At 74.2% G+C, this 57,671-nt stretch carries 51 protein-coding genes, 1 tRNA gene and 1 pseudogene (2 of these 53 cut by a window edge); 48 read left to right on the forward strand and 5 right to left on the reverse strand.

Annotation, left to right across the window (positions count from 1 at the left end):
- From THESUDRAFT_RS10710 to THESUDRAFT_RS10720, 3 genes are all read left to right on the forward strand, one after another.
- Window positions 1-686: the 3' portion of a stage V sporulation protein AE gene (locus THESUDRAFT_RS10710; RefSeq protein ID WP_423219091.1), read on the forward strand. Its footprint begins 685 nt before the window's first position; the window shows 686 of its 1,371 coding nt (coding positions 686-1,371); the start codon falls outside the window, past its left edge; the stop codon is at window positions 684-686.
- Window positions 683-1,036: a SpoVA/SpoVAEb family sporulation membrane protein gene (locus tag THESUDRAFT_RS10715; protein WP_006904811.1), complete on the forward strand. Its 354-nt coding sequence runs from the start codon at window positions 683-685 to the stop codon at window positions 1,034-1,036. Before THESUDRAFT_RS10710 ends, THESUDRAFT_RS10715 begins: the two co-directional genes overlap by 4 nt.
- Before the next feature lie 208 nt (window positions 1,037-1,244).
- Window positions 1,245-2,831, forward strand: a complete 1,587-nt coding sequence (locus tag THESUDRAFT_RS10720) for a spore germination protein (protein WP_006904812.1) — start codon at window positions 1,245-1,247, stop codon at window positions 2,829-2,831.
- Window positions 2,832-3,061: 230 nt separating this feature from the next.
- Here THESUDRAFT_RS10720 and THESUDRAFT_RS10725 read toward each other — a convergent pair whose 3' ends face one another.
- A complete protein-coding gene (locus THESUDRAFT_RS10725; RefSeq protein WP_006904813.1) occupies window positions 3,062-3,292 on the reverse strand; it encodes a hypothetical protein in 231 nt (76 codons plus the stop codon).
- A gap of 578 nt (window positions 3,293-3,870) precedes the next feature.
- Between THESUDRAFT_RS10725 and THESUDRAFT_RS10730 the strand changes: the two genes are divergently transcribed.
- The 31 genes from THESUDRAFT_RS10730 to THESUDRAFT_RS10890 all read left to right on the forward strand — a co-directional run bounded on the left by THESUDRAFT_RS10730 (window position 3,871) and on the right by THESUDRAFT_RS10890 (window position 35,325).
- A complete protein-coding gene (locus THESUDRAFT_RS10730; RefSeq protein ID WP_006904814.1) occupies window positions 3,871-4,491 on the forward strand; it encodes a site-2 protease family protein in 621 nt (206 codons plus the stop codon).
- 207 nt (window positions 4,492-4,698) lie between these two features.
- Window positions 4,699-5,511, forward strand: a complete 813-nt coding sequence (locus THESUDRAFT_RS10735; RefSeq protein WP_006904815.1) for a segregation and condensation protein A — start codon at window positions 4,699-4,701, stop codon at window positions 5,509-5,511.
- The gene (scpB, locus tag THESUDRAFT_RS10740) at window positions 5,508-6,140 is read left to right on the forward strand and encodes an SMC-Scp complex subunit ScpB (RefSeq protein ID WP_006904816.1); all 633 of its coding nucleotides are present in this window, start codon (window positions 5,508-5,510) and stop codon (window positions 6,138-6,140) included. The genes THESUDRAFT_RS10735 and scpB overlap by 4 nt, the downstream gene beginning before the upstream one ends.
- Before the next feature lie 466 nt (window positions 6,141-6,606).
- Window positions 6,607-7,515, forward strand: coding sequence for a hypothetical protein (locus tag THESUDRAFT_RS10745; RefSeq protein ID WP_040827643.1), 909 nt, complete (start codon window positions 6,607-6,609; stop codon window positions 7,513-7,515).
- Window positions 7,516-7,530: 15 nt separating this feature from the next.
- The gene (ytfJ, locus tag THESUDRAFT_RS15200) at window positions 7,531-8,148 is read left to right on the forward strand and encodes a GerW family sporulation protein (RefSeq protein ID WP_006904818.1); all 618 of its coding nucleotides are present in this window, start codon (window positions 7,531-7,533) and stop codon (window positions 8,146-8,148) included.
- Window positions 8,149-8,196: 48 nt separating this feature from the next.
- Entirely contained in the window at window positions 8,197-9,369 is a 1,173-nt protein-coding gene (gene ku / locus THESUDRAFT_RS10755) for a non-homologous end joining protein Ku (RefSeq protein WP_006904819.1), read from the forward strand.
- Between the two features lie 23 nt (window positions 9,370-9,392).
- Entirely contained in the window at window positions 9,393-10,679 is a 1,287-nt protein-coding gene (locus tag THESUDRAFT_RS10760) for an ATP-dependent DNA ligase (protein WP_278199633.1), read from the forward strand.
- 11 nt (window positions 10,680-10,690) lie between these two features.
- Window positions 10,691-11,707, forward strand: coding sequence for a non-homologous end-joining DNA ligase (gene ligD / locus THESUDRAFT_RS10765; RefSeq protein ID WP_040827645.1), 1,017 nt, complete (start codon window positions 10,691-10,693; stop codon window positions 11,705-11,707).
- Window positions 11,708-11,738: 31 nt separating this feature from the next.
- The gene (locus THESUDRAFT_RS10770; protein ID WP_242823403.1) at window positions 11,739-13,322 is read left to right on the forward strand and encodes a DEAD/DEAH box helicase; all 1,584 of its coding nucleotides are present in this window, start codon (window positions 11,739-11,741) and stop codon (window positions 13,320-13,322) included.
- A 171-nt stretch (window positions 13,323-13,493) separates the two neighbouring features.
- Window positions 13,494-14,318, forward strand: coding sequence for a nucleoside recognition domain-containing protein (locus THESUDRAFT_RS10775; protein WP_006904823.1), 825 nt, complete (start codon window positions 13,494-13,496; stop codon window positions 14,316-14,318).
- Between the two features lie 25 nt (window positions 14,319-14,343).
- Window positions 14,344-14,880, forward strand: coding sequence for a spore maturation protein (locus THESUDRAFT_RS10780; protein WP_006904824.1), 537 nt, complete (start codon window positions 14,344-14,346; stop codon window positions 14,878-14,880).
- A gap of 126 nt (window positions 14,881-15,006) precedes the next feature.
- On the forward strand, window positions 15,007-15,468 hold the full coding sequence (locus THESUDRAFT_RS10785) for a RidA family protein (RefSeq protein ID WP_006904825.1): 462 nt from the start codon (window positions 15,007-15,009) through the stop codon (window positions 15,466-15,468).
- A 3-nt stretch (window positions 15,469-15,471) separates the two neighbouring features.
- Complete coding sequence (locus tag THESUDRAFT_RS10790; RefSeq protein WP_006904826.1) at window positions 15,472-16,455, forward strand: pseudouridine synthase; 984 nt, start codon at window positions 15,472-15,474, stop codon at window positions 16,453-16,455.
- On the forward strand, window positions 16,445-17,674 hold the full coding sequence (locus THESUDRAFT_RS10795; protein ID WP_006904827.1) for a nicotinate phosphoribosyltransferase: 1,230 nt from the start codon (window positions 16,445-16,447) through the stop codon (window positions 17,672-17,674). Before THESUDRAFT_RS10790 ends, THESUDRAFT_RS10795 begins: the two co-directional genes overlap by 11 nt.
- Window positions 17,675-18,235: 561 nt before the next feature.
- Window positions 18,236-19,138, forward strand: coding sequence for an electron transfer flavoprotein subunit beta/FixA family protein (locus THESUDRAFT_RS10805; protein ID WP_040827649.1), 903 nt, complete (start codon window positions 18,236-18,238; stop codon window positions 19,136-19,138).
- A 28-nt stretch (window positions 19,139-19,166) separates the two neighbouring features.
- Entirely contained in the window at window positions 19,167-20,471 is a 1,305-nt protein-coding gene (locus THESUDRAFT_RS10810; protein ID WP_006904829.1) for an electron transfer flavoprotein subunit alpha/FixB family protein, read from the forward strand.
- Between the two features lie 13 nt (window positions 20,472-20,484).
- The gene (locus THESUDRAFT_RS10815; protein WP_006904830.1) at window positions 20,485-21,783 is read left to right on the forward strand and encodes an FAD-dependent oxidoreductase; all 1,299 of its coding nucleotides are present in this window, start codon (window positions 20,485-20,487) and stop codon (window positions 21,781-21,783) included.
- A gap of 89 nt (window positions 21,784-21,872) precedes the next feature.
- A complete protein-coding gene (locus THESUDRAFT_RS10820) occupies window positions 21,873-22,154 on the forward strand; it encodes a ferredoxin family protein (protein ID WP_040827764.1) in 282 nt (93 codons plus the stop codon).
- A gap of 178 nt (window positions 22,155-22,332) precedes the next feature.
- The gene (locus tag THESUDRAFT_RS10825; RefSeq protein ID WP_006904832.1) at window positions 22,333-23,211 is read left to right on the forward strand and encodes a hypothetical protein; all 879 of its coding nucleotides are present in this window, start codon (window positions 22,333-22,335) and stop codon (window positions 23,209-23,211) included.
- Complete coding sequence (locus tag THESUDRAFT_RS10830) at window positions 23,208-23,561, forward strand: gamma-glutamylcyclotransferase family protein (protein ID WP_006904833.1); 354 nt, start codon at window positions 23,208-23,210, stop codon at window positions 23,559-23,561. Before THESUDRAFT_RS10825 ends, THESUDRAFT_RS10830 begins: the two co-directional genes overlap by 4 nt.
- Before the next feature lie 417 nt (window positions 23,562-23,978).
- Entirely contained in the window at window positions 23,979-24,545 is a 567-nt protein-coding gene (locus THESUDRAFT_RS10840; RefSeq protein WP_006904835.1) for a hypothetical protein, read from the forward strand.
- A 191-nt stretch (window positions 24,546-24,736) separates the two neighbouring features.
- Window positions 24,737-25,405, forward strand: coding sequence for a (d)CMP kinase (cmk, locus tag THESUDRAFT_RS10845; protein WP_006904836.1), 669 nt, complete (start codon window positions 24,737-24,739; stop codon window positions 25,403-25,405).
- A complete protein-coding gene (locus THESUDRAFT_RS10850; protein WP_006904837.1) occupies window positions 25,406-26,008 on the forward strand; it encodes a lysophospholipid acyltransferase family protein in 603 nt (200 codons plus the stop codon).
- A gap of 31 nt (window positions 26,009-26,039) precedes the next feature.
- A complete protein-coding gene (gene rpsA, locus THESUDRAFT_RS10855; RefSeq protein WP_006904838.1) occupies window positions 26,040-27,716 on the forward strand; it encodes a 30S ribosomal protein S1 in 1,677 nt (558 codons plus the stop codon).
- 165 nt (window positions 27,717-27,881) lie between these two features.
- A complete protein-coding gene (locus THESUDRAFT_RS10860; protein WP_169328746.1) occupies window positions 27,882-28,562 on the forward strand; it encodes a hypothetical protein in 681 nt (226 codons plus the stop codon).
- Window positions 28,559-29,821, forward strand: coding sequence for a DUF3189 family protein (locus THESUDRAFT_RS10865; protein WP_006904840.1), 1,263 nt, complete (start codon window positions 28,559-28,561; stop codon window positions 29,819-29,821). Before THESUDRAFT_RS10860 ends, THESUDRAFT_RS10865 begins: the two co-directional genes overlap by 4 nt.
- Window positions 29,822-29,991: 170 nt before the next feature.
- Entirely contained in the window at window positions 29,992-31,356 is a 1,365-nt protein-coding gene (der, locus tag THESUDRAFT_RS10870) for a ribosome biogenesis GTPase Der (RefSeq protein ID WP_006904841.1), read from the forward strand.
- 100 nt (window positions 31,357-31,456) lie between these two features.
- Window positions 31,457-32,047: a glycerol-3-phosphate 1-O-acyltransferase PlsY gene (plsY, locus tag THESUDRAFT_RS10875; RefSeq protein WP_207635465.1), complete on the forward strand. Its 591-nt coding sequence runs from the start codon at window positions 31,457-31,459 to the stop codon at window positions 32,045-32,047.
- Window position 32,048: 1 nt separating this feature from the next.
- Window positions 32,049-33,248, forward strand: coding sequence for a ketopantoate reductase family protein (locus tag THESUDRAFT_RS10880; protein ID WP_006904843.1), 1,200 nt, complete (start codon window positions 32,049-32,051; stop codon window positions 33,246-33,248).
- Between the two features lie 320 nt (window positions 33,249-33,568).
- The gene (gene spoIVA / locus THESUDRAFT_RS10885; RefSeq protein WP_006904844.1) at window positions 33,569-35,047 is read left to right on the forward strand and encodes a stage IV sporulation protein A; all 1,479 of its coding nucleotides are present in this window, start codon (window positions 33,569-33,571) and stop codon (window positions 35,045-35,047) included.
- Window positions 35,048-35,070: 23 nt separating this feature from the next.
- Complete coding sequence (locus tag THESUDRAFT_RS10890; protein WP_242823405.1) at window positions 35,071-35,325, forward strand: hypothetical protein; 255 nt, start codon at window positions 35,071-35,073, stop codon at window positions 35,323-35,325.
- 60 nt (window positions 35,326-35,385) lie between these two features.
- Here THESUDRAFT_RS10890 and THESUDRAFT_RS10895 read toward each other — a convergent pair whose 3' ends face one another.
- From THESUDRAFT_RS10895 to THESUDRAFT_RS10905, 3 genes are all read right to left on the reverse strand, one after another.
- Window positions 35,386-35,868, reverse strand: a complete 483-nt coding sequence (locus THESUDRAFT_RS10895) for a M67 family metallopeptidase (RefSeq protein ID WP_006904846.1) — start codon at window positions 35,866-35,868, stop codon at window positions 35,386-35,388.
- A complete protein-coding gene (gene moeB / locus THESUDRAFT_RS15205) occupies window positions 35,865-37,514 on the reverse strand; it encodes a molybdopterin-synthase adenylyltransferase MoeB (protein WP_156821951.1) in 1,650 nt (549 codons plus the stop codon). The genes THESUDRAFT_RS10895 and moeB overlap by 4 nt, the downstream gene beginning before the upstream one ends.
- Before the next feature lie 148 nt (window positions 37,515-37,662).
- Window positions 37,663-37,737: transfer RNA gene (locus THESUDRAFT_RS10905), tRNA-Pro, on the reverse strand.
- A 306-nt stretch (window positions 37,738-38,043) separates the two neighbouring features.
- Between THESUDRAFT_RS10905 and THESUDRAFT_RS10910 the strand changes: the two genes are divergently transcribed.
- From THESUDRAFT_RS10910 to THESUDRAFT_RS10940, 8 genes and pseudogenes are all read left to right on the forward strand, one after another.
- Complete coding sequence (locus THESUDRAFT_RS10910) at window positions 38,044-39,186, forward strand: glycosyltransferase (protein ID WP_006904848.1); 1,143 nt, start codon at window positions 38,044-38,046, stop codon at window positions 39,184-39,186.
- Window positions 39,187-39,359: 173 nt separating this feature from the next.
- Window positions 39,360-42,143, forward strand: a complete 2,784-nt coding sequence (locus tag THESUDRAFT_RS15140; RefSeq protein ID WP_156821926.1) for a hypothetical protein — start codon at window positions 39,360-39,362, stop codon at window positions 42,141-42,143.
- A 315-nt stretch (window positions 42,144-42,458) separates the two neighbouring features.
- Window positions 42,459-42,863 (forward strand): adenosylmethionine decarboxylase, encoded by a 405-nt coding sequence (gene speD, locus THESUDRAFT_RS10920; protein ID WP_006904850.1) that lies wholly within the window; start codon window positions 42,459-42,461, stop codon window positions 42,861-42,863.
- Between the two features lie 236 nt (window positions 42,864-43,099).
- Window positions 43,100-43,555, forward strand: coding sequence for a nucleoside-diphosphate kinase (gene ndk / locus THESUDRAFT_RS10925; RefSeq protein ID WP_006904851.1), 456 nt, complete (start codon window positions 43,100-43,102; stop codon window positions 43,553-43,555).
- A gap of 111 nt (window positions 43,556-43,666) precedes the next feature.
- Window positions 43,667-43,948 (forward strand): annotated as a pseudogene (locus tag THESUDRAFT_RS15145) (MarR family winged helix-turn-helix transcriptional regulator); the annotation flags it as partial.
- A gap of 348 nt (window positions 43,949-44,296) precedes the next feature.
- Window positions 44,297-45,115: an S-methyl-5'-thioadenosine phosphorylase gene (gene mtnP / locus THESUDRAFT_RS14750; protein WP_051009345.1), complete on the forward strand. Its 819-nt coding sequence runs from the start codon at window positions 44,297-44,299 to the stop codon at window positions 45,113-45,115.
- Window positions 45,112-46,380 (forward strand): adenosylhomocysteinase, encoded by a 1,269-nt coding sequence (locus THESUDRAFT_RS10935; RefSeq protein ID WP_006904853.1) that lies wholly within the window; start codon window positions 45,112-45,114, stop codon window positions 46,378-46,380. The genes mtnP and THESUDRAFT_RS10935 overlap by 4 nt, the downstream gene beginning before the upstream one ends.
- Before the next feature lie 36 nt (window positions 46,381-46,416).
- The gene (locus THESUDRAFT_RS10940) at window positions 46,417-47,817 is read left to right on the forward strand and encodes an amidohydrolase (RefSeq protein WP_006904854.1); all 1,401 of its coding nucleotides are present in this window, start codon (window positions 46,417-46,419) and stop codon (window positions 47,815-47,817) included.
- 6 nt (window positions 47,818-47,823) lie between these two features.
- Here THESUDRAFT_RS10940 and THESUDRAFT_RS10945 read toward each other — a convergent pair whose 3' ends face one another.
- Complete coding sequence (locus tag THESUDRAFT_RS10945; RefSeq protein WP_006904855.1) at window positions 47,824-48,789, reverse strand: D-2-hydroxyacid dehydrogenase; 966 nt, start codon at window positions 48,787-48,789, stop codon at window positions 47,824-47,826.
- Between the two features lie 245 nt (window positions 48,790-49,034).
- Here THESUDRAFT_RS10945 and THESUDRAFT_RS10950 point away from each other — a divergent pair, with 245 nt between their 5' ends.
- The 6 genes from THESUDRAFT_RS10950 to THESUDRAFT_RS10975 form a co-directional block, all read left to right on the forward strand.
- Window positions 49,035-49,682 (forward strand): histidine phosphatase family protein, encoded by a 648-nt coding sequence (locus tag THESUDRAFT_RS10950; RefSeq protein ID WP_006904856.1) that lies wholly within the window; start codon window positions 49,035-49,037, stop codon window positions 49,680-49,682.
- A gap of 48 nt (window positions 49,683-49,730) precedes the next feature.
- A complete protein-coding gene (locus THESUDRAFT_RS10955; protein ID WP_006904857.1) occupies window positions 49,731-52,319 on the forward strand; it encodes an ATP-dependent DNA helicase in 2,589 nt (862 codons plus the stop codon).
- A gap of 307 nt (window positions 52,320-52,626) precedes the next feature.
- On the forward strand, window positions 52,627-53,460 hold the full coding sequence (gene surE, locus THESUDRAFT_RS10960; protein WP_006904858.1) for a 5'/3'-nucleotidase SurE: 834 nt from the start codon (window positions 52,627-52,629) through the stop codon (window positions 53,458-53,460).
- Window positions 53,461-53,984: 524 nt separating this feature from the next.
- On the forward strand, window positions 53,985-54,389 hold the full coding sequence (locus tag THESUDRAFT_RS10965; RefSeq protein WP_006904859.1) for a TIGR04086 family membrane protein: 405 nt from the start codon (window positions 53,985-53,987) through the stop codon (window positions 54,387-54,389).
- 815 nt (window positions 54,390-55,204) lie between these two features.
- On the forward strand, window positions 55,205-56,305 hold the full coding sequence (locus tag THESUDRAFT_RS13755) for a polysaccharide deacetylase family protein (protein WP_051009336.1): 1,101 nt from the start codon (window positions 55,205-55,207) through the stop codon (window positions 56,303-56,305).
- Between the two features lie 112 nt (window positions 56,306-56,417).
- A protein-coding gene (locus THESUDRAFT_RS10975) for an aldehyde dehydrogenase family protein (RefSeq protein WP_006904861.1) crosses the window boundary here: on the forward strand, window positions 56,418-57,671 show its 5' portion. 237 nt of this gene lie beyond the right edge of the window; only the first 1,254 of its 1,491 coding nucleotides appear in the window; its start codon is at window positions 56,418-56,420; its stop codon lies off the right edge, out of view.

Raw genomic sequence — 57,671 nt, forward strand, 5'->3', positions numbered from 1 at the left:
ACGCCGGCCGCGCCACCGGCGGTGCCGGGGAACCCGGCCCACGGAACCGGGTCGGGGCGGGTGCGGGGGCGGACCGGCCGGCCGGAGGCGCGGCGGCAAGGGGCGCGGGCCACGGCCGGCCCGGCGGCGGCCTGCCCGTGGTGATCACCCACGCCACCTTTGGCCGGGTCATCGACATGGGGCTTACGGACCCCTTCGACATGGGCTCGGCCATGGCGCCGGCGGCGGCCGACACCATCCGCCAGCACCTGCAGGACACGGGGCGGCGTCCTGGTGATTACGACCTGATCGTGACGGGCGATCTGGCGCGCTACGGCCACCGGCTGCTGGTGGAACTGCTGCGCGAGCAGGGGTATGACGCCGAAGGGGTGCTGGCCGACTGCGGCCTGATGCTGTACGACGCCTCCCAGGGAGTCTACGCCGGCGGCAGCGGCACCGCCTGTTCGGGCATGGTCAGCGCCGGCTACCTTTTGCGGCGCATGGAGCAGGGCGATCTTGACCGGATCCTCCTGGTGTGCACCGGCTGCCTGCACAGCACCACCACCTACAAGCAGGGCGACAGCCTGCCCACGGTGGCCCACGCCGTGGCCCTGGAGGTGGACCGCGTCCCGCCGGGCACCAGCCCGCAGGACGGTCCCCGCGGCGGGACCGGCGGGGGCACAGGCGGCGGGAGGGACGGGCGATGAGCTACTTCTGGGCCTTCGTGGTGGGCGGGGCCCTTTGCACCCTGGCCCAGCTGGTCCTGGACCTGACCCCGCCCCGCTTCACCCAGGGGCATGTGATGGTCCTCTTCGTGGTGCTGGGCGCCATCGCCGGCGGTTTGGGCCTGTACCGGCCCCTGGTCGAGCTGGCGGGAGCCGGCGCCACCATCCCTCTGCCGGGTTTCGGCTTCGCCCTGGTGGAAGGTGCCCTCAAGGGCGCGGGGCAGGGTCTGGCCGGGATCCTGGCCGGCGGCCTGGCGGCGACGGCCCTGGGCCTGACGGTGGCGGTGCTGGGCGGCCTGCTCACGGCCCTGCTGTTCAATCCCAAGGGTTGATCGACCAAGGGGGTGTGCGCCCGGTGGCAGGGGCTTGGCGCCTGCCGGAAGGCGAGGTCCGGCGCCCGGCGGCGAGCGCCCTTCAGGGCGCCCTTTGAGACCATCGCGCCGCCGGGATCGAGAGGCCCCAGGCCGCCGGGACACCCGCGCCAGGTCGCCGCACGGGGGCGGCATCACCACCGGCCGGCGCGGAAGGGAGGGCGGTGCCATGACGCAGCGGGCGGGTTCGCCCGGACGGGGTGCCGGCCAGACGGCGGCATCCATCACCCGGGCCGTCCACCACCAGGAGCAGAAGCACCGCATCCGGCGAGAGCTGGAAGCCAACCTGGAGTACATCCGCCGGACCCTGGGAGCGGGCGAGACCTTTGACGTCTTGATCAAGCCCTCCCGTTTCGCAGGGCGCGACGCCGTGCTGGTGGGCATCGACGGCCTGGTCAAGACCGACGTGCTGCTGCGCATCATGCAGGCCCTGGCCGTCTTCGAGCCCGACGAACCGGCCCAGGAGGACGAGCGCCTCTGGTTCACCCAGGTCTTCGTGGAAGGCATCGGCTTCATCGAGGTCGACCCGGCGGAAACCCTGGACGACGTGATCGACAAGGTGCTGATGGGGCCCGTGGCCCTGCTGGTGGACGGCCTGGACCACGCCTTCATCATCGACGTCCGGACCTACCCCGGGCGGGGGATCGCCGAGCCGGCCCTGGAGAAAGTGCTGCGCGGGCCCCATGACGGGTTCACCGAGACCCTGGTCCACAACACGGCCCTGATCCGCCGGCGCCTGCGGGACCCCCAGTTCCGGGCGGAGGTCCTGCGCATCGGGCGGCGCTCCAAGACCGACGTGGCCATGGTCTACCTGAAGGACGTGGCCAATCCGGAGCTGGTGAAGCTGGTTCGGGAGCGCCTTAAGGCCATCGAGACGGACGCCATCCCCATGGCCGAGTCGGCGGTGGTGGAGCACCTGGCGGGACCGCGCCGGTGGTGGAACCCCTTCCCCCTGGTGCGGTTCACCGAGCGGCCTGACGTGGCCGCGGTCCACCTGATCGAGGGCCACGTTCTCATCCTGGTGGACACGAGCCCCTCGGCCATCATCCTGCCGACCACCCTGTTCCACCACCTGCAGCATGCCGAGGAGTTCCACGAGAACGCCACCGCCGGCACATGGGCCCGGCTGATCCGGTACGCGGGGGTGCTCCTCTCGTGGCTGGGGCCGCCCCTCTGGGTGGCCCTGGTGCTGGACAAGGGCCAGTTGCAGGGCCTGCCCGACCAGCTGGTCTCCATCCTGGGCCCCCGCAAACCGGCCGGTATCGGGCTGGAGTGGCAATTCATCCTGGGCGAGGTGGGCATCGAGCTGATCCGGCTGGCGCTGATCCATACCCCGGAGGCCCTGTCCACGTCCCTGGGCATCATCGGCGCCGTCCTCATCGGCCAGCTGGCGGTGGAGGTGGGCATGTTCACCAACGAGGCCATCCTGTACATCGCCCTGGCGGCCCTGGGGACCTTCGCGACGCCCAGCGTGGAGCTGGCCCAGGCCTTCCGGCTGCTGCGGGTCGGCCTGCTGGTCCTGGCCGGCGCCCTGGGCATCCCGGGCTTCCTGATCGGCCTGCTGCTGTCCCTGGTGCTGCTGCTCGGCACGCGTTCCTTCGGGGTGCCCTACCTGTGGCCGCTGGTCCCCTTCGACGGCCGGGTCCTGGCCCGCATGCTGCTGAGACAGCCCATGACGGTCCGGGTGGCCCGGGACCGAACCTTCCCCCGGCCCGCCGGGGAGGCGGAAGAAGCCGGCGGGCCGCAGCCGGCCTGAACGGGTGGGCCGCCGGTGCGGTGAAGATGCCGCCGCCCGGTCCGGCCGCCCCAGCACCCCGCGCCGCCGCGGCCCCCTCCTGGCCGGCCGCCCCCGCTGGGCGCCGGCCTCTTGTGCCAGTTCAATAACAGGACCCGCCGGTCCACCTAGAACCAAGCCCCTGCGCCCTAAAACCAGCCCCTGCGCCGCCTCCACGCCAGCCCGGCAACCTGGGGCGGCGGCCCCGCCCCTCAGGCCGTTCCTCGCCGGTGCCGGAGCAGCCGCCGCAGGTTGTCCCGGCCGGGGCGGCCGCCGGTTCGGGTCCCGCGCCGCAGGCGGCGCGCCGTGAGGGGGAGCCGCCTGCGGGTGGGCCGGCCGATCCGGACACCGTGTCGCAACACCGCGACTAGCAACGCTTCCAGGACCACCGATGCAATCCGGCACCAGCAGTCGCCGCCGGTTCCGGTCTGGGCCTGGAGCACCGGTCCACCTCCCCTGCCGCCTGGATGGGACCGCCGCCCAAAGGCGTTCCCTTCCGGCCCGGTGGGACGCGTCGGTCCCCGGCCTCCCCCTGCCGTGCCGCCAGGGGAGGGGTCCCGGCATGTCCATGGTGAGCCCCAGGAGGCGGAACACGCCGTGCCCGCCACGCACCGGCGTGAGCTCGGACCGGACGGTACGGGCCGGCCGGCAGGGGGCAGGGGAAGCGGGGCCCGGGGACAGGGCGGCCAAACGCGTCGCCGTGTACTGCCCATCGGGGGGCCGCGCCTCCAACCAGCTCCGACCCGGCCCGCCATGCCACGGGACCGGCCGGCGCTGACGGCCTTCCTGCGGGCCGGCTGCCGCGGCGGCGCCGGTTCCACCCCCCCCGTCCTTGACCCGGCGGGCGCCCCTTGGCTAGACTCGAGCCAGATTGCCGGGCTGGCATGCCGGATCTGGCAGATTCCGGCGGACACCCGACCAGCCGGGGAGGGCGGTAGCGGGCGTCCCGGGGCCTTGCCCCGCCGGGCAGCGGGCGCCGCCGCGAACCGCCGGCGCCGGCCCGCTGCAAGGAGCGTTGCCCGTGCCGGGGCTCTTCGACCCGATCGGAATGCTGGTGGCGGCGCCGGGGCTTTTGCTGGCGCTGGTCCTGCACGAATACGCCCATGCCCGGGTGGCCCACCAGCTGGGCGATCCCACGCCGCGGGCCATGGGCCGCCTGACCCTGGATCCTCTGGCCCACCTGGACCCGGTGGGCACCCTGTTGCTGGTGGTCTTCGGCTTCGGGTGGGCGCGACCCGTCCCCGTCAACCCGTGGCACTTCCGCAACCCGCTGGCCGGCATGGCCCTGGTGGCGGCCGCGGGCCCGCTGACCAACCTGGTCCTGGCCTACCTCACCCTGGTGGCCTGGTATCTCTGGCAGCCTGCGGGACTGGTGGGGGAAGCCGTGACCCACATCGCCGTGATCAACGTCTACCTGGCGGTGTTCAACCTCATCCCCATCCCGCCGCTGGACGGGTCCCGGGTCCTGCGGGCCGTGCTCGGCCGCGGCGGGCACTGGCTGGACGCCCTGGAGTCCTACGGGTGGCTGCTGGTGATCCTGCTGGTGGCCACCGGCGTGCTGGGCGCCGTGCTCCATCCGGCCGCCACCGTAGTGCTGGCGGGGCTATCCCAGGCCGCCGGCACCATCACAGGGGCCCGTTGAGATGCCCGGAGCCGGCCGCCCCCCAGGTCCGGCCCCGGACCGGCAGGGACCGGGCCGGGCGCGGTCCGCGGGCAGGACGTCCCGCGGGTGAGCGGAACCGCGGGCGGGTGGTAGATTCCCTTGCCCGGCCGCTGGACGATCCCGCGGCCGGGCGCCTCTTCCAGGCGGTGCCGCCTGGCGGCCTGTTCGTCCCGGGAGGATCCATCCATGGCTTATACGGTGCGGCTTGACCAGTTCGAGGGGCCGCTGGACCTGTTGCTTCAGCTCATCGAAAAACAGGAGATCGACATCCACGACATCCCCATCGCCCGGATCACAGAGCAGTACCTGGCCCACCTGGACGCCATGCGCCAGCTGGACCTGGAGGTCACCAGCGAGTTCGTGGTGCTGGCCGCCCAGCTCATCGACATCAAGGCGCGCATGCTGCTGCCGCCGGAGCCGCGGGACGGGGACGGCGAGGAGGCCGTCGAGGAAGACCCCCGGGAAGAACTGGTCCGGCGCTTGCTGGAGTACCGCCGGTACAAGGAAGCGGCCCAATACCTGAGCCAGCTGGCCGAAAGCTACGGGGGCCGCTACCCGCGCCTGGCGGAGGCCGTGGCTCCCCTGGCGGGGGACCTGCAGGGTCTGGAAGGGGTGACCCTGGACGACCTGGTCCAGGCCTTCGCCCGCATCCTGGCGTCCATCCGCGAATCGCCCGAGGTGCTGGTGGAGCGGGAGGAGGTCACGGTGGCCCAGCAGATGGAGGCGATCATGGAACTGGTCGCAGCCACCGCGGGTCCCGTGACCTTCCGGGCCTGCTTTTCCGGCCGCGCCCGCCGCATCGAGGTGGTGGTCACCTTCCTGGCCCTGCTGGAGCTCATTCGCCTCGGCCGGGTCCGGGTCCGCCAGGACCGGGCCTTCGGCGAGATCGTCCTGTACCCCGGGCCGGCCGCCGGCCAGCCCCTTGATCCGGAACGGGAGCCTGCGGCGCCGGGCACCAACCCGGCCCATGGCGCCGCGCCGGGGGGGACGCCGGTATGAGCACCGGTCCGGTCCGGGGAGCGGTGGAGGCCCTGCTCTTCGTGGCGGGGGAACCGCTCCCTGCCAGCCGCATGGCCCGCATCCTGGGCGTCAGCGAAGCCGTGGTACGGGAGGCCCTGGAAGAACTGGCCCAGGCCTGCCGCGCGCCCGGGCGGGGCATCGAGCTGGTGGAGGTGGCGGGCGGCTGGCAGCTGGTGACCCGGCCCGAGTACAGCCGCGCCGTGGAGGAGCTGCTGCAGCCGCGGCGCCAAGCCCTTTCCCGGGCCGCCCTGGAGACCCTGGCCATCATCGCCTACCGCCAGCCCGTCACCCGGGCGGAAATCGAGGCCATTCGCGGTGTCCAGTCCGATGCCGGCCTGCGCGCCCTGCTGGAACGGGGGCTGGTGCGTGAGGTGGGGCGCAAGGAGGCCCCCGGCCGGCCCATCCTCTACGGCACCACGCCGCTGTTCCTCCAGCAGTTTGGCCTGCGCGACCTGAGCGAGCTGCCGCCGCCCGGCACCTTCGCAGCGGGCGCCAGCCCGGAGCCGGAGCAGCCCGCCGGCGGCGGGCACGTGGCCACGCTTTCCGGCTCCCCACCGGATGCCGAGCCCCAGCCGGATACGCCACCGGCTCCCCGGGCGGCTTCCTAGGCGGCCCGCGCCTTCCCCGGAAACAGCCGCCTCCTGGCGGGGCCGGCGAGGCCGCGGCCGCCACCGCCAGCGGCGGCCGCGGCCGGCGCCTGGCGGTGCCCGCCCTGCCGGCACCGGGGCGGCAAGGCCGCCGGTGTCCGGTGGCGGGGCCGCGGGCCGCCCGGTGGCGCGGCCCGTGGTCGCCACGGCGGGCGGGTTGCCAGGTGCAGCGCCCGCGGCCCCGGCCTGTGGCCGGCCCGCGGGTTCCGGCCGGACACCGCCCGTTGCCGGACCCTGGTTGCCCATCCGGGATCCGGGCACCCTAGGGGCGGAGGTGCGTCCCGTGCCCCCGCTGGGCAGCTGCCCGCCGTGCCCACCGGCGCCTGGATCCGGCACACCGTATCCGGGGCGGTCCCTGCCGCCCCCTGCCAGCCCTTTCGCCCCCGCTCCCCGGCCCGCCCCGCGGCGGAGGAACCCGGCTGCCCCCGTGCTTCTGCTGGCGCACGCAGCCGGCGGCGCGGCGGCGGCCGGGACCGGCTGGCTGCCCGGGCCTGCCCGCGCGCCCGCCGTTCCGGACGGGCTCCACGGGCGACTGCTGGTGACCCTGGCCGGGCTGGCGCTGGCGGCCAGCCTTCTGGTCATGCTGTTGCGCCGCCCGGTCCTGCCCGTCCGCCTGCGGGGGCGCTGGCATGGTGGCCGCCTCACCCTGACCCTCCAGGTGGGCTGGTCATGGCTTGCCTTCCGCTATCACCTGGCCTGGAGGCCACCCGGCCCCCTTCAGCTCCGCCGGTCCCTGCGCCTGCCGCCGGTGCTGCCCCGCCGCCGGGTGGTGCTGTACCGGCGCCGCCTCATGCCCCGGCCCGCGTGGCCCTGGCCTTTGCCGGAGGCGACGCCGGCCCGCCAGTTCGTGCGGCTCGTCACGGCGGGCCGGTGGCAGCTGCGGCGCCTGATGGTCAAGGCCCGGGCCGGCCTGGCCGATGCGGCCCAAACGGCCTGGCTGGCCGGAACCCTGTGGGTCCTGGCAGCGGCCGCCTCCGCCGCGGCGGCAGGGGTGGCCCCCCGGCGCGCGCCCTCCGCTCCCGACATCCGGGTGGAACCCGCCTTCGGCAGGCCCGAGTGGGCTGTGGATCTGGACTGCATAGCCCTGGTCGCCCCATGGGAGGCTATGAGCGCCGCCCGCGCCCTCCTGGGGGCGCGGCGCCGGGCCCGCACCGCGGGACCGGGCGCCGGAGCGGCCGGACCGGGCGGCGCTGGTGCGGCCCGGTGCGCTGAGGGCCCGGGACCTGGGACGCCACCGGTCCCGCCGCGCCCTGGGGGCGCGGCGGGACCGGCCCAGGCCGGATCATCCGCAGCCCGGGGCGCTCGGGCCATCCTGCCGGGGCCCCTGGGGCGATGAGGGAGGAACGGCGGAGTGAGCCAGCATCCCATCCAGGGCTTGATGCAGACGGCCATGGAAAGCCTCAAGCAGATGGTCGACGTCAACACCGTGGTGGGCGATGCCGTGGAGGCCAAGGACGGCACGGTGATCGTGCCCGTGTCCCGGGTCTCGGTCGGGTTCGTGGCGGGCGGCGGCGAGTACGGCCGCGAACCCCGGCGCACCGAGGCCGGCGGCGCCGCCTGGCCCTTCGCGGGCGGCAGCGGGGCGGGCGTGAGCGTCCAGCCCGTGGGCTTCCTGGTGGTGGGGCAGGGCCGGGTGCGACTGCTGCCCGTGGCCGAGGGGGCCTTCCTGGACCGCATCATCGACGCGGCGCCCGAGGTGCTGGAGCGGGTGCGCCGGTTCTGGGCGGCCCGGGACGGCATGGCCGGCGGGGCGGTGGGGCAGGCCGGTGCCGCCGGGCGGCCCCGGACCGCTGCTGGCGGCGTTGGCACCTGGGGGAACGGCGGGGCCGCGGGGCAGCCGGGGGTGACGGGAACGGCGGGAGCCGCCGGCACGGGAGGGCCCGGCACCGCCACAGGTGGGACCGGAGCCGCCAGCCGGTCCCCGTGGTCCGCCGATGCCATCGGCGACGAGACCGGGGTGCTGGACTAGCCCGCCGCCCGGCGCCGCCAGCGCCCACCAGGAAGGGAGGGACGGCCGGTGCGCAGCCTCTGGCGGGGCGTGATCAGCTTCGGCCTGGTCAACATCCCCGTGCGCATGTACCTGGCGGTGGAGGAACGGGCCGTCCACTTCCGCCAGCTGCACCGCCGCTGCGGGACCCCCATCCGCTACCGCCGCTGGTGCCCGCGCTGCGACGTGGAGGTGCAGCCGGAGGAGCTGGCCAGGGGCTACGAGTACGCCCCCGACCGGTTCGTCCTGATCACCGACGAGGACCTGGCGGGCCTGCCCTTGCCGACGGCGCGGGCCGTGGAGATCCTGGATTTCGTCCACGGCGAGGACATCGACCCCATCTACTTCCAGCGGACGTACTACCTGGAGCCTGCGGAGGGCGGCGAGAAGGCCTACCGCCTTCTCCGGCGGGCCATGGACCTGCGCCGCTGCGTGGCGGTGGCGCGGGTCGCCCTGCGCAACAAGGAAACCCTGGCCTGCCTGCGCACCTACCGCCACCAGGCTCTGGCCCTGGTGGCCATGGCCTACCCCGACGAGATCCGGCCTCTGGAGGCGCTGCCGGCCTTCGCGGCCCTGGGCGCTCCGGAGCCGCTGGCCGCGGGGGGCGATGGCCAGTGGGCGGGGACGGGCCGCCCGGTGACCGGCGGCGGGCCGGTTCACGGCCGTGCGGGCAACAGCCTGCCTCGGGCGTACGGGGACGGCGCCGCCCTGGCCCTGCCCGGTTCCCCGGACGGAGCCGCCGGTGCCGGAACCCCGGGTGACGGCACCCGGCCGGCGGGAGAGCCGGTGGCGGACCGGGAGCTGGAGCTGGCCCTCCACCTGATCGACCGCTTGACGGCCCCCTTCGACCCGGGGCGATACCGCGACCGCTACCGCGAGGCCCTCCTGGCCGTGGTCGAGCGCAAGCTGGCCGGCCGGGAAGAGGTGGTGGCACCGCCCGAACCGGCGCCCGTCCTCGATCTGATGGAAGCCCTGCGGGCCAGCCTGGCGCAGGTGGAAGCCCGGGGTGGCGGAAACGGCCGGGAGGACCGGCCTGACCCGCTCCGGGGCGCTCCCGCTGGTGAACCGGCCTTGCCGGGCGGCGACGGCAGCCCCGGCGGCCCCGGTGCCGTGGCCGCCGCCGGCCGCTCCCGCGGCCCGGTACCGTGGCCCGGCTACGGGCCGGGGGATGCCGGGGCGAAAGATGCCGGGTCCGGCCGTTGATCGCCGCGGAGGAGGGAGTGCGGGTGGCGGCGGGACCGCCCATTCCCCGCAGCTGGGACGAGCTGTGGCAGCCCGGCCGCATCGCGCCCATGCTGGCCCGCCGGGCACCCGGACCCTTCTCCTCGCCCGCCTTCCGGTTCGAGATCAAGTGGGATGGCTACCGGTGCCTGGTGTTTGCCGATCCGCGGTCCGGCACCACCTTCCTGCAGTCCCGTCACGGCTACGACCTGACGCCCTTCTTTCCCGAGCTGGCCGGGCTGCACCGGCTGCTGGCCGCCCCTGCCGTGCTGGACGGCGAGATCGTGGCCCTGGCCGGCGGCCTGCCGTCCTTCGCCGCGCTGCAACGGCGCCTGGGCCGCCCGGCCGGCAGCCGGCGGCCGCCGGGTCCCCTGCCCGCCCTGCTGGTGGCCTTCGACCTCTTGGGGGACGGCGGCCAGGTCCGGCTGCGGGAGCCCCTGGCCGAGCGGCTCCTGCGGCTGGCCCGGCTCGTTCCCGGCGGTGCCGCCCCGGGCCTGGTGCTCTCCCAGGGCGTGGACGAGGCGGGCGAGGCATTCTTCGCCCGGGTGCGGGCCCAGGGCCTGGAGGGGGTGGTGGCCAAGCGGCTGGACAGCCCGTATTTGCCGGGATGGCGCACCGCCTACTGGCAGAAGATCAAGGCCGAGCGGGAGCTGGAGGCGGTGGTGGGGGGCGTGGTCCCCGGCGGCCGCGCCGCCGGGGTCGGCACGCTGCTGCTGGGCCTGTTCGGCCCCGGCGACGCGCTGCATTACGTGGGCCATGTCAGCACGGGTCTCGGCAGCGGGGAGGCCCGATGGCTTCTGGCCCGCCTGCGACCCCGGGCGACCTGCCCCTTCGCCCGCATCCCCGAGCGGACCCGGGGCCAGCCGGTGGTCTGGGTCGAACCGGCCCTGGTCTGCCAGGTGGGCTACCTGGAGTGGACCCCCCAGGGCCACCTGCGGCACCCCGTCTTCCGGCGCTGGCGGGACGACGTGCCCGCCTCCCGGTGCCGCCTCCCCGGCACCCACCCCGCCCGGATGGCCGCCGGGCCCGAGCACGTGCCGGCGGCCGCCGCAGGCCCCGGCCCTGCCGGCGGGGGCGGTCAGGGCGAAGCCGGCGGCCCCGGAGTGGGGGAGGGCGGCGCTCCCCCGGTGCCGGGCTCCCGGCCACGGGATGGGAACCGGCCCCGGCACGGGAACCGGTCACGGGCTGGAGACTGGCCAGGCCAGGGCGCGGATCGCCAAACGGCCGGGCCATGCGCCACAGCCGGTGCGGCCGGCGCCCCCGGCGGGGACGAGGGGCCCCGGCCGGGTTGAGCGGAGGAGGGATGGGGTTGCCCGGCGAGCGCCCGCGGGCTGAGGAGCGGCTCCGGGTCCGGGTGGCGGGCCGGGAGCTGGAACTGTCCCATCTGGACCGGCTGCTCTGGCCCGAGGACGGGCTGACCAAGGCGGACCTGATTGCCTACCTGGTGCAGGTGGCACCGCACCTGCTGCCCCACCTGCGGGACCGCCCGCTGGTCTGCACCCGCTACCCGGACGGCGCGGCGGGGGCGGGGTTCTATCAGAAGGACGCCCCGCCCGGTACACCGTCCTGGGTGCGCACCTGGCCCTACCGGACGCGGGAAGGCCGGGTCATCCGGTTCCTCCTGGTGGACGAACCGGCGACCCTGGCCTGGCTCGGCCAGCAGGCGGCCATCGAGATCCACCCCTGGCTGTCCACCATCCGCCATCCCGACCGCCCCGACTGGGTGGTGTTCGACCTGGATCCCGGGCCCCAAGCCTCCTTCGACCTGGCGGTGGAGGTGGCCTTCTGGGTGCGCCGGGTGCTGGAGGCGCTCGACCTGGAGGGCTTTCCCAAAACCTCGGGTGCCACCGGGCTGCACGTGTTCGTCCCCATCCTTCCGGAGCATCCTTATCCCGTGGTGACGGAGTTCGCCCGGCGGGTGGCGGTCCTGGTGGAGCGGATGCGGCCCGACCGGGTCACCACCGTCCGCGCCGTGGCGAGCCGGCCGCCGGCGGCGGTGTATCTGGACTTCCTGCAGAACGGCCTGGGCAAGACCCTGGTGACGGTCTACGGGCCCCGGCCACGGCCCGGGGCCCCGGTGTCCGTGCCGGTGACCTGGGCGGAGCTGGAGCGGGGGGTCGATCCGGCGGCGTGGAACGTCCGCACGACCCCCGCCCGCCTGGCCCGGGTGGGCGACCTGTGGGCGGCCGCGGCGGCCCGCCGGCGGTCGCTGGCCGCCGCCTGCCGGCGGCTGGGCATGGGCGAAGCGGGAGGCCGCCCCGTACGGGATCCCGGCCCCGTACCGGATCCCGTGGGTCCCGTGGGCACCAGGCCCAGGTAAACCCCCGGCCCGGTGAAGCCCCCGGAAGGAGGTGACGGCCTTGGCCCTGCGATGCTGGCCCGAGCTGCGCCGGTTGTGGGAGCGGAAGGGTGTCCACTACCTGGGTTACCAGGTGGAAGCCGCCCGGCGCGTGGTGGAAGACCTCCAGGGGCGCGCCATCCTGGCCGACGAGGTCGGCCTGGGCAAGACCGTCGAGGCCGGTCTGGTGACCCGGGAGCTGATGGCCCGCCACGGCGTCCGGACCGTGCTGGTGCTGGTCCCGACCCCGCTGGTCAGCCAGTGGGCCGCCGAGTTCCGGGACAAGTTCGACCTCAAACTGGCCGCCAACCCGAGGGGGGCCGCCCTGCGCCAGGCGGAGCGCCTGGTGATCTCCATCGACCTGGCCAAGCGCGACGAGCAGCGCCGGGTGCTGCAGGCCCGGTCCTGGGACCTGGTCATCGTCGACGAGGCCCACAAGCTGAAGAACCGGAACACCCAGGTCCACGCCTTCGTCAGGGGGCTGGAGGCGAAGTACCTGCTCCTGCTGTCGGCCACACCCCTGCAGAACGACCTCACGGAGCTCTACAGCCTGGTCAGCCTGGTCCGGCCGGACCTGTTCGGTTCCTACAGCGAGTTCTGGCGGAACTTTCTTCTGGACAAGCGGACGCCCAAGGATCCCCAGCAGCTCAAGCAGGTGCTGGGGCAGGTGATGATCCGGAACCGCCGGGCCGAGCTGGACCTGCCCTTCCCGGCCCGGGAAGTGGAGCTGGTGGGCCTGGAGCCCTTCCCCGACGAACGGGAGCTCTACCAGGCGGTGCTGCGGGCCGTGCGGGAGGAGTATGCGGAGCGGCGGCTGTACAACGGGACCGTGCTGCCCTTGCTAATGCTCCAGCGGGAGGTCTGCTCCAGCTCCCACGCCCTGCGGGCCACCCTGGACCGGCTGGCCGGCAGCGAGGGGTGGCAGTCGCTGGCCTGGGCGCGGGTGCGGGAGCTGGCCCGCCAGGTGGAGGAAAACCACAAGGCGCTGATGCTAGAGCGGCTGGTCGAGAAGCTGGACGAGCCGGTGGTGGTGTTCACCGAGTTCCGGGCGACCCAGGACTACCTGGCCCGCCGCCTGCGCCGGGCGGGCGTCGAGACGGTGATCTACCACGGCGCCATGGGCGCCTGCGAGCGGGATGCGGCCAAGGCCCGCTTCCGCAAGGGAGCCCGCGTCCTGATCAGCACCGAGTGCGGCGGTCAGGGCCTGAACCTGCAGTTCTGCCGGAACGTGGTGAACTACGACCTGCCCTGGAACCCCATGCGGGTCGAGCAGCGCATCGGCCGGGTCCACCGCCTGGGCCAGGAGGCGGAGACGGTGCGGGTCTTCAACCTCTACGCCCGCCGCACCATCGAGGAGTACATCCTGCGCCTGCTGGACGAGAAGATTAACCTCTTCCGCCAGGTCATCGGCGAGATCGACCTGATCCTGCGCAGCCTGGACCGCGAGAAGTCCATCGAGGCCCGCATCGCCGAGATCACCCTCACCTCCCGCGACGACGCCGAGATGGCCGAGCGCTTCGAGCGCTTCGGCAACGAGCTGGCCGCCTTCATGGAGCGGGTGCGGCACCGCACCCTGGCCTGGATGGGTTCGGGCTGACCCCGCTGGGATGAGGTCCCCCCGGCCCGCATATGGATTGGCGTGACGGTGCTGGTAGGGTCCCGGCGCGCCCCCGGGCACCGGCGGCGCGTACCCCGGTCAGCAAGGGGCACGTTCCCGGGCGCAAGCGGCCGGCCCCGGCAAGGGCGTCACGGGCGAGGGGGGAGCGGCGTGATCGACCTGATCTGGCTCGGCCTGCTGGTGGTGGGGCTGGCCGTGGCGGCGGCCACCGGCCGGGTCGACCAGGTGACCGAAGCCGTGATGTCCTCCTCCCAGGTGGCCGTGGAGACGGTGATCGGCTTCCTCGGCATCACCTCCCTCTGGCTCGGCGTCATGAAGATCGCGGAAGAGGCCGGGCTGGTGGCCGCCCTGGCGCGGTGGCTGGAGCCCCTGCTGCGCCGGCTCTTCCCCGGCATCCCCGCCGGCGACCCGGCCCTGGGCGCCGTGGTGATGAGCATCAGCGCCAACATCCTGGGCGTAGGCCCGGCCGCCACCCCCCTGGGCCTGAAGGCGATGCAGGAGCTGCAGCGGATCAACCCCCACAAGCACGCCGCCTCCGACGCCATGGTCACCTTCCTGGCCATGACCACCTCAGGCATCACCCTGATCCCGGCCACGGTCATCGCCGTGCGGGCCGCCGCCGGCTCGGCCCACCCCGCGGAGATCGTCGGGCCGACCCTGGTGGCCAGCACGGTGGCCACCTGTGTGGCGCTGCTGGCCGACCGCCTGCTGCGCCCCCTGGCGCCCGTGCCGCCCCCGCCGCCCGGCCGGGAAGAACCGGCCGGGCCGCTCCAGGAGCCGCCCGCTGCACCAGGTCACGGCCCGGAGGCCGCAGCCGGCCGCGCGGGCACCGGCGCCGTCCCGGCAGGTCACCGGCCACCGGGCACCGCGGCACCGGACGCCCGGGAACAGGATCCGGCATCCGAGCCGCCCCGGCGGCGGGGGAGCCGGCCTGCGCGGCCCCGTGCCACTCCGTCCGGCCGGCGGGCCGGGTGAGCCCGGGGACGCCGGAGGGAAGGGCATGTTCTGGGACGCCCTGCAGTTCATCTCCATCTGGTCGATTCCCGCCATGCTGGTGGGCATCCCCGCCTATGGCTACCTGCGCGGGGTGCGGGTCTACGAGGCCTTCGTGGAAGGCGCCAAGGACGGGTTCTGGATCGGCGTGCAGATCATCCCTTACCTGGTGGCGATCCTGGCGGCCATCACCGCCTTCCGCGAATCGGGCGCCATGGACCTCCTGGTGGGGTTGGCCGAGCCCGTGCTGCGCCCCCTGGGGATGCCCGGCGAGGTGCTGCCCCTGGCGCTGATCCGGCCCCTTTCCGGCGGCGGGGCCTTCGGGGTGATGGCCGACCTGGTGCGCCAGCACGGCCCCGATTCCCTCGTCGGCCGCATGGCGACGGTGATGCAGGGCAGCACCGACACCACCTTCTACATCCTCACGGTGTACTTCGGCTCCGTGGGCATCCGCGCCTCGCGCCACGCCCTGCCCGTCGGCCTGATCGCCGACGCCGCGGGCATCCTCGCCTCCGTCCTGCTGGTCCGCGCCCTGTTCGCCTAGTGCCCGGACCGGGCCGCCGGCCGGGGCCGGGCTCCTCCACCCGGGACCCGGCCCGGCGCCTCGCCACCGTGGACGACCCTGGCAAACCGGGCCAATATAAAGGGGAGAGCGGAAGGAGGGTCCGTCGTGTCCTTCGAACGGCGGCTGGAAGAACTGGGCCTCCAGCTCCCCCCGGTGGCCCCGCCGGTGGCCGCCTACGTCCCGGGGGTTCTGCAGGACGGCTGGCTCTACGTCTCCGGACAACTGCCCCTGAAGGAGGGGCAGGTGGTGTATCGCGGCAAGGTGGGGCGCGAGGTCAGCCCGGAAGACGGCTACCAGGCGGCCCGCCTGTGTGCCCTCAACATCCTGGCGGTGGTGCGGTCGATCACGGGTTCCCTGGACCGGGTCCGCCAGGTGGTGAAGGTGGTCGGCTTCGTCAACAGCGCGCCCGGGTTCGCGGGCCAGCCCCAGGTGGTGAACGGCGCCTCCGAGCTGTTGGGCCAGGTCTTCGGCGAGCAGGGGCGCCATGCCCGCTCCGCCGTGGGCGTGGCGGAACTCCCCCTGGATGCCGCCGTGGAAGTCGAAGCCATCTTCCGCGTGGAGGGCTGATCCGTGCCCGCCGAGCGGTTGCAGAAGATCCTGTCCCGGGCGGGCGTCGCCTCGCGGCGGCAGGTGGAGGCGTGGATTGCCGCCGGTCGCCTCACCGTCAACGGCCGGCCGGCCGTCCTGGGTACCCGCGCCGACCCGGCCCGGGACGTCATCGCCCTGGACGGCCGCCCACTGGCCGGCCTGGCAGAGCGACTGTCCCGCAAGCGCTACGTCCTCTTTCACAAGCCGCGGGGTATGGTGACCACCCTGCGGGATCCCCAGGGCCGGCCCAACGTGGGCGACTTCTGCCGGCGTCACGGGCTTCAGGGCTTGCACCCCGTGGGCCGGCTGGACTTCGACAGCGAGGGCCTGCTGCTGCTCACCGACGACGGCGAGCTCACCTTCGCCTTGACCCACCCGCGCCATGAGGTGGACAAGGTCTACCACGTACTGGTGCGCGGCGACCTGGACCCTGCCCGCCTGCGCCGGCTGCGCGACGGGGTGCTGCTGGACGACGGCCCCGCCCGCGCCCGTATCGCCCGCGTGCTGCGCCCCCGCCCCGGCGGCGGCTGGGTCGAGGTGGTCCTGCGGGAGGGGCGCAAGCGGCAGGTGCGGCGCATGTGCCAGGCGGTGGGCTGGCAGGTGGTGCGGCTGGTGCGGGTGGCCGTGGGCCCCCTGCGGCTGGGCCGCCTGGCGGCGGGGGCGTGGCGTCCCCTGTCGCGGCAGGAGGTGGAGTCCCTGCGCGTGGCGGCGGGGCTGCCGCCCCGGCCGGACGAACCGGCTCCCCGCCACCGGCAAGCAGGGGAAGGGCGGCCGGCCCGCGGGCCGGCGTGGGGGCGAAGGGTGCCCGCCGGCCTGGCGGGGCGACCCCCTGGGCCCGCCCGGCCCGGGGCCGCTGCCCGCCGCGTCTCCGAAGGACCTGCCCTGCAGGGACAGGGTCCGCGGGGCAGGGTGTCCCGGCCCCCGTCAGGGCGCAACAGGAGGAGGAAGGCGAACCATGAGGGATAGCGAGCGGCTGCCCGGGAGGCCGGAGGGGGCCCTTCCCGGCCAGGACGGCCACCACGGCGGGGGACTGGGCGCCGGGGCCCCGTGGCCGGCCGCCGGCGACGGAGGGCGGCCCGGGGCCGCACCTGGGCCGGCGGCCGGGCGGCCCGCGGCCGGTGGCGACCCGGCGACCCCGGGGGCGGCCCCGGGTGCCTTCCTGGTGGATTCCTTCCGGGCCCTTCAGGCGGTACGGCCCGCACCGGACCGGCTCCACTCGGCGACCCACGAGGAGATCCGCAGCGGCGCCACCACCGACGTGTACTTCGTCAAGACCTACGAGGTCCTGCGGCACCTGGGCGCGCTCGACACCCCCGTCACCGCGGACATCTTCGCGAACCGGCCCGGCATCCTCTGCGGGGTGGAGGAGGCCCTGCAGCTGTTGCAAGGGTTGCCGGTGGCGGTCTGGGCCGTGGACGAGGGGCGCCCCGTGGAGGCCGGCCAGGTGGTGATGCGGATCCAGGGGCCATACGGCGCCTTCGGCCTCTATGAGACGGCGCTGCTCGGCATGCTGGCGTCGGCCACCGGCTGGGCCACCGCCGCCCGCCGCATCAAGGACGTGGCCGGCGATGCCCCCGTGATCTGCTTCGGTGCGCGCCACGTGCATCCCGCCGTCGCTCCGGTGATGGAACGAGCGGCCCTGGTGGGCGGCATGGACGGCGCCAGCTGCATCCTGGGGGCCCGCCTCGCCGGCAGGGACCCGGCCGGGACCCTGCCCCACGCCGTCATGCTGATCGCAGGCGACACCCTGGTGGTGGCCCAGGCCGCCGACCGGGTCTTCCCGCCCGAGGAGCGGCGAGTGGTGCTGGTGGACACCTTCCAGGACGAGGCGGTGGAAGCGGTGCGGGTGGCCGCGGCCCTGGGCCGGCGCCTGGCGGCGGTCCGGCTGGACACGCCCTCGGAACGCGGCGGTGTGACGCCGGGTCTGGTGCGCGAGGTGAAGGCCCGCCTGGCCCAGGCGGGGTTCGGCCACGTCCAGGTCATCGTATCCGGAGGCATCACCCCCGACCGCATCCCGCCCCTGCGGGAGGCCGGGGCCGATGCCTTCGGCGTGGGAAGTTACGTGTCCGCGGCCCCTCCGGTGGACATGACCATGGACATCAAAGAGGTGGCGGGCCGGCCCGTGGCCAAGCGGGGCCGCATCCCCGGCGCCGCACCCGATCCGCGGCTGCGCCGGCGCCTCTGACCCGCGGCCGATTCCGGTCCCGCGGCCGCATTGAAACCCTGGCCCAAGAGGCATACAGTGAAGTTGGATAGTGAAGTTGGATCCCGTACGCAGCGCCCGTTTGCAGGATCCAGCAGCTGACCACCGGGCAGGACCGGTCCGGACCGGAGACCGGTCCCCAGCCCGGGCGGCGATGCCCGGCGACGGGGAAGCCCAGTCTGAAGAAGCAGAAGGCGCAACCCCTCGCGAAGCCGGATCTCGCGCAGGGCGGCTGTTGTCCCGCAGGTCGATGGCTGCGCCAGGCCCTGGCAGCCGGGGTACAAAATGGCCCGGGTGCGGGCCGGCGAGAAGCAGGCATTGGCCGCGTCCATGCGGAACCTTCCTCCCGGTGGGGACGGTTCGCCGGAACGATCCGTGGTACCGCGGTTGGCGGGAGTTCGCGGGTTCATCATGAGCCCGTATGTGAACGATGTCACAAAGTAGCGGCCGTCCCCGGGCCGCTCCTGCAGCGGCCGGCCGGAAGCGAAGCCCCGCGCGCCGTGCCGCCCCGAGGCCAGCCGGCGCGGGAAGGATGGTGGAAGCATGCACATGGTGGTCTGCCTCAAGCAGGTGCCCGACAGTTCGGAGATGCGCATCAACCCGAAGACCGGCACGCTGGTGCGCCAGGGCGTGACCTCGATCATCAACCCGTATGACGTCCACGCCCTGGAGGCGGCGTTGCAGATCAAGGACCAGTGGGGCGGCCAGGTCACGGTGGTCAGCATGGGACCGCCCTTTTTCGAGCAGTCCCTCAAGGAGGCCGTCGCCGTCGGGGCGGACCGTACGGTGCTGGTCAGCGACCGCGCCATGGCCGGCGCGGACACCTTCGCCACCAGCCGGGTGCTGGCCGAGGCGATCCGGCGCATCGAGCAGGAGTTCGGCCCGGTCGACCTGATCTTCTGCGGGCGGCAGACCATCGACGGCGACACGGGCCAGGTGGGGCCGGGCATCGCTGCCCGCCTGGACATCCCCGTGCTCACCTACGTCATCCGGATCCGCGAGGTGAACCCCGAGGGCCGGTACATCGTGGTGGAGCGCAAGGTGGAGGGCGGCCGGCAGGTGGTCCGTTCCGCCCTGCCCGCCCTGCTGACGGTCGAGAAGGAGCTCAACGAGCTGCGCTACGCCTCGCTTCCGGGCATGCTCCGCGCCGCCCGGCACAAGCCCATCGTGTGGAACCGGGAGACCCTGGGGCTGGAGCGGACCGAGGTCGGCCTGCTGGGCTCCCCCACCATCGTGGCCCGGTCCTTCACGCCGCCCGAACGGAAGCGCGAGACGGTGCTGATCGACGGTAGCGACCCGGAGCGGGCCGCCCGGGAGCTGGCCGACCGGCTGCTGGCGCACCCCACCTTCCGCAAGGCGGTGGTCGACGCGCGGCGCACCGCCAGGATGGCGGAGGCCATGGCGGCCGGGACGGGTGCCGGTGCCGGTTCGTCCCGGGGACAGTGACGGCCGCGCCAGGGAGGGGAGGACGACCGTGAGCGAGGAAGTCTTGCTGAAGCAGGAAGGGACCGGCGGCCAGGGAGTCGCCGCGGGCGGCGGGCAGGCCGGGGCCCGGCCGGGCGGGGCCGTCCTGGAGGGCGCCGGTGGCGCCGCCGCCGAGGCGGCGGCGGGGCGGGACGGCAGCCCTGCCGCATCCGCCCGGAAGAAGGCCGCCGCGGCCCGGGGTGCCGGCGAGACACCCGACTTGGAGTCCTACCGCGGGGTGGGCATCTTCATCGAGCAGCACGGCGGCCAGGCCGCGCCGGTCGCCTGGGAACTGGCCGGCATCGGGCGGAAGCTGGCGGATAAGCTGGGCGTGGAACTCATCGGCTTCGTGGCCGGCCACCAGGTGGAGGCGGTGGCCCAGGAGGCGGTGGAACGCGGCTGCGACCGGGTTCTCGTCATGGACCACCCCGCCCTGGGGGTCTACCGCAACGAGGCCTACGCCCGGGTGCTCACGCCGGTGATCCGGGAGGTGAAACCCGAGATCTTCCTGCTGGGCGCCACCACCACCGGCCGCGACCTGGCCGGCACCATCGCCACCACCCTCCAGACGGGGCTGACGGCGGACTGCACCCAGCTGGACGTAGACCCCGAGACGCGCCTTTTGGATGCCATCCGGCCGGCCTTCCTGGAGAAGCAGCTGGCGGTGATCCTCTGCAAGAAGCACCGGCCCCAGATGGCCACCGTGCGGCCCAAGATGATGGAGCCGGCACCGCGCCAGCCCGGCCGCCAGGGGGAGATCGTCAGGGTACCGGTCGACCTGGACGAGAGTACCCTGCGCACCCGCGTCCTGGGCGTCATCGACGAGCCCGACCCGCAGGCCCAGCTGGAGCGGGCGGATGTGGTGGTCGCCGGCGGCCGCGGCCTGCAGGACCCCAAGAACCTCAAGCTGCTCTTCGACTTCGCCCAGGTGGTGGGCGGCGTGGTGGGCGCCTCCCGGGCCATCGTGGATGCGGGCTGGATCGGCCGCGAGCACCAGGTGGGCCAGACGGGCCTGACCGTCCGGCCCAAGGTCTACTTCGCCTTCGGCATCTCGGGCGCCATCCAGCATACCGTCGGCATGGAGAACTCCGAGCTCATCGTCGCCGTGAACAAGGATCCGGACGCGCCGATCTTCAAGGTGGCCGACCTGGGCGTGGTGGGAGACCTCTTCGCCGTCGTCCCTGCCCTTCAGGCGGAGCTGGCCCGCCGCCTGGATGCCCTGCTGGCGGAGGAACCCGAGGCCGGTGGCTCGACCGGCGGCCAGGAAGACGGGGAAAGCCAGGGCGCGGCGGCGGCAGCCCGGGCCGGCGCCTGACGGAGGGATGGCTGTGGCAGAGCGCTTTGACGTCGTGATCGTGGGCGCCGGTCCCGCCGGCCTGTCGGCGGGCCTGGTGCTGGCCCGGGGCGGCGCCCGGGTGCTGATCCTGGAGCGGGGGGAGTACCCCGGATCCAAGAACGTCATGGGCGGCGTGCTCTACCGGCACCAGCTGGACGAGCTCCTGCCCGGAGCCTGGCGGGAGGCGCCCGTCGAGCGCACCATCGTCGAGCAGAACTACTGGCTGCTCACGCCGGACTCGGCGGTGACCTTCGGCTACCGCACGCCCCGCTGGGCGGACGACCCGCCCAACAACTTCACCGTGCTGAGGGCCAAGTTCGACCCCTGGTTTGCGAAGAAGGTGGAGGAAGCGGGTGCCACCCTCATCACCCGGACCAACGTGGTCGACCTGATCCACGATGACCGCGGCCGGGTGGTGGGCGTGGTGGCCGGCCGCCCGGAGGGCGAAGTGTACGCCGACGTGGTGATCCTGGCGGAAGGCGTCAACAACCTGCTGACCCAGAAGGCCGGCCTTCACGACGACTGGGCGATGAACGAGGCCGCGCTGGCGGTCAAGGAAGTCATCGAACTGCCCCGGGAGAAGATCGAGGACCGCTTCGGCCTGGAACCCGGGCAGGGCGCCACGGTGGAGATGCTGGGCGACGCCACGGCCGGCATGCTGGGGATGGGCTTCCTCTATACAAACAAGGAATCGGTGTCCTTCGGCGTCGGCGTGCTGGTCAAGCACCTGGTCTACAGCCAGATGAACCCCAACCAGCTGCTGGAGCGGCTCAAGCAGCACCCCAAGGTCCGCAAGCTGATCGAAGGCGGCAAGGTGATCGAGTACTCGGCCAAGCTGATCCCCGAGGGCGGCTACAAGGCCATCCCCCGCCTGTTCAAGGACGGCCTGATGGTGGTCGGGGACGCGGCCGGGCTGACCAACGCCATCCACCGCGAGGGATCCAACCTGGCCATGACCTCCGGCCGCATCGCCGGCGAGGTGGCCCTGGAGGCCCTGGCGGAGGGCGACAGTTCCACCCGGGTCCTCTGCCGGTACCAGCAGCGGCTGGAAGAGACCTACGTCCTCAAGGACCTGCGGAAGTACAACTACGCCAACGAGTTCTTCGACGAGAACCCGCAGTTCCTGCGGCAATATCCCGAGCTGCTGAGCCAGGTGATGCGGGAGTTCTTCACCGTCGACAGCACGCCCAAATGGGATAAGCAGGCCAAGATCCTGCGCATGGTGCGCCGCCAGCGCCCGCTGTGGCGCATCGCCTATGACCTCTATTCCATGTGGAGGGCGATCGGATGAGCGCGCGGGCTGCGGCCGCTGCGGCGGCCCCCATGGACACGGAAGCCCCCGAGGCCGCCGGCGGGCAGGCGCCGGCCGGCGTGCGGCCGATGACGATTCAGGAGAAGCTGTACCTGGACCGCTTCAACGCCGACAAGCAGTCGCACCTGTTCATCATCGACCCGGACGTGTGCCTGAACAAGTGCCCGGAGCAGTACTGCACCAAGTTCTGCCCGGCCCACGTCTACGAGTGGGACGACGAGGCGCAGAAGATCCTGGTCGGTTACGAGGGGTGCGTGGAGTGCGGCACCTGCCGCATCGGCTGCCCCTTCCGCAACATCAAGTGGCTCAACCCCCGGGGCGGCTACGGGGTCCAGTATCGCCAGGGCTGAAGGCCGGGCCGGCCCGCGGGGACAGGTGCGGACCGGCCGCGCCGGCGGGTTCCCCCTGACCGGCCGCCGGGCTTGCCGCCCGGTGGGCCGCGGTGGAGATGCAACGGGGAAGGGGGCCGGCGGGTGGGGAAGAACGGGCCGCCCGCCCCGGCCCAGCACGTCCCACAGGAGGTTCGCCATGGCCATCGCGCGGGCAGAACTGGCCCGCCGGGCCCGGGAGCTGGCCCGGCGGGTGCAGGAGGAATGGTTGGAAAAGGAGGCGGGGAGCGGAGCGGGGGGCGAGGGGCGGCCCGGGGCGGATTCGGGCTGGGCGCTGGCGCTGGCCGGCTCCGGCGCCACGGGCTTCCGGGACACGGTCTCGCGCCTCGACCTGGTGGCCGCCGGCCCGGCGGAAGCCGTGCAGCGGCTGCGCAACCGCCTGGCGCCCCACGGGGAGCCCGGAGGACCCGGCTCCCTCCACCGGCTGCCCGCCTGGGCCGGCGGTGGCCACCTGGCCCTTCTGGCCTGGGACGAGCTGGCCGCCGCCGCCCGCCGGCCCGATGAGGCCACGGTGATCCTGCTGGGCGCCGCCGAGCCTCTGCTGGACCCCGGGGGCCGGCTGGCAGCCCACCTGGCCCCGTTGCGGCAGCTGCCGCCGGACTGGTACCGGCAGCAGGCGGCCCGGCGTTACCGCGCCCTGCGGCGGCGCACCGCCTCCATGGCCTGGAACCTGCGCCGGGGCCAGGCCTTCGCCTTCCTGGCCGGGTTCGTCCAGTGGCTCGAGCATTTCCTGTTGCTGTGCCGCTACGCCGACGGCGAGCCGCCCGTCGACCGCAAGTGGCTCCTGCAGGCGGCCATGCGCACCTCCCTGGGGCGCCAGTGCCGGGCCGATCTCTACGCCCTCTTCTCCGGCCTCGGCGAGATCGCCACCCTGGGAGGAAGCTACGATCCGAAGGAGAACCGGCTTTACGGGACCATCGCCCGGCTCCACGGCCTGCTGGCCGCCGCCCTGCGCCAGCGGGGGCTGCTGGACGAGCGGGACGAACCGAGGGACGACACCAGGGAGGAGACCCCGTGAAGCTCTTCGCCTATGGGACCCTGCGGCGCCGCGGGCGGATCGAAGCCCTGGTCGGCCGCCGGCTGGACGAGCCGGTACCGGCGGTGCTGGAGGGCTACCGCCTCTACGATACCGGCCGCGGCTACCCGGTGATCCTGCCCGAGCCGGGCCACCGGGTGCAGGGGGTGGTGTGGACCATCGACGAAGCCGACCTGGGCTACCTCGACCACTACGAGGGGGCCGACGAGGACCCGCCCTATTACTACCGGCGCCTGGTCCAGGTGCAGGTGGCGGGACGGCCGGTGGAGGCGGTGGTTTACGTCGGCAACCCCGTGGTCTTCGACCGCCTGGTGCCGCTGGAGGCGTACTGAAAAGGGCGCACTGCGCACTGCAAGAAACCGGCCGGCCCGGCGGCGGAAGCCGCCGGGGTTTTTACGCTTATGGCCTCACATCGACCCCGCGGGGCCGTCTCCCCAGCTCGGGGCCCGGCGTGCCCATCCCCGTCCCCGGCCCCCGACCGGCGGCCGCCGCCCGCGGCGCCCGGCAGCGGGCCTCTTCCTCCAGGGCCTGGCGTTCCGTCCCGGCCGGCACCGCCAGAAGGGAGGCGGCGAGCCGGGCCCGGGTCCGCTGAGCGTACCAAGCCTCCGTAGCCGCTGCTGCTTCGCACTGCGCCTTGACCGCCAGGTGGCCCCTTCCCGCCGTGCACCCGCGCACAAGGCCGGCCGCCATCCCGCATACACTGCCCCGGAGCCGGTCCCGCCGGGCCGGACCGGCAGGGAGGTGGGGACATGGCGGGCGGCGCACTGCACGACCCGTCCCATCATGGGGAGGCGGAACCGCCGCAGGCCGGGCGCAGCCCCCTGCCACCGGGCTGGCCGCGCTGGCTGGCGGCGGTGGAGGATGGACTGGTGCGAGCTGCGGTGGCCGGACTGGTGGCGCTGGTGGTGATCCAGTCCCTGATGGCAGGCCAGGGGCACCTGGCGCTGGACACCTACGGCCGGGTGCTGGAGGACTGGGGATACCTCCCGGTCGCGGCGGGCCTCGAGCCTGCCGCCCCGGGCGCCGGGCCCGGCCATGGGCAGGCCGGGCATGGGCAGGCCGTCCTCACCTTGGCGGGGCACGGGCCGGGAACGGTCCTGGTCCTGCTCAACGGGGTGCCGGTGGCCCAGCTGGAGCCGGGCCAGACCCGCCCCGTGGTCGTCCGGCCCGGCGACCGGCTGGTCCTCCGTTCCGCAGCTCGTGCGGCAGCCCTGGTGGAGGTGGTCCACGTGGCAGGCCCCCTGCACCGGCCCCGGCCGCATACGCGCTGGCAGGCTCTCCCCCAGGGCACGCCCCTGCCCGTGGCCTGGCAGTGAGCAGGGTCCGGCGGGGTCACGGCCGGCGGGACCGGACCGCCGGCCCGCACCTTTCCGTGGTATAATTGCGGGCGATTGGAATGGCGCCACCCGCCGCAGAACCCGGAGGCGGCCTTGGCAATCCCGAGGCGCCAATCCAGATACAAGGAATCCGGCGGGCGGTGTCGAAGAAGCGGAGGGAACCGGCGTCGTTGAAACGCGTGATCGCCATCGATGGCCCGGCGGGAGCCGGCAAGAGCACCGTCGCCCGGCGGGTGGCCACGGCCCTGGGTTACCTGTACGTCGATACCGGTGCCATGTACCGGGCCATGACGCTGAAGGTGCTCCGGCATGGCATCGATCCAAGAGACCGCCAGCGGGTGGCCCAGCTGGCCCGCGAAACGGACATTGCGCTGGCAACGGGGCCCGAGGGGGCCCCGCAGGTCGTTCTCGACGGGGTCGATGTCACGGCCCACCTGCGGGAGCCGGGGGTCGACCGGGCGGTGTCCGTGGTGGCCGCCATCCCCGAGGTGCGGCAGCGCCTGCTGGAGGTCCAGCGGGAACTGGCCCGCCGGGGCCGGGTCGTCCTGGAAGGCCGGGACACCGGGACCCATGTGGCACCGGAGGCCGATCTCAAGATCTTCCTCACGGCATCGCCGGACGAACGGGCCCGGCGCCGGTACCTTGAGCTGGTGGCGGCAGGCCATCCGGTGACCCTGGAGCAGGTCGAAGAGGCGCTGCGGCAGCGGGACCGGCAGGACATGACCCGCCCGGCCGCGCCGCTGCAGCGGGCTGCGGACGCCATCGAGATCGACACTACGGGGCGCACCATCGACGCCGTGGTGGAAGAGATCCTGCGGTACTGCCGGGAGGGCGAGTAGGTGCTGTACCGGTTCGCCAAGGGACTGTTCTGGCTGCTCTTCGCCCTGGGGTACCGCTGGGATGTGCGCGGGCTGGAGAACGTACCGGCCCGGGGACCGTTGCTGGTGATCGCCAACCACTTCAGCTGGCTCGACCCGCCGCTGGTGGGTACGGTGTTGCCGCGAAAGGTGCATTTTATGGCCAAGCAGGAACTGTTCCACAGCCCGGTGGCCGCCTGGGTCCTGCGGCGCCTGGGCGCCTTCCCGGTGCGCCGGGGCCAGCCCGACCGCTGGGCCCTGCGCCACGCCCTGACCCTGCTCGGCCAGGGCAAGGTGGTCGGCCTCTTCCCGGAAGGGACCCGTAGCCGGGGCCCCCTGCGGCCCTTCGAACCGGGCGCCGCCCTGCTGGCGGTGAAGTCCGGTGCGCCGGTGCTGCCGGTGGCCATCACCGGCCCCTACCGGCTGGGCCGCCGGGTCCGGGTCCGCATCGGGCGTCCCTTCCGGGTGGACCGGGCCGGAGGGGAGGGGACCATCGAGGCGGTGGCAGAAAGGATGCGCGAGGCCATTGCGGCGCTGCTGGATGAACCCGCTCCGGCGGGTCGCCACGACGCCGCATCCCTGTAGGTTAAGCCGTTCGAAGGGGGTCGTGTCGAGGATGGACCAGATCCGCGATCCACAGGCGGCGGACCGGGACGGGACTCCCGGCGCCGCGCCGGAACAGGGGGTGACGCCCGCCAGCCCGGAGCCGCACCTGAGCCCGGCGGCGGCGGAGGCCGCCGCCGGGGCGACGGAAGCCCTGGCGCAGCTGAAGCAGGAGGCCGAGGAATCCGCCGAGGCCGCCGCTGAGCGGGAGGCCGGCGTGGCCGAGACCGAGGGCGCCGACCGGCCGGCGGGCCAGCCCGAGGGCGAGCCCGGCGACGCCCAGTCGCCGGATGAGGCACCCGCCGCTGCAGCCGGCGAGCCGGGCGGTGCCGCCCCCGCAAGCCCGGGTCCCCAGGGCGACGGCGCGAGTGGAACGCCGGCCGCCGCGGCAGGGGAAGGGCCGGCCGCAGCCGGCGAGGGAGAGCGGGAGGCGGCGACCTCACCCGCCGGGGGTCCGGCTGCGGAAACGGCTGGAGCGGCCCGCGGAACCATGGACGAGCAGCTGGCGCCAACCCGCCTGAGCCGCGGGCAGGTGGTGACGGGCACGGTAGTGCAGGTGGCCGACGATCACGTCCTGGTGGACGTGGGTCACAAGTCCGACGGCACGATCCCCCGGAACGAGCTGCGGCTGCTGGGCGGCAAGCAACCCGAAGAGGTCTACCAGGTGGGCCAGGAGATCCCCGTGGTCGTCCTGGGCTTCACGGACAAGGGTGAAGGGGGCCTGCTGCTCTCCCACCGGCGGGCGGTGGAGCGGGAGGCCTGGGACTCCCTGCGGCGGGCTTACGAGGCTGGCGAGCCCGTCGAGGTGCCGGTGGTCGAACAGGTGAAGGGCGGCCTGGTCTGCGACGCCGGGGTCCGTGCCTTCATGCCCGCCTCCCACGTGGAGCGGGGCTACGTGGCCGACCTCAGCCATTACGTGGGCACCACGGTACGGGCCAAGATCATCGAGTTCGACCGCAACAAGCGGCGGGTGATTCTCTCCCGCAAGGAGCTGCTGGAGGAGGAGGCCCGGCGCCGGGCGGAGGAGACCCTGGCCAGCCTGGAGGAAGGCCAGGTGCGCACCGGCGTGGTCAAGGGCCTCACCGACTTCGGCGCCTTCATCGACCTGGGCGGGGTGGACGGGCTGCTCCACGTCTCGGAGATGCACTGGGGCCGCATCGACCATCCCCGGGACCTGCTGAAGGAAGGCGACACCATCCAGGTCAAGGTGCTCAAGGTCGACCGGGAACGGGGCCGCATCTCCCTCAGCCTGAAGGAGCTCATGCCCGACCCCTGGAGCGACGTGGAGCGGCGCTACCCCGTGGGGGCGACGGTCAAGGGTACTGTGGTCCGCCTGGTCCCCTTCGGCGCCTTCGTGCGGCTGGAGCCCGGGGTGGAAGGCCTGGTCCACATCTCCCAGCTGGCCGACCACCGGGTGGAGTCGCCCGACGAGGTGGTCCACGAGGGTCAGGAAGTGGAGGTGCGGGTGCTGCGGGTCCAGCCGGAGGAGCGGCGCATCAGCCTGAGCATGCGGTCGCCGGCCGAGCCGCGGCGGCCCCGGACCGAGCGGCCGCGGCGGTCACCCGAACGTCCCCAGGCCCAGGCGCAGGAATCGACCCCGGCCGGTGACGCGGGCGGGATCACCATCGGCGAGATGTTCGGCGATCTGCTGGAGGAGACCCGCGACCGGCTGGCAGGCGAAGGGGAATGAGCAGCCCAGTGCGGGGCCGGTGCGGCTGCCGCCCGGCCCTTTGAGGCGGTCGCAAAAACCGCACGTGTCGACCGGGAGGGGGCGTGTCCCCGTGGGCGCGCCCCCTCCCGGCTTTGTCGCCGTCCGGGCAGGCCCGGGACCAGGCCGGGGACCCCGCGGTGCAGCGTGGGGAATGCTTATGGCGAGGTGGTGGCCTTGACCGGAACGGGGATGCTGGCGCTGGCCGCGGTGTTGCTGGCCCTCGAGGTCGTTCCCGGCACCCGCCGCCTGGGCGTGCCACCGGTGCGGTTGGCCGCCTGGGGGCTGGCCTGGATCGCCGCCGCCTGGGCCGCCACTTGGCCGCTGGCGACGGGCCCCGGCTGGCTGGGCATCAGCCCTGGTGGCGCCGCCTTGCCCCTGGTGGCCGCGGCCTGGTGGCTGGCCCGCCTGCCTGCCCGGGAGCGTCGCCGGGGGCTGTCCGGCCTGGCGCTGGTGGCCGGTCTTGGGTACGCGCTGATGCGGGTTCTTCCCACCAGCTTGCCGGGGTGGGTCTCCCCGGCCTGGGCAGCGGGGGTCATCACCGGCGTGCTGGCCTCCCTGATCCCCCTGCCGGCCCCGGGCAGCCTGATCCTGGCCACGGCCGGCATGGTGCTGGGCCAGGGCGGTCTGGCCGCCGTCCTGGCCGTTTCCCTGGCGGGCGGCGGGCTGCCCGCCGCCGCGGCCGTTCCCGTGCACTTCACCGTGGCGGGGGGCGAGGCCTATGACGCCCTGGCCGCTGCGGCCCTCACCGCCGGAGCCATGACCATCCTGGGTGGTGACCTCCCGCCGCCAGGGGAGGAAGGAGACCAGGAGGCCGGTCGCCCGTGACCGGAGGCCCGGGTGGTGCCGGCAACCGCCTTCCGGCCGCGGCGGAGGAAGTGGCATGGAAGGGGGACGGGGGCGGCCCGCCTGCCGGCAGCCTGCCGCTGGTGGTCTACTACTGTTACGGGGGCACCCACGCATCGGTGGTGTCGGCGGCCCTGCACCTGGGCCTGCTTGACCCGCGCCGCCCCCCCGAGACGGCCGAGCTCCTGCGGCTCGACTTCTTCGACCGCAACGAGCGCGAGGAACACGGGCGCCTGCTGCCCATGGGCCACGGCAGCGGCGCCGACGGCGTGTTCGTGCTGGGCGCCGAGGGCGCCGGCGATGCCTTGGCCCGCTGGTGCCTTGGCCTTCTGGCCCTGGCCGGGGACCCCCACCGCTGGCTGTTCGTCAACGTGCTCTCGGAGGTCAACCTGGCCATGAAGGTCGCCGGGTTCGTCTCCCGGCGGCTGGGCTGGCCCCGGCTAGCGCGGCCCCTGCTGATCCAGGGGGTGCGGGCGGCCTTTCCCCACCTGGTCCGGCGGGTGGAGGGGGCGCGGCGGGCGGCGGCCCGGGGCCAGGCCGGTATCCTGTACCCGGGGCATCACCCCGCCACGGCACCCGGCCGGCGGCACGACGGGGTTGCCGGGCCGGCGGGCCGCTCCCCCGGACCGCCGGCCGGACCCGGCCGCGCGGTGGACCCGGCACCGGCCGGCCCGGGCGACCGGGCGGTGTTCTACGTGGCGGGAGGAACGGCCCACCGGGCCCTCCTGGCAGCCTACCTGCACCTGGGCCGGCTCGACCCGCGGCGGGCGCCGCGCCCCGGAGAGGTGGCCGGCCTGCCCCTGCTGGCCGTACCCGAAGCGGCGGAAGCAGGGCGCATCTTCCGGGTAGGAACCGATTCTTGCGGGCGCCAGGTTCTGGCGGCGGGGGCCGGCGGGCCGGACGACCTGGCCGTACGCGCTGCCGGCTCGCTCCGCGCCCTGGGGTACCTGGGCGGCCGCGGGGCGCCGCAGCCTCCTGGCGCGCTGGACCAGGGGCCCCTGCCGGCTTGGCGGTTCGTCCCCGTGGGAGACAGCCTGGCCTGGTGGGAGAAGCCCTGGCTGGCCAGACCCGCCGAGGCCGGGTTCGACGGCGGCACCCCGCCCGTTCGCGGCGGCAAACCCCGGCCGGAGCCGCCAGGGACGGCCGGTGGCGGCTGGCGGTGGCGCTGGCAGGTGCGGGCATGGACCCGCCGCTGGCACCGGCTGGCCGAACTGGTGGAATCGGCCCGCCGGGCGCCCTGACCGGGCGGCAGGGCCCCAGGACCCCCGGCCGCCGGACCGGGGGCGCGGCTCGCACCCGGCGCGGCCCGTATCCTCCCCCAGGGCGCCCCGGCATCGCCATGCTTCGCGTTGACGCTGTCGCGCGGCCCCTGGCATGATGATACGGGCAGGCCGGGGAGGGGAGGACAGGCGTGAAACCCGTGGTGGCCATCGTCGGGCGGCCCAACGTGGGCAAGTCGACCCTGTTCAACCGCATCATCGAGCGTCGCCTGGCCATCGAGGACGACGTGCCCGGGGTCACCCGCGACCGCCTCTACGCCGACACGGACTGGGCGGGCCGGGAGTTCACCCTGGTGGACACCGGCGGCCTGGCCGAAGGGGACGACCCGCTGACCGTGCAGGTTCGGCGCCAGGTGGAAGCGGCCGTCCGGGAGGCCGACCTGCTGATCATGGTGGTGGACGGCCAGGCCGGCGTCACCCCCGCCGACGAAGAGGTCGCCCGCCTTCTCCGCCAGTCCCGCAAGCCCACCATCCTGGCCGTGAACAAGGTGGACGACGCCCGCTGGGACGGCGTCCAGTACGACTTCTTCCGCCTCGGCCTGGGCGAGCCGATCCCGGTGGCCGCAGGCCCGGGGCGCAACGTGGGCGACCTGCTGGATGCCGTGGTGCGCGGGCTGCCCGCTCCTCCGGCGGACGAACCCGGCGACGCCGGAGACCGCGGCCCCTGGGGCGAGACGGGAGAGATCGCCGTCGCCATCGTGGGGCGGCCCAACGTGGGCAAGTCGTCGCTGGTCAACCGGCTGCTGGGCGAGGAGCGGGTGGTGGTCAGCGACATCCCCGGGACCACCCGGGACGCGGTGGACGTGCTCTGGCGCCGCGGCGAGCGGGTGTTCCGGTTCATCGACACCGCCGGCCTGAGGCGCAAGAGCCGGGTCAAGGACGACGTGGAGTTCTACAGCACCCTCCGGACCCAGCGCGCCCTGGCCCGTGCCGACGTGGCCTGCCTGGTGCTGGACGCTCGGGACCCGGCCACCGAACAGGACAAGCGCATCGCCGGCATGATCCTGGAAGAAGGCAAGGCCTGCGTGCTGGCGGTGAACAAGTGGGACCTGGTGGCCAAGGGGCCCGATACCGCCGACCAGTACCGGGAGGCCCTGTACCGGGAGTACGACTTCCTGCAGTTTGCTCCCGTCGTGTTCCTCTCGGCGCTGACGGGGCAGCGGGTGGACCGCCTGGTGGAGGTGCTGGCCGGCGCCGCGGAGAACCACCGGCGCCGGGTGCCCGAACCTGTGTTGCGCAAGGTGCTGGATGACGCCCTGCTGGTCCACGAGCCTCCCTCCCGCAAGGGCCGGCGCCTGCGCATCCACCGGGTGCGCCAGGTGGCGGAACGGCCGCCGACCTTCCTGTTCCTGGTCAACGACCCCGAGATCGTCCACTTTTCCTTCGAACGGTTCCTCGAGAACGTCCTGCGCCAGGCCTTCGACTTCACGGGAACGCCGGTCCGGCTGATCTTCCGGGCACCTGCGCGGGGCAAGGGAGCAGCCGCCGACGATTGACCCCGGGCGGCCGGCGAGGGGGGCAGGAGCCGGCGTCAGGGGTGGAAGAGGGGAGAGCGCTCCATCCATGGTTTTTTTGGCGGGTATGGGATGGTGGGGGATGGCCGTCCTGGGCTATTTGCTGGGCTCCCTGCCCTTCGGCCTCTGGCTCGTGCGGGCCACGCGGGGGGTTGACATCCGCCGCTACGGCAGCGGCAACATCGGCACCACCAACGTGCTGCGGGTGGCCGGACCGCGGGTGGCCGCCCTGGTCCTGCTGGCCGATGCCGCCAAGGGCTGGCTGCCCGTGGTCCTGGCCCGGGCGGCGGGCCTGGGCGAACCGGCGGCGGTGCTGGCCGGCGTGGCCGCCATGGCCGGGCACAGCTGGTCCATCTGGCTGGGCGGCAAGGGCGGCAAGGGGGTCGCCACGGGGCTGGGCGTGCTGCTGGGGCTGGACCCGCGGGTGGCCCTGGCCGCCTTCGGCGTCTGGATCGGCGTGGTGGCGCTGAGCCGCTACTCGTCCCTGGGCTCCATCAGCGCCGCCGCCAGCGTGCCCCTCTGGATGATCCTCTGGCATGCCCCCGCGGCCCACCTGGTCTTCGGGGTCGCCGCGGCCCTGGTGGTGCTGGTGCGGCACCGGGCCAACATCCGCCGCCTGCTGCGGGGCGAAGAGTTGCCCATCACGCTGAAGATCGACCCGCGGAGGGAATAGCATGCGGGTGGTGGTGGCCGGCGCCGGGGCCATCGGCTGCCTCCTGGGTGGCCTCCTGGCGGCCGGGGGGCACGAGGTGATCCTGGTGGGCCGGCCCGACCGCCTGGAGGCGGTGGCCCGCCACGGGCTGGTGCTGGACCCGCTACCCGGCTCCCCCGGCAACCCACCGGGACCGGGGGCGGGAGCGGGCCGGGACGGTCCGGGGATGGCCGGCGTGGCTCCCGGGGCGGGCCCCTGGCCGGTGGCCGTGGTCCCGTCGGTGTGGGAGGCCGCCCGCGGCCCCGCTCCGGACGCCGTGCTGGTCACGGTGAAGATGCCTGCCCTGCCCCAGGTCCTGGCCCAGGTGGCCGCTGCCTGGCCGCCCGCAGCCTCCTCCCGCCCTCCTCGGGTGGTCACCTTCCAGAACGGCATCGGCGCGGAAGAACAGGCCGCACGCCTTCTGGGCGCCGGCCGCGTCATCGCGGGCACCGTCACCCTGAGCGCCGCCCTGGAAGGCCACCGCGTCCACATCTACAATGCCCGCCGGGGCGGCATCGGCCTGGCTCCCGTGCCCGCCCCCGCGGCCCGGCGGCCGGCGGGCCCGGCCGCCGGGGGGCCGGACCGGGAGGCGATCCTGGCCTGCCGCGCCCTGGCCGCGCGGTGGCAGGCCACCCTGCCCGTGCCCGTGATCACGGCCCGCGACGCCGCAACCCTGAAGTGGTCCAAGCTTTTGCTCAACCTGGTGGGCAACGCCGTCGGTGCGCTGCTGCAGTGGGACGTGGACCGGGTCTTCCGCCACCCGCTGGCGGCGGCCGTCGAGGTGCGGAGCCTGCGCGAGGCGGTGGCCGTGGCCCGCCGGGCCGCCCCCCGGCTGGTCGACCTGCCGGGTTATCCGGTGCGCTCGTTTGCCCGTTGCGTCCAGTGGCTGCCCCCACCCCTGTTCCGCACGGTGGTCGGGCCCCGGGCCGCCGGCGGGCGGGGCGGCAAGCTGCCCTCCGTGGCCCTGGATGTGGCCGCCGGCCGGCATCCCACGGAAATCCAGGCGCTGCACGGGGCGGTGGCCCGGACGGCGGCCTCCTGGGGAGGCGAGGCGCCCCTCTGCGCAGCCCTGGCCCGGCTGGTGGACCGGGCGGCTGCCGACCCGGCCGAGCGGGCCCGTTTCCGCGACCGGCCCGATCAACTGCTGGCCGCCCTGCGCCAGGAAGGGGCCTGGCCTGCCTGAGGGCGGCCGCAGGAGCCTGCCGGGCCGGCCGCCTGCCGGGCAGCCCGCCCGGCGGCCCCGGACCCATCGGGCTGGACCAAGGCACGCCGCGGACGGCGGCGGCCAACCTCCCGGACCGCAACTCGTACCCGTCGGCAGGGGCTTCCCGGGGCCCCGGGCCGGAGGTCCCGGCCGCCCCGGGCCGGCCGGTTCGTCCCACCCCGCGACATATCCCCTCCCACCCCTCATATACATGGTACTGGCCTCGGACAGGGGCTGGCCGCTGTCTGACCGACCAGCCGGAGCCGCGGGCACGGCGGCAGCATCGGGAGGGAAGGCGCGTGGAGCGTTACGACATCTTTCAGGACATTGCCGAGCGCACCGGCGGCGACCTCTACATAGGCGTGGTCGGTCCGGTGCGGGCGGGGAAGTCCACCTTCGTGAAGAAGTTCGTGGAGCTGCTGGTCCTGCCCAACATCGCCAACGAGCACGACCGGCAGCGCACCCAGGATGCCATTCCCCAGAGCGGGGCCGGCCGCACCATCATGACGGCGGAGCCCAAGTTCATCCCCGACGAGGCGGTGGAGATCCAGGTCAAAGAGGGCCTGACGGTCCGGGTGCGGCTGGTGGATTCCGTCGGCTTCCCCGTCCCCGGGGCCATCGGCTACACCGAGGCCGACGGGCCCCGCATGGTGACCACCCCCTGGTTCGAGCAGGACATCCCCTTCGAAGAGGCCGCCGTGGTCGGCACCCGCAAGATCATCAACGAGCACTCCACCCTGGGCATCGTGGTGACCACCGACGGCAGCTTCGGCGAGATCCCGCGGGAGAATTTCGTCGAGGCGGAGCAACAGGTCATCCGCGAGCTGAAGGAGCTGGGGAAGCCCTTTGTGGTGCTCCTCAACACCGCGGACCCCCTGTCGCCGGAGACGGCCCAGCTGGCCGAAACCCTGGCCTTCGATTACGACGTGCAGGTGATCCCCATCGCCCTGAACCGGGTGGGCGAGCGGGACCTTTTGGTGGTGCTGGAGCAGCTGCTCTTGGAGTTCCCGGTGCGGGAGCTGGTGGTGCGGCTGCCCGCCTGGGTGGAGGAGCTGGACCCGGACTTCTGGCTGCGCCGCCACTACGCCGAGGCCATCCAGGCCACGGTCCAGAACGTGGAGCGCCTGCGGGACGTGGAGCGGGCCATCGACCAGCTGGGCGAGTACCAGCACATCGAGAAGGTCGAGCTGCAGGAGCTGGATCTGGGCACCGGGGTGGCCACGGTGGACGTGACGGTGCCCGAGGACCTCTTCTGGCAGGTCCTGGGCGAGATCAGCGGCATGGAGATCCGCGGCAAGGAGACCCTGGTGCGCCTGATCCGCGAGCTCAGCCAGGCCAAGGCCGTCTACGACCGCATCGGCCGCAGCCTGGAAGAGGCCGACGAGCGCGGCTACGCCGTGGTGATGCCCGCCCTGGACGACCTGGTCTTCGAGGAGCCGGAGCTGGTGCGCAAGGGCGGCCAGTTCGGCGTCCGGCTGCGGGCCAGCGCGCCCACCCTGCACCTGTTCCGCACCGTGGTCAGCACCGAGGTGGCGCCCATGATCGGCTCCGAAAAGCAGTCGCAGCAGCTGGTCAACTACCTGATGGAGAAGTTCGAGGACGACCCGCGCAAGATCTGGGAGTCCGACATCTTCGGCAAGTCCCTGGACGAACTGCTCAAGGAAGGCATCGAGGACAAGATCCGCTCCATGCCTGAAAACGCCCAGGGGAAGATCCGCGAAGCCCTCGAGCGCATCGCCAACGAGGGCAGCGGCAACCTGATCTGCATCATCATCTGATGCCGCCAGAGGGGGTGGGGCAGGTGGACCCCCATTCCACCGGCATTGCGGTCGCCGTGCCCCTCATCGCCGGCCTGGTGGAACTCCTCAAGCGCCAGGGCATGCCCACCCGGTGGGCGCCGCCCGTGGCGCTGCTTTTGGGCACGGCGCTGTCCCTGGGCTACGCGGTGGCCGGCCAGACCCTCTGGTTCGAGGCACTGATCCAGGGGCTGGCCCTGGGGCTGGGCAGCATGGGCCTCTACAGCGGGGTCAAGTACTACCGCCGGCCCCGGGAATGAGGGCCGGCGGTCTCCTTCCCGGCAGCGGAAGGAACCCGGCGGCACGGGGCCGCCGGATCGTCATGCCTGGGTCGGCACCTGGTCCCCCCCGACCGCCAGCGGGTACTCGGTGATGGTGCCCTCCACGATGCGGAAGGCCCGCAAGACCGGCGGTTCCGAAGCCAGGGAGGCGATCAGGTAGTACGCCTCGGGGTAGTAGGCGTAGCGCACGTCGGTGGCCGAGGGGTAAGCGGGCGAGCGGGGGTGGCTGTGGAAGATGGCCCACAGTTCCTCGCCGCGCTCCTCCATGGTGGTGAAGATCCGCAGCTGGTCCTCCGGATCCACCGTGTAGCGGACGGGGGAGCGGTCGGCGTTCCGCGCGGGGTAGTAGGCCACGGGTTGTCCCTGGCGCCCGCCCACGATGCCGCAAGCCTCCAGCGGCGCCTCGGCCCGAGCATGGTCCAGCATGGCCGCCACCAGCGCAGGGGGAAGGACCAGCGGGGGAGTGTCCCCCGCCCCCGCCTCCAGCCCGCCGCGCCCCGGCCCCCCGGGTTTCCCGCTCACCGCCCCGATCCCGCCTCCACGGGCAGCCGGTGATTCCGCCAGGCGATCATGCCGCCCTTGAGGTTGTACACCGCCGGGAACCCCGCTTCGTGGAGGAACTCGGCCGCCAGGCGGCTGCGCTCCCCCACCTCGCAGACCATGAGCAGCGGCCGCTCCGGATCGATCTCCTCCAGCCGGGCCCCCAGCTGGGACAGGGGCAGGAGCCGGGCGCCCGGAATGTGATCGCGCTCGTACTCCCACGGGTCCCGCACGTCGATGATCTGCACCCGGCCCGCCTCCACCAGGCGCCGCGCCTCCACCGGCGAGAGCTCCGCCGGCCCCTGGCCGGTGCCGGGCAGGGCGGCGACCCCGTCCGCGGCCGATTCCCCCTGTGCCGCACGCGCCCCGGGCGCGCCCGCTGCCGCCGGCCGCGCCTGGCCCGCCGCCTGAGCGGCAGCGGGGACCGGTTCGTCCTGCGGCCGGCTCGCGCCCGTTGCGCCCGGCCGGCCACCGGTGGCGTGCGTCGCCGCCGGCGCGGCCGGGGCGGCCAGGCGCCCGCTGGCCCGCTGCGCCGTGCTGCCCGGCAGGGGCACGCCGCAGAAGGCCTCGTAGTCGATCAGCTGGGTGATGGTGGGGTGATCCCCGCACACCGGGCAGCCGGGGTTGCGCTGCCAGTGCAGGATCTGGTAGCTGGCGCTGAGGGCGTCGTAGATGAGAAGCCTCTCTGCCAGGGTCTCACCGATGCCCAGCAGGATCTTGATGGCCTCCAGCGCCTGGAGCGTCCCCATGTGACCGGCCAGGGCGCCCAGCACCCCCGCCTCCGCGCAGCTGGGCACCATACCGGGCGGCGGCGGGGCGGGGAAGAGGCAGCGGTAGCAGCCCCGCCCGGGCATGAAGACCGTGGCCTGCGCCTCGAAGCGCAGGATGCTGGCATCCACCAGGGGCTTGCCCAGCAGCACGCAGGCGTCGTTCACCAGGTAACGGGTGGCGAAGTTGTCGCTGCCGTTGATCACCACATCGTAATCCTTCAGGATCTCCAAAGCGTTCTGGGAGTTGAGGAAGGTGCGGTGCTCGACCACCCGCACGTCGGGGTTGATGTCCTCCAGGTGGCGCCGGGCCGCCTGGGTCTTGGGCCGCCCCTGGTCGTGGTCGAAGTAGAGGATCTGCCGGTGGAGGTTGGAGACCTCCACCCGGTCGCCGTCGATGATGCCGATGGTGCCCACGCCGGCCGCGGCCAGGTAGATGGCCGCCGGCGAGCCCAGGGCGCCGGCCCCCACGATGGCCACCTTGCTGTCCAGCAGCTTGCGCTGGCCCTCGACGCCCACCTCGGGCAGGCGGACGTGGCGGGAGTAGCGCTCCATCTGCTGCTCGGTGAGGAGAGGCCCGGCGGCCGGCTCGCCCGAGCCGCCCGCCATGGCCGGGATCAGGGCCACCTCGTCGCCGTCCTGCAACGGGGTGTCGGCGCCCTGCAGGGTCCGGATCTCCCGCTTGTTGACGTAGACGTTGAGATGGTGGGCAATGGCCTCGCCCTCGAAGAGCCGCGGGCGCAGGTCGGGATACCGCTGGGCCAGTTGCTCGAGGAGCTCCCGGACGGTGGTCGCCTCGACCTGCAAGCGCGCCTCCCCGGTAATGGACCGGTACGGCGTGGGAATGTACACCTCGACCACGCGCAACACCTCGCCCTCCTGGGGGTCGACGGCGGCGGCGCCGCCCGAAGCCACCCAAATACAATCTCACTGACTACTATACATGGAATTGGCGGCGATGAGGAAGGTATAGCAAAACCCCGCGGGATGGACCCGCGGGGTTTTGCGGTCGGGCTGCCCGGATTTGAACCGGGGACCTCTACCACCCCAAGGTAGCGCGCTAACCAAGCTGCGCCACAGCCCGCCACGAACTCGACGCCATTCTAGCACGGGCTTCCCGATCCCGCAACACGGTCCCTGCCACCCCGCCACCCGCCGGCGACCGGCGCCGGCAGGTACCGGGCTGCCCGGGTCGCCGCCGCGCCGGGCAGGCCGCCCGGCACAGGGGCGGTCCCGGCCGCCACGGCGCGCCGGGTGGAACCTCGCGGGAGCCGGCCGGCGGAGCCGGCGGGCCCGGTCCCCGGCCGGCCAGGTCCCGGCCAGGGGCGGCGCCCGGGCGCTGCATAGAGCCGCCCGGCCGGGGGCATCTTCTGGCAGGGAGGTCCAGCGCATGCACCGGCACCCTTGCCCGGATGAACCGTCTTCGCCCTCGGGCGGCACCATCTGGTGGCTGGCCGGCCCCGCGGCCGGCGGGGTCGGGACCTACGTGGAGGCGGTGGGGCGCCAGCTGGTCGCGGCCGGCGCCAGCTGCCGCCTGATCACCGTGCCGGCCGGCGGGTCCTCGGCCTGGGGCGCCCTGCGCGCCCTGGGTGCCCAGCTGCGCCACCAGGCCGGCTCGCCCCGCCTGATCCATGCCCACGGCCTGAAGGCGGCCCTGGCCGCCTCCCTGGCGTGCCCCCGGGTTCCGCTGGTCATGACCCTCCATACCTTTCCCACCGGCTGGTGGCAGCGGCAGGTGGCCCGCTGGGTGGCGCGCCGCTGCCGGGCCGTGGTGGCCGTCTCCCGGGCGCTGGCCACCTGGGCCGCCGTGGCGGGGATCGTCCCGGCTGCGGCCCCCGGCCGGCCGGCCCAGGTCCACGTCCTGGTCCCGCCCCTGCAACGCGTTGGGACGGCGCTCCTGCCGCGCCAGCGGGCGCGCCGGGAACTGGCCCTGCCCGACGTGGGCCCGGTGGTGGGCACCATCGCACGCCTCAGCCGGGAGAAGGGCGTCGACGTGCTGCTGCGCGCCGTGGCCCTGGTCCACCGTCACGGGTTGCCCGTGACCTGCCTGGTCATCGGTGCGGGGCCTGACGAACCGGCCCTGCGCCGGCTGGCCGGGCGGCTGGGCATCGGCGCCTGGGTGCGCTGGGCCGGCCACCGCCAGGAGGCGGCCCGCTGGCTGCGGGCCGTGGACGTCTACGTCCAGCCGTCCCGCCAGGAGGCATACGGCCTGGCGGCGGCGGAAGCCATGGCTGCGGCCTGCCCGGTGGTGGTCAGCCGGACCGGTGGCCTGGAGGATCTGGTCCGCGACGGCATCGACGGCCGCCTGGTACCCCCCGGTGATCCCGTGGTGCTGGCCCGGGTCCTCTTCGGCCTCCTGCGCGACGAGGCGGCGCGGCACCGCCTGGCCCGGGCGGCAGCCGCCAGGGCGAGCCGCTGGCCTGACGCAGCGCAGGTTGCCCGGCAGCACCTGCAGCTGTACGGCCAGCTGGCGACCCCGCCGGCCGCGGCCCGCCGCACCGGCCGGCTCCATCCGGCGGAGGAGAGGCGGTGACCGTGGCCCCTTCCGCGCGCACGGCTTCCGGTGCCGGCTCCCGGCCAGGCGCCGCGGCGGGTTCCTCCTCGACCCCCGGCCCGTTCCCCCCAGGTGCCCCCGGCCGCGCGGCCCCCGGGCCCCGGTCGCGGGCGAGGGCCGGCGATCCGCGCACCCCGCCGGCGGCCCGGCGGGTGGCCGCGGTGCTCCTGGTGGCGGGGCTGCTGGCTGCGGGAACGGGCCTGACCGCCCGCCAGCTGCAAGGTACCCTGGGCGGAGCCGGGAGGTTGGTCCTGGATGAAGGCCGCCCGTGGGTCGCGCCCGCCGCACCGCCCGGCCAGGGTACGCAGCGCCGCGTGGTGACCCTGGTGACGGCCCCCGGCCTCGACCTGGCCCTGCTCCACCGCCTGGCGGCCACCGACCCCACGTGGCAGAGCCTGCTCCAGGGGGCCGCCGCAGGCCTCATGACAGCCCACACCGGGGGTTATTACGGGCGCGAGGCGGCGTACCTGACCCTGGGGGCCGGGGCGCGGGCCGTCAGCGGCCCCACGGCCGGCTGGGTGCTCCCTGGCGACCAGGTGCTGGCGCCGGGGACGGCCGCCAGCCTGTTCGACCGCTGGTGGCCCGGCCCCTCGGGCACGCCGCCCGGGGCGGAACCCGCCCTGGCCGGCAGCCCGGCCCCGGCCTCCGGGACGGAGGGGGTCCGGGGCTCGCCGGAAAGGAACGGCGGAGCGCAGGCGGCCGGTGGGCCGGAGGCCGGGGTGGAGGCCGCAGGCGACGGGGCCGCGGGCGGGGCGGCAGCGAGCACGGGTCTTCCCGGGCTGCCACCTGTGGTGCACTGGGGCGGGCACGCCCTGCAGCGTGCCAACCAGGATCTGGATCACCCCGTGCCCCTGGGGTCCCTGGCCGCCGCCCTGCACGCAGCGGGCCTGAAGGTGGCCGCCCTGGGCAACGCCGACCTGCCCTCGGGTCCCTGGGCCTCGGCCCGCCCCGGCGCCGCGCTGCTGGCGGCCGACGGCCGCGGCCGGGTCGACCTCGGCCTGGTCGACGGCCGCGCCCTCGAACCCGATCCTTCTTTCCCCGGCGGCTGGCGGACCCGGTGGGACACGGTTCTGGACGCCTGGGCGCTGGCGCGCCGGCAGGCCGCCCTGGTGGTGGTAGAGGAAGGGGACCTGGCCCGGCTGGAGGACCTGGCGCCGCTCCTGCCCGCCGGCACCCTGGAAACGGCCCGGTGGGAGGCGGCCCGCCGGCTGGGACGGGCGCTGGCGGTCATGCGAGCGGGCCTGGGCCCCGAAGACCGGCTGATCCTGCTGAACCCGGCCCCCGGCAGCGAGGCCCGGGCCACGGGCGAGACCCTGATGCCCGTCATCACCTGGGGGGCGGGCTCCGGCCTGCTGGCCAGCCCGTCCACGCGCCGGGCCGGCGTGGTGGCCAACACCGACCTGGCGCCCATGATCGCGGCCCACCTGGCGGCGCCGCCCCACCCCGCCTGGGTAGGGCGGCCCTGGCTGGTGGTGCCCGGCGAAGGGCCGCCGGGGGCCGAGGCGCTGGCCGGCCTCCACCGGCTCGATGCCGGCCTGGTGGTCAACTACCAGCGGCGAGCCGCCTTCATCCGCCTGTTCGTGGGAGCGGGCCTGGTGTTGACGGCCGGCCCGCTGCTCGGCCTCTGGCGCCGCAGCCGCCGGCTGGGCCGCTGGGTGCAGCCCCTGCTGGCCCTGGCCGCCTTCCCCCTGGCCAACCTCCTGTTGCCGGCCTGGCCTGCCGGACCGGGGTGGAGCTGGTGGTCCGGGACGCCGTCGGTGTTGCTGGCGGCGCTTTTGGCCGTCGCCCTGGCGGCCCTGGCCCGGCGCCTGGCGGGGTCGACCCTGGGGGCCTTCGGCGCCGTAGGGTTCTGGACGGCGGTGGTGACGGTGGCCGACGCCCTGGCCGGGGCCTGGCTGGCCCAGCTGACGCCCTTCGGCTATTCGCCCATCGGTGGCGCGCGCTTCTACGGCATCGGCAACGAGTACATGGGGGTGCTGATCGGCTCGGCGGCGGTGGCCGCTGCCGCCTGGGCGGAGATGCGCCGGCGGGCGGCCGCGGCGGCGCCCGGTCACCGCCGGCGGCCCGGGTGGCAACCGGCCCGGCCGCCCATGCCCGGCCAGCCGCCCGCCGGCAGGTCAGGCCGCCCGTCGGCAGGCGCCGCGGCGGTGTGGCTGGCGGACCCGAAGAGACTCGCCACCTGGTGGCGGCTGCCCGCGGCACTGGGGGTTCCGCTGACCCTGGGGGCCGTCGCCGCCGTCCTCGCCAGCCCCCGGCTGGGCAGCAACTTCGGCGGCGCCCTGTCGGCCGCCGTGGCGGCCTGCGGGCCCGCCCTGGCGTCGGCCCTGGCCGCCCGCCGGCAGCGCTTGCGCCGGCGGGCGGCGGCCGGGTTCCTCCTCCTGGGGGCGCCGGTGGCAGCCGGGCTGCTGATGGCCCTGTGGGACCGCCAGCTGGGTGCGGGGGCGACCCACGTCCTGGCCACCTGGGAGCAGGTGGAGAGCGTGGGACCCGGCGCCCTGGCGGACGTGGTGGTGCGCAAGATCGGCATGAACCTGCGACTGATGCGTTACACCAACTGGAGCTACCTATTTGTCATGCTGGTCTTCGCCTATGCCTTCGTCATCTACCGGCGCGCGGCAGTGGTACGCCGGCTGGAGCGAAGCGCGCCCGAAGCCGTGCGGGGGCTGGCGGCCGTGGCGGCAGGCAGCCTGGCGGCCCTGCTCCTGAACGACAGCGGCATCGTGGCGGCCGCCACCACCCTGGTCTACGGGGCCACCCTGCTGCTGGCCCTGGCCGCCGGCCTGGAGAGCCCCGGCACGGCGCCCTTGTCCGCCGGCCCGCCCGAAACGGGCGCGGCCCCGCGGCCGGCCCTTCCCGCAGGATCCCAGGGGCCGGCGGCGTCCGGCCGGGGCCAGGCACCGGGCAGCCGCGGCGTCGCCCCCGATCCCGGGCGGTAATCTCTGCCCGCCGTCCACCGGCGCCCCAGGACGGCAGTCCCACCAGCAATCCCTCCACGGCGCCTGCCGGTCGCCGCCCGCCGACAAGGACAACGGCCGGCAACCGGCACCCCCGGCGTTGACGCCCCGGATCCCGCTCCACCGGTGAAGATCGGTGCCGCCATGTTGTTGACACGGCGGGGCAGGTTGCTACAATGAATCCTGGTTCTCATGGACCGGGCCGGGGAATCCGCTTTTTCAGGCGGGTTCCCGAAACTGACGCCGTCAGGCGGCGGAAAGGTTGTGAAATTCGGTCACGAAAAGGGGGCGAGGCGCATGCGGGCGCTCGGGCGGCACATCTTGGCCGAGGCATACGATTGCGACCCGGCGGTGCTGGATGACGTGAATCTGGTGGAGTCGATCATGGTAGAGGCGGCACTGGCCGCCGGGGCCGAGATTCGTCAGGTCGCCTTCCACAAGTTCGCCCCCCAGGGCGTCAGTGGGGTCGTGGTGATCTCGGAGTCCCACCTGACGATCCACACGTGGCCGGAGTTGGGTTACGCCGCCATCGACGTCTTCACCTGCGGGGACCACGTCGATCCGTGGGACGCGTGCCACTACATCTTCGAGCACCTGCGGGCGGGGCGCGTCGCGGCATCGGAAACCCAGCGGGGCATTCTGGACGAACAGGACAGCCCTAGGCTGCAGCCGGTGGCCCTGCGCCGGGACGCGGCGGGTTGACTGGTGACCGCCACACCCCGGGCGGGGCGGCAGAAGTGCGGGTTCCCCGCACTTCTTTTTTTGCCCTCCAGGGCATCCTGAAACTGGTACCCCTTCAGCCGGCCTTGCCAGGGCCGGGCGGCGGCTGTGCCGCCGGCCGGTGCCGGTCCGCATCCAAGGGCCGGCCGGGCCGCGCCTGGGGCGGGCCCGGTGGGACGCCAAGCCTGCAAGCACACAGCCTGTAAGGAGGAGTGGCCGTGGAACGCACCTTCGTCATGGTCAAGCCCGACGGCGTCCAGCGCGGCCTGGTGGGCGAGATCATCGCGCGGCTGGAGCGCAAGGGCCTCAAGCTGGTTGGGCTCAAGATGGTCCAGGTCAGTGAGGAACTGGCCCGCCGCCACTACGCGGCCCATGAGGGAAAGCCCTTCTTCCCGGGGCTGATCCGCTTCATCACCTCGGCACCGGTGGTGGCCATGGTTTGGGAGGGCCGGGAGGCCGTCAACGTGGTGCGCAATCTCATGGGTCCCACCGACGGGGCCAAGGCCGCGCCCGGCACCATCCGCGGCGACCTGGCCAACGACATCGGCTTCAACCTGGTGCACGGCAGCGACTCCCTCGAGAGCGCCCGGCAGGAGATCGAGCTCTGGTTCCGGCAGGATGAACTCATCGACTGGGAAAATCATAGGGAGGCCTGGCTGTACGACCGCAGCTGAGCCATCGCCGGCAGCGGGGTGCCGGGGATCCGGGCCGGTTCATCACGGTGTCCTTGCGGGGCCGAACCGGCCCGGCCGGGCCTGCGCTGCCGGGTGCGACGGAGGCCGTCCATGACCCGGGGTCTGGAACCACAAGGCGACCGGCTGGTGGTGGCGACCGCCGAGCAGCACCTGCGGGCGGTGGCCACCCTGATCCGCCACCACGGGCGGGCCATCCTGGGGCAGTTTGACATCACGCCGCCCCAATTCGATGCCCTGCTCGTGCTCATGCGGCATCCCGACCTCACCATGGGGGAGCTCTGCCAGCACCTCTACCTGGCGTCCAGCACCGTCACCGACCTGGTCGACCGGCTGGAGCGACAGCAGCTGGTGCAGCGGGTCCGGGATCCGGCCGACCGCCGGGTGATCCGGCTGCGGCTCCTTCCCCGCGCCCGGGAACTGCTGGACGCGGTGCTGGAGGCGCGGCGCGCCTACCTGGCCCGGGTGCTGGGCCACCTGGATCCCGTGGACCGGCGGGTGTTGCTGCGTTCCCTGGAGCGCCTGGTGGACGCGATCCAGAGGGAGAGCAACGGCCAGCTTCCCGCCCTGGCCGGCAGCCCCGTCTCCCCGGGCCCCCGGCCGCAAGGGTGGGGCGGGACGGCCGATCCGGCCGGGGAGGGCGAGGCCGCAGCCGAGGCCCCGGAGCAGGATCCCGTCCCCGGCCGGAAGGGCCGCGGGGGCGGGGAAGGGAGGAGCGGGCCCGTGCGACTGGCCATCATCGGAGGAACGGGCGTATACGATCCGGAGATCCTGGACGACGTGCGCGAGGAGACGGTGGTCACGCCCTACGGGCGGGCCACCGTGCGCATCGGCAAGTTCCGCGGCCTGGAGGTGGTCTTCCTGGCCCGGCACGGCGCCGGGCACACGGTACCACCCCACAAGATCAACTACCGGGCCAACATCTATGCCCTGGCTGCGCTGGGGGTCCGCCGGGTCATCGCCACCGCCGCCGTGGGCTCCCTGCGCCAGGCCTTCGGGCCGGGCCACTTCGTCCTGGTCGACCAGTTCCTCGATTTTACTAAGAACCGCGTCTCCACCTTCTTCGAGGGCGGGGAGGCCGGGGTCGTCCACATCGACGTCACCGAGCCGTACTGCCCGGAGATCCGCAGCCACCTGGAGGCGGCCGGCAAGGCCCTGGGCCTGCCCGTGACCAACGGTGGCGTGTACGTCTGCACCGAGGGGCCGCGCTTTGAGACGCCCGCGGAGATCCGCATGTTCGAGCGCCTGGGCGGCGACCTGGTGGGCATGACCAGCGTGCCGGAGGTGGTGCTGGCCCGGGAGGCGGGCCTGTGCTACGCCACCATCGCCATGGTGACCAACTACGCCGCCGGCATCTCGGGCCAGCCCCTGACCCACGAAGAGGTGCTGGAGATCATGGCGGCCAACGGGACCAACCTGCGGCGGCTGATCCTGGAGGCCTTGCCCCGCCTGGCCGCCGAACCGGCCTGCCCGTGCGTGGCGCGCCCTGCCCCCCTCAAGGTGGCGGCGGCCACCGGCGGGGAGGAGGAACCCCGGCCGTGACGCCGCCCGTCCCGTCCCGGATCCGGGATCCCGGGCTGGCGGCATCCGGTTGGCAGAAGATCCGCTGGGTCGAGCCCCGCATGCCCGTGGTGGCGGCGCTGGAACGCCGCCTGGCGGAAGAGGCGACCCTGGCGGGCCGCCGGGTCGCCATCTGCCTGCACCTGGAGGCCAAGACGGCGCGCATGGCCCTGGCGCTGCAGCGGGCCGGCGCCCAGGTGGCCATCTGCGGTTCCAATCCCCTCTCCACCCAGGACGACGTGGCCGCCGCCCTGGCCGGGGCCGGGGTGGCGGTGTACGCCTGGCACGGCGCCACGCCGGAGGAGTATGTGGAATTCATCGACCAGACCCTGGCCTTCCGCCCCCACCTGGTGCTGGACGACGGCGGGGATCTGGTGGCCCACCTGCACACCCGGCGCCGGGAGTGGCTTGAGGGCGTGCGGGGCGGCGCCGAGGAGACCACCACCGGCGTCCTGCGCCTGCGCGCCATGGCCCGGGACGGCGTGTTGCGGTTTCCCATGGCGGCCACCAACCACGCCGCCATGAAGCACCGGTTCGACAACCGGTACGGAACGGGGCAATCGGTCTGGGACGGCATCATGCGCCTGACCAACCTGGTGGTGGCGGGCAAGACCGTGGTGGTCTGCGGCTACGGGTGGTGCGGCAAGGGCGTGGCGGAGCGGGCCCGGGGACTGGGCGCCCGGGTGGTGGTCTGCGAGGTGGACCCCATCCGGGCCAACGAGGCCCTGATGGACGGCCACCAGGTGATGCCGTCGGACGAGGCGGCGGCGCTGGGGGACGTGTTCGTCACCGTCACCGGGTGCCGCGACGTGCTGGTGGAACGCCACTTCCGGCGCATGAAGGACGGGGCGCTCCTGGCCAATGCGGGCCACTTCGATGTAGAGATCGCCAAGGCCGATCTGGAGGCGCTGGCCCAGCGGGTGGAGGAGGCGCGGCCCGGCGTCCGGACCTACTTGCTGCCCGGCGGTCGCCGCCTTCACCTGCTGGCCGACGGGCGACTGGTCAACCTGGCGGGTGGGGACGGCCACCCGGCCGAGATCATGGACCTGTCCTTCGGCCTGCAGCTCCTCGCCCTGGCCTGGATCGACCGGGAAGCCGAGCGGCTGGGGCCAGGGGTCTTTGCCCTGCCCGACGAGCTGGACCGGGAAGTGGCCGCCCTGCGGCTGCAGGCCCTGGGGATCGCCATCGACACCCTGCGGCCGGAACAGGCGGCCTACCTGGCCGGCTGGCGGGAGGGCACCGCCTAGGCCGGGGACAGCCGAGCGGCGAAAGGAGGACGGGCGATGCCGTCACGGGTGCTGATCGAGGGCGGCTGGGTGTTCGCGGGCGAGGGGAGCGGGCCCTTCGACATTGTCGGTGACGGGGTCGTGGCCGTGGAGGGCGAGCGCATCATCTACGCCGGACCGGCCTCGGGCCTGGATCCCAGCTGGCAGCCCACCCGGCGCATCGACGCGCGGGGGAAGATCGTCCTGCCGGGCCTGGTGAACGCCCACACCCACCACGCCATGTCCCTGTTGAGGGGGTACGCCGACGACGTGCCCCTCATGCCCTGGCTGGAGGAACACATCTGGCCGGCCGAAGCCCACCTGACCGGTGACGACGTCTACTGGGGCACCCTGCTGGCCATCGCCGAATCGCTGCTGGCCGGTGTCACCACCTTCGCCGACATGTATTTCTTCATGGACCGGGTGGCGCAGGCCGTGCTGGAGACGGGGGTGCGGGCCCACCTCTCCCGCGGCCTGATCGGCGTCGCGCCGGGGTCGGACCGGGCCCTGGAGGAAGGCAAGGCGCTGGTCAGCGGCTTCCATGGCGCGGGGGACGGCCGCATCCGCTGCGCCCTGGCGCCCCATGCGCCCTACACCTGCCCGCCGCCCTACGTGGCGCGGGTGCTGGAGGCCGCGGCGGCCCTGGGCTGCCCCATCCACACCCACCTGGCCGAGACCCGGGCGGAGGTCGAGCAGATCCGCGCCCAGTACGGCAAGAGCCCGATCCAGCACTTCGCCGAGCTGGGCGTGTTCCAGCACGAGACCCTGGCGGCCCACTGCGTCCACCTGGACGAGGCCGACATCGCCCTGCTGGCGGAACACCGGGTGGGCGTCGCCCACAACCCCATCTCCAACTGCAAGCTGGCCAGCGGCATCGCCCCGGTACCGGAGCTGCTGGCGGCGGGGGTGACGGTGGGCCTGGCCTCCGACGGAGCCGCCAGCACCAACCACCTGGACCTGTTCGAAGAGATGCGCCTGGCCGCCAACCTGCAAAAGGTGAGCCGCTACGACGCCACGGCCCTGCCGGCCTGGCAGGTGCTGCGCCTGGCCACCGTGGGCGGCGCCCGGGCGCTGGGCTTCGATCGCCTGGGCTGCCTGGCGCCGGGTTACCTGGCCGACATCGTGATCCTCGACCTGCGGGCGCCCCACCTGTGGCCGCGGCACGATCTGACCAGCCTGGTGGTGTACTCGGCCAAGGCCGCCGACGTGGACACGGTGCTGGTCCACGGCAAGGTGCTGGTGGACGGCGGCGAGCTGCTCACCATCGACCTGGAACGGGTGGAACACGAGACCCAGCAGCGGGCCGAGCGGCTGGCCCGCCTCGGGCGGGCCGCCCGGACGGGCCCGGCCGACGAGAACCCGCCCGCGCCAGCCGGGGAGGCGGCGGACCCGTCACCCCGGGGCGGTGCCGCGCAGTGACCGTGGTCAGTAGCCGCGGGCCTTGTCGACCACGTTGCGCAGGGGCCGGCCCTGGCGGAACCGCCGCAGGTTGTCGAGGAAGAGCTCCAGCGCCGCCCCGGTGTAATCCCGCATGGCGCCGGCGTTGTGGGGGGTGATGAGGACGTTGTCCAGCCCCCAGAGCGGGTGATGGGGCGGCAGCGGCTCCTCGGCGAAGACGTCCAGGCCGGCCCCGGCGATCCGCCGCGCCCGCAGCGCCTCCACCAGGGCCTCCTCGTCCACCACGGCGCCCCGGGCGATGTTGATGAGGAACGCGTCGGGCCGCATGGCGGCCAGTTCGTCCCGGCCGATCAGGTGGCGGGTCTCGGCCGTCAGCGCCGCGCTGACCACCACCCACTGGGCCGGCTCCAGGATGCGCCGGATCTCGCCCGGTCCCACCACCAGCTCGATGCCTTCCTCGGGCTCGGGGTTGCGGCGGCAGGCCAGCACGCGCATGCCAAAGGCCCTGGCGCGGCGGGCCACCTCCCGGCCGATGGCTCCCAGGCCGACCACGGCCAGGGTCTCGCCCGCCAGCTCCCGGGTAGGCAGGCGGCGCCACTGGGCCCGCCGCTGCTGGTCCAGGTAGCCGGGCAGGTTCCGGGCCCACGCCAGCATGAACATGAAGACGTGGTCGGCGATGGTGGCGGCATGCATCCCCCGGGCGTTGGTCAGGATCACCGGGTGGTCCCGCAGCTGGGGCACGGCCGCCAGCATGGCGTCGACCCCCGCGTAGGCACACTGGATCCAGCGCAGGTTGCGCGCCGCGGCCAGCCGTTCCGGCGTCAGCTCCCGCCCGAAGAGGAACGCCACGCTGGCCACGGCAAAAGCCCGGTCGAGCTCTTCCGGAGGAACCCGGCCGGCGAGGAGGCGGAGCCGGGCCTCGGGGACCTCTGCGGCCAGCCGCTGGGCCTGGGCGGGGGTCAGGGGCACGGTACATAGAATTTCGATGGTCACGGCAGATCGACCTCCCACAGCCACGGGGTTCCGCCCTGGTGATTCCCCACGGCCCGGCCGGTTCCTCGTGGCCGGCCGCACCGGGGTCTCGGGATCCCTGCGACCGGCCGGGCGGGGAAGGCCGGCGTCCCCCGCCACCCCACCGCGGCGGCGGGCGGCATCCGCCGCGGCCCCAGGCCGGCAGGCTGCGGCCCGTGGCCCAGGGATGGAGGCCCGTGGCCCAGGGGCGACGAAGGAGGCCGGGAATGGGCATCACCCTCTACCTGATCCGCCATGGTGAAACGGACTGGAACCGGGCCGGCGTCTACCAGGGCCAGAAGGATACCGCCCTCTCCCCGCGGGGGCGCCAGCAGGCCCGCGCCCTGGGGCGGCGCTTCGCCCACCACCCCCTGGACCTGGTGCTGGCCAGCGACCTGAAACGGGCGGTCGAAACCGCCCGGGCCGTGGCCGGCAGCCGCCGGCCGCCCGTTCCTCTGGAGACGGACCCGCGCCTGCGGGAGATGAACTTCGGCGCCTGGGAAGGGCTGGCGGCGGCCGAGATCCGCGCCCGTTACGCCGACGACTATGCCGCGTATCAGGCCGATCCCTTCGAAGGGCGCCCCACCGGTGGCGAAACCTTCCGGGAGCTGGGCGAGCGGGCCTGGGACGCCGTGGACGAGCGTCTCCGGCGCCCTGGTCTCCGGCGGCTGGCCGTGGTGGCCCACGGGGGTACCGTCAAGGCGCTGCTCTGCCGCCTGCTGGAGCTGCCACCGGCCATGCGGACCCGGATGCTGATCGACAACACCGGCGTGACGGCGGTCGAGCTGCGGGAGGGGCGGCCCCCCCTGCTGCGGTATCTCAACGATACCTGTCACCTGCGCCGCCCCGGCTCCTTGCGGCCGGAAGAAGCCTAGGGCGGGAGGCGGGTCGCGCCGCATCGGGGCGGAAGGGGAGGGGGCGCCTTGGACGGCACCAGCCCGGCTCCGGGCCTTGAGGACGAATCCTGCCCGGCGGGTGGCACCCGCCCGGCGGAGAGCGCGCAACCAGGCAGCGGCACCCACCAGGCGGGGCTCGCCGGGGCTCTCCCCGTCACCCGCGCGGCGGGAGCGCCGGCGGGTGGGCCGGAAGCGGGCCCGGGCCCGGAGGCGGCACCAGGACCCGGAACCCGGGCCGGTCAGCCCCCGGGCACCTCTCCGCCGGAGGAGGAACCCGAGGGACCTGCAGGTCCCGGGGCTTCTCCATCCGCGCCGGGTTCACCCCCGGGCGGCGGGTCCCCGTCCCTGGCCGCCCTGGTGGAGGCGGCCTTCCGCCCCGGCGGCCTGCTGGAGCGGCTGGTACCGGGCTACCAGTACCGCCCTGGCCAGGTGGAGATGGCGCTGGAGGTGGCCGCCGCCCTGGAGGAGGGACGCCACCTGGCGGTGGAGGCGGCGACGGGCATCGGCAAGAGCCTGGCCTACCTGATCCCTGCCGCCCTCTGGGCCCACCGCCACCGCACCCGGGTGGTGATCGCCACCCATACCGTGGCCCTTCAGGACCAGCTGCGGGCGCGCGACCTGCCGGTGGTGGAGCGGCTGGTGCCCGTTACGACCGCCGTGCTCAAGGGCTTTGGCCAGTATGCCTGCCGCCTGCAGGCCGCGGCGGTTCTGGACGAACTGGCCGCCGGCCGCCCGGTGCTGTGGTCCGCCGCCGGGGGACGCGGCACCCCGGACGAGAGGGGGGTGGGCGGCGCCGCTCCAGAAACGGCGGCCGGCGGCGCGGCGCCGGACCCCGAGGTCACGGGCCCGGGCATCGTCCCCGAAGCCCTCGCGGCGACCGCCGCGGGCGATCCCGCCCGCGCCCTGGCCCACTGGCTTGAGTCCACCGCCACCGGCGAGCTGTCCGAACTGGCCCATCCCGTCCTGGGCCGCCTGGCCCCGCGCCTCGGCGTGGACGCCGGCTCCTGCCTGGGTGCAGCCTGCCCGGCGGCCCGGAGCTGCTTCCCCCTGATGGCCCGGGAGAACGCGCAGAAGGCCGCCCTCATCGTCACCAACCACGCCCTGCTCCTGGCCGACTGGGCGGCCGGGGGCCGCCTCCTCCCCGCCTGCGACGCCCTGATCCTGGATGAAGCCCATCATCTGGAGGACGTGGCCGCCCAGCAGCTGGGCTGCCGGCTGAACCCCGCCGAGCTGCTTCGCGTGCTGGGAACCGCAGCCCCGTCCCGGCGTCCTGCGGCGGGCTTCGCCCCAGCGGGCGCCGGGGACGGGAGGCCGCGGCGGGAGGCGCCCGGCGGCCCGTTCTCCGCGGATCAGGCCGTTCCGGCCGCGGGTGGCCAGGGGGTCCCGCCCTCCACCAGCGGCGGCCACGACCTTCCCGCACGGGTTGCCCGCGCCCGCGCCGCGCTGGAAGGGCTGGCCACGGCGCTGGAGGCGGCGGCCGCCACCGCCGGTGGCGGTGCGGCCCGGCTGCCGCAGGATTGGAGGGAGGGGCGGGGCTCGCCCCTTCACCGGCAGCTGGCCCGGGCCCTGGCGGAGGCGGCAGAGAGCCTGCCCGCCCTGGCCGAAGCCCTGGACCGCCAGCCCCCGCCCGTGGAAGAGCGGGCCTATCTGGCCTTCCGGCGCCTGCGGCAGCGGGTTCAGGAGGCCGTGGCGGCCGTGGCGCGGCTGCAGGAGGCGGACGGGCTGTGCACCTGGGTGGAAGCCCATCCTGCCGGCCCCCGGTTGAGTGCGGCCCCTGTGGTGGCTGCCGCGGATCTGGAGCCCCTGTTCGCCAGCGTCCCGGCGGTGCTGGCCTCGGCTACCCTGCCCCGGGACGACCACTGGCTCCGGCGCCTGGGCATCGCGGGGGCCCGCCGCCGGTTCATCCCGTCACCCTTCGACTTCCCCCGCCAGGCGCTGCTGGCGGTGGTGACCGACGCGCCGCGCCCGCCCAGCCACCGCGACGAAGTCTACGCCGGGGAGCTGGCCCGCCGGCTGCTGCCCCTGATTGCCGCCATCCCCGGCGGCGTGCTGGTCCTGTTCACGGCCCGGTGGGCCCTTGAAGCCGTAGGGGAGCAGCTGCGGCCGGCCCTCCGCGCCCTGGGCCGGCGGCCCGCGCTGCAGGACCGCGACGGGCCCCGCGGCCGGCTGGTGGCGGCCCTGGCGGGCGGCCGGGTGGACGTGCTGATGGGGGTCGACAGCCTCTGGGAGGGAATCGACGTCCCCGGCCGGCGGCTGGAGGGGGTGATCCTCACCCGCCTGCCTTTCGACCCGCCGGGAGACCCCCTGACGGCAGCCCGCTGCGACGTCATCGCCGCCGCCGGGGGCTCGGCCTTCTTCCAGTATCAGCTGCCGCGCGCAGCCGTCAGATTAAAGCAGGGCTTTGGACGCTTGATCCGAGGCCCGGCGGACCGGGGCGTGGTGGTGGTCCTGGACCCGCGCCTGGCGCCGGGTTCCTCCCGGTACGCGACCCTGCTGCTGGACAGCCTGCCTCCGGCCGCTCGCTGGGTGGGGCCGGCGTCCGAGGCCGTCCAGGTGGTGGGCCGCTGGTTCACCCGGGCGGGGCGGGCGGGTGACGGCGACCACGGCCCGGGTTGAACAGCCTGGGGGAGGGCTGTGTCCCGGCGCGTGTCCGCCGGCGCCGGGGACTCGGCCCCGGCGTGCCCCGCCTTGCGCATCGCAACGGCCCTCGGGGGCCGCCGCGGCGACGCCCGGCAGGCCGGCGACCGGTCCCCTCGGGCGCCCTGGCCGGACATCCGGGCGGCCCGGCCGCAGCGGGGCGGGCTGGCCGGTGCAGCTGGTTCGTGGTACCATCCCAATAATCCCGGTGCCGGGCGCTGCTCGCAGGGTCGATCCGGGCCGCCCGGCGCCGTCCCGACGGACCCTATTTCAGGAGGCACGAGCGTTGCGCGTTCTACTGGTCAACGACGACGGGGTGTACAGCCAGGGGATCCAGACGCTGCGGGCCACGCTGGAGGAGCGGACGGGCTGGGAGGTCTACGTGGTGGCCCCCGATCGCCAGCGCAGCGCCTCCGGCCATGCCATCACCCTGCACAAGCCCCTGTACCTGGACCCCGTGGAGATCCCCGGCGCCCGCTCGCCGGTCTACGCGGTAAGCGGCACGCCGGCCGACTGCACCAAGATCGGGCTGCTGGCGGTCCTGCCGGGCCCGTGCGACCTGGTGATCTCCGGCATCAACCGCGGAGGGAACCTGGGCTTCGACGTGCTGTACTCGGGCACCGTGTCGGCGGCCATCGAAGGCGTCATCATGGGCGTCCCGGCCATTGCCGTCAGCCTGGCGGCCTGGGAAGACCCCGATTACGGGCCTGCGGCCGAGTTCACGGCCCGCCTGGCGGAGCTGGTGGCAAGGGAAGGACTGCCGCCGGGCGTCCTGCTGAACGTCAACGTCCCGCCCCTGCCGGCGGAGCGGATGGCGGGCGTGGCCCTGACGGTGCTCAGCCGCCGGATGTACAGGGACCGTTTCGAGAAGCGCCTGGATCCCCGCGGCCGCCCGTATTACTGGCTGGCCGGGGAGCCGGTGCAGGAACCGCCCTCGGTGGAAACGGACGTGGGGGCCGTACGGGCGGGTTACATCTCCGTCACCGCCCTCCACCTGCAGCTGTCGGACCACCAGACCATGGCGCGACTGGAGGCCTGGCGGCCGCAGCTGGAAGCCGGCCTGGGCACCGCACGTGGCCTGGACGCCGCAGGCCGGGCCCAGGTCCGGCCGGAAGCCTGAAGCCCGCGGCAGGAGTCCTTTTCCCTGCCGGTTGAACGCCGGTTGAACCCGCCGCGCGCGCGGCCTTACCTTTTCGCGGGGCGCCCGTGCTGGGGCGCGCGGGGCCTCCAAGCCACCGGCTCGCGGAAGACGGGGCCGGTTTTTGCTAGGGTACCATCCCGCCCTGGCGGCCACGATAGGAACGGGCCGCGGTTCCCGGAACGAACCGGCCGGATCCAGCACCCCGGCCGGTTCGACCGGCCCGCGGCCACGGACCCCGTCGTCGCGGTCGTACGCCGATCGCCCCATGCCTCCGATCCCCGGGCCACGGCCTACCGGGCCGGTGCGCTGCGCGCGCACCGGCCCGCGGCTTGGTCCGGGGTCGCCGCGCCGGGGTACGCCCGTGGCCCGGAGCCGCGGCACGGGCCCCCGAAGATGCCCTGGCGTCCCTCCGGCAGCGTTCTAACCCTCCTGCGCCCGACATAGGGATCTCCCGTACGGGCCCGCGCGCGTCGCGCGGGGAGCCCGGAAGGGGGGATCGGACCGTGCAGGGAGCCGACGCCCGGGAGCGTTTCCGCACCCCGCCGCCGTTCCACGCCCGCGCCGTGCTGGTGGGCGCGGCCGTGTCCCTGGTGCTGGTGGTCCTGGCGTCGGGGGTTCTGGCCCTGGCGGTGTACTTCACGGCACTCAACGAGTACCAGCTCAACGCCTTTCTTTACTACCTCGGGATGCTGGCGACCGCTGCCGGCGGGCTGGTGGCGGCCCGCGCCGCCGACCACAAGGGCTGGCTGCACGGTGGAGCCGCCGGCCTGCTGTACGTGCTGATCGGCAGCGCCCTGGGCCACTGGCTCTTTCCCGCGGAACCCACGCCCCTGGCCCAGCTGGGGCCCCGCATGTTGCTGGGGTTCATCCTCGGCGCCATCGGCGGGGCCGTGGGGATGCTGCTCTAGCCCGTGGCCTCCCCGGCCGCCATCAGACCGCCGCAGCCCGCGGCGGCACCGGTGTCCGGCGGTACCCCGGCGCCGGCCCCCGGCCCCACCGGGCCAGGGCCCCCTTCCGGCCCGCGCCCTTCCACCTGGCGGGTACCCAGGACGGGACCCCTGGAGGCCAGACGGTGGTGAAGGAACGTTCCATGCAGGGAATCCCTGCCCCCGACCCGGACATGCCCTCGAGCCACGGGACCGACCCGGGGCTCGCCCCGGAACCGGAGGTTCGCCGGCCCTGCCCCGGGACGGGAGGCCGAAAGCTCCGTACCGCCGGACCTGCGGCCGCGCTGGTGCCACCCGCTCCGGCTCCGCTGGCGGCCGTCGGGGTGGTCCGCCCCGGCCGGCGAAGCGCCGGGGCGGGTGGGGCCCCGCGCCCGTCCCGGAGAACCTCGGCCAGCCTGTCCCCGGCCGCCTCCGTGCTCCCCGCGGCAGGTCCGTCCTCGCCGTGCCGCCGCGGTCCCGCCCCGGGGGAAGGCGGCAGCGGGAACCCGGGGTTCCTGGGCCGCGCGCGCCGGGTCGCGCCCGGTGAGACAGCGGGTGGCCCATCCTCCCGGGCGGGCTCGTCCCGTGCCCAGGCGGGGCAAAGGACCGCAACCCCTCCGCCCTGGCACTGGCTGCCGCTGCTGGTAGCCTGCCTGGTCGCGGCCCTGGCCGGCTGGGGTGTGGGCAAGGTCTGGACCGAGGGGGTTGCCATTTCAAACCCCTCGGGCGCCGGCGTCCCGGAGGGAACGCCGGACCTCCGGCCGGGCCACGCCGCGGCAGGGGCGGGCCCGTTGGGGTTGCAGGCCCAAACCGTTCTGGCCGCCGAACCGCGGGTGCACGTGGTGCAAAAGGGGGAGACCTTGTACCGCATTGCTCGCCGCTACGGCGTACCGGTGGAGGAACTGGCCCGGTACAACGGGCTCACAGACCCGGCCCGCATCGAGGCGGGCCAGCGCCTGCGCATCCCCGGCGCGGCCGGCTTCACGGCGGCGGGGCAAGCCCCGGACGCGGGTCCCGGCGCGGCATCCGGCCCGGGAACGGCTGCAAGCCGGGATCCGGGCGCCGCGCCCGGAAGCAATTCACCCGGTTCCGGCCGGCCGGGAACGGGCCCCGGCGGGGCATCCGGTCCGGGAACCGGAGAGGGCGGGGTGCGGGCGGGGGGCGAGGACCCCTCGGGTTCGACGAAGGAAACCAGACTGGGGGGCGGCGGCAACGCCGCGGAAGGCGGCCTGGTGGCCCTGACCTTCAACGACGGCCCCGATCCCGTCACCTGGCCCGCCCTGCTGGCGGTGCTGGAGGAGCATGACGTCAAGGCGACCTTCTTCCTGGAAGGTGCCCGGTCGCAGCAACACCCCCAGCTGGTGCAGGAGCTGGCGCGGCGGGGCCACCAGGTGGAAAACCACGGCTGGAGCCACCGTAGTCCCCACGAGCTGGGGGAGGCGGCGACCCGGGCCGAGATCCGCAGGACCGCGGCCTTGCTGGCACGGCTGGCTGGCCGGCCCCCCCTGTATTACCGGCCGGCCGGTGACCTGCGCGACCCGGCCGTCTTCCGCTGGGCGCGGGAAGAAGGCCACCGCGTCCTGCTGTGGACCAACATCGGCGCCCAGGACGTGCCGCCCCTGCCACCGGACCAGCTGGCGGCCCGGGTCGCCGCCAGCGCCTACAACGGGGCCGTCCTGATGCTCCACGCCACCCAACGGGCCACCATCGAGGCCCTGCCCCTGCTTCTGCAGCGCCTTGATGCCAGGGCCCTGCGCCCCGTGACGGTCGACCAGCTGCTGGACGCCTTGCAGGCCGCCACCCCTCAGGGCGAGGCCGCGCCCGCTACCGGCCCGGGCGCCGCCGGAGACGCCGCCGGACCCGTCTCCACGCCGCCTTCCACCGGCGGGTCGGGGTGACAGGAGGGAGGGGATCCATCCGGCCCCGTTCCGGCCACCGGCGGAGGAGACCGTCCCGCCCGCAGGATTGGTCCGGGCCCCTCGCGAACCAAGGGGGGAAGGGGGGAGCGGCGTGACCGTCTACCTGAACTACATCAACGGCCGCTGGACCGAACCCCGTTCGGGGAAATACGTCGACAACATCAACCCTGCCACGGGGGAGGTCCTGGGCCGGGCGGCCCTGGGCACCGAGGAGGACGTGGCCGAAGCGGTGGCCGCGGCCAAGGCGGCCTTCGCCAGGTGGCGCAAGGTCCCGGCGCCGCGCCGGGCCGAGATCCTCTACCGGGCGGGCGAGCTCCTGCGGGAGCGCAAGGAAGACCTGGCCCGCAAGATGACCCAGGAGATGGGCAAGGTCCTGCCCGAGGCGCGGGGCGACGTCCAGGAAGGCATCGACATGGCCTACTACATGGCGGGCGAGGGTCGGCGCCTGCTGGGCCACACCACCCCGGCGGAAATGCCCGACAAGTTCGCCATGGCGGTACGGGAGCCCATCGGCGTGGTGGCGGCCATCACCCCGTGGAACTTCCCGCTGGCCATCCCCACGTGGAAGATCATGCCCGCCCTGGTGGCCGGCAACACGGTGGTCTTCAAGCCCGCCACCGACACGCCCTGGCTGGCCTACGAGCTGGTGCGGATCTTCGAGGAGGCCGGGCTGCCGCCGGGCGTGCTCAACCTGGTCTACGGCCCGGGTGGCACCGTGGGCGAGGCGCTGCTGCACCATCCCGACGTCCACCTGATCTCCTTCACGGGGTCGGTGGAGTCGGGCAAGCACGTCAACCAGGTGGCGGGCGCCCAGCTCAAGCGGGTGCACCTGGAGCTGGGGGGCAAGAATGCCGTCATCGTCATGGACGACGCCGACCTGGACCTGGTGGAACAGGCGGTGATCTGGAGCGCCTTCGGCACCACCGGCCAGCGCTGCACCGCGACCAGCCGCCTGCTGGTGCACGAGGCCGTCTACGACGAGGTGGTGGAGCGGCTGGCCGCCCGGGCGGCCCGCTTGCGCCTGGGCAACGGCCTGGATCCCCAGACGGACGTGGGCCCCCTCATCAACGGCCGCGCCGTGGAGAAGGTGGCGTACTACGTCAACGTGGGCCGCGAGGAGGGCGCCCGCCTGGTGGTGGGCGGCCAGCCGGCCACCGAGGGCGAGCTGGCCCGGGGCTTCTTCTTCCAGCCGACCATCTTCGCCGACGTCACCCCGGACATGCGCATCGCCAACGAGGAGATCTTCGGCCCGGTGCTGTCCATCATCAAGATCCGCAGCCTGGAGGAGGCCATCGAGATCAACAACTCGGTCCAGTACGGCCTCTCCAGCTCGATCTTCACCCAG

Origin of the sequence: Thermaerobacter subterraneus DSM 13965 (assembly GCF_000183545.2) — a bacterium.
Classification (GTDB): Bacteria; Bacillota; Sulfobacillia; order Thermaerobacterales; family Thermaerobacteraceae; genus Thermaerobacter; species Thermaerobacter subterraneus.

Coding starts and splice junctions, on each gene's coding strand:
- THESUDRAFT_RS10780 (WP_006904824.1), top strand. CDS start 14,344: ATGTTCTGGGACGCCCTGCAGTTCATCTCCATCTGGTCGATTCCCGCC.
- scpB (WP_006904816.1), top strand. CDS start 5,508: ATGAGCACCGGTCCGGTCCGGGGAGCGGTGGAGGCCCTGCTCTTCGTG.
- THESUDRAFT_RS10735 (WP_006904815.1), top strand. CDS start 4,699: ATGGCTTATACGGTGCGGCTTGACCAGTTCGAGGGGCCGCTGGACCTG.
- THESUDRAFT_RS10795 (WP_006904827.1), top strand. CDS start 16,445: ATGAGGGATAGCGAGCGGCTGCCCGGGAGGCCGGAGGGGGCCCTTCCC.
- plsY (WP_207635465.1), top strand. CDS start 31,457: ATGGCCGTCCTGGGCTATTTGCTGGGCTCCCTGCCCTTCGGCCTCTGG.
- THESUDRAFT_RS10720 (WP_006904812.1), top strand. CDS start 1,245: ATGACGCAGCGGGCGGGTTCGCCCGGACGGGGTGCCGGCCAGACGGCG.
- ligD (WP_040827645.1), top strand. CDS start 10,691: ATGGGGTTGCCCGGCGAGCGCCCGCGGGCTGAGGAGCGGCTCCGGGTC.
- THESUDRAFT_RS10880 (WP_006904843.1), top strand. CDS start 32,049: ATGCGGGTGGTGGTGGCCGGCGCCGGGGCCATCGGCTGCCTCCTGGGT.
- THESUDRAFT_RS10910 (WP_006904848.1), top strand. CDS start 38,044: ATGCACCGGCACCCTTGCCCGGATGAACCGTCTTCGCCCTCGGGCGGC.
- THESUDRAFT_RS10805 (WP_040827649.1), top strand. CDS start 18,236: ATGCACATGGTGGTCTGCCTCAAGCAGGTGCCCGACAGTTCGGAGATG.
- speD (WP_006904850.1), top strand. CDS start 42,459: ATGCGGGCGCTCGGGCGGCACATCTTGGCCGAGGCATACGATTGCGAC.
- rpsA (WP_006904838.1), top strand. CDS start 26,040: ATGGACCAGATCCGCGATCCACAGGCGGCGGACCGGGACGGGACTCCC.
- THESUDRAFT_RS10840 (WP_006904835.1), top strand. CDS start 23,979: ATGGCGGGCGGCGCACTGCACGACCCGTCCCATCATGGGGAGGCGGAA.
- THESUDRAFT_RS10825 (WP_006904832.1), top strand. CDS start 22,333: ATGGCCATCGCGCGGGCAGAACTGGCCCGCCGGGCCCGGGAGCTGGCC.
- THESUDRAFT_RS10940 (WP_006904854.1), top strand. CDS start 46,417: ATGCCGTCACGGGTGCTGATCGAGGGCGGCTGGGTGTTCGCGGGCGAG.
- THESUDRAFT_RS10820 (WP_040827764.1), top strand. CDS start 21,873: ATGACGATTCAGGAGAAGCTGTACCTGGACCGCTTCAACGCCGACAAG.
- THESUDRAFT_RS10715 (WP_006904811.1), top strand. CDS start 683: ATGAGCTACTTCTGGGCCTTCGTGGTGGGCGGGGCCCTTTGCACCCTG.
- THESUDRAFT_RS10950 (WP_006904856.1), top strand. CDS start 49,035: ATGGGCATCACCCTCTACCTGATCCGCCATGGTGAAACGGACTGGAAC.